This window comes from Bradyrhizobium sp. WBAH42 (genome assembly GCF_024585265.1).
Taxonomy (GTDB): Bacteria; Pseudomonadota; Alphaproteobacteria; order Rhizobiales; family Xanthobacteraceae; genus Bradyrhizobium.
This window is the reverse complement of the sequence record NZ_CP036533.1, coordinates 5,549,236-5,606,183: the sequence shown is the minus strand read 5'-3', so window position 1 is coordinate 5,606,183 and position 56,948 is coordinate 5,549,236. Positions and strand designations below refer to the sequence as shown.

General features: G+C 64.4%; 52 protein-coding genes, 3 tRNA genes and 1 pseudogene (2 of these 56 only partly in view). 40 read left to right on the top strand and 16 right to left on the bottom strand.

Annotated elements, in window-relative coordinates; genetic code table 11:
• Positions 1-349, bottom strand: partial view of an outer membrane protein gene (locus DCG74_RS26215; RefSeq protein WP_172783500.1) — the start only. The gene continues 1,133 nt to the left of window position 1, outside the view; only the first 349 of its 1,482 coding nucleotides appear in the window; the start codon lies at positions 347-349; its stop codon lies off the left edge, out of view.
• 304 nt (positions 350-653) lie between these two features.
• Here DCG74_RS26215 and DCG74_RS39045 point away from each other — a divergent pair.
• Positions 654-1,235, top strand: a pseudogene (locus DCG74_RS39045) (hypothetical protein); the annotation flags it as partial.
• A 274-nt stretch (positions 1,236-1,509) separates the two neighbouring features.
• On the top strand, positions 1,510-1,617 hold the full coding sequence (locus DCG74_RS39040; protein ID WP_373569533.1) for a helix-turn-helix domain-containing protein: 108 nt from the start codon (positions 1,510-1,512) through the stop codon (positions 1,615-1,617).
• Between the two features lie 91 nt (positions 1,618-1,708).
• Here the strand turns inward: DCG74_RS39040 and glnA are convergent, their stop codons facing one another.
• Both glnA and DCG74_RS26200 read right to left on the bottom strand, forming a co-directional pair.
• Positions 1,709-3,118: a type I glutamate--ammonia ligase gene (gene glnA / locus DCG74_RS26205; RefSeq protein ID WP_172783502.1), complete on the bottom strand. Its 1,410-nt coding sequence runs from the start codon at positions 3,116-3,118 to the stop codon at positions 1,709-1,711.
• A gap of 153 nt (positions 3,119-3,271) precedes the next feature.
• A complete protein-coding gene (locus tag DCG74_RS26200) occupies positions 3,272-3,610 on the bottom strand; it encodes a P-II family nitrogen regulator (RefSeq protein WP_007603495.1) in 339 nt (112 codons plus the stop codon).
• Positions 3,611-3,990: 380 nt separating this feature from the next.
• Between DCG74_RS26200 and DCG74_RS26195 the strand changes: the two genes are divergently transcribed.
• Positions 3,991-5,490 (top strand): NAD(P)H-hydrate dehydratase, encoded by a 1,500-nt coding sequence (locus DCG74_RS26195; RefSeq protein WP_172783503.1) that lies wholly within the window; start codon positions 3,991-3,993, stop codon positions 5,488-5,490.
• Positions 5,491-5,597: 107 nt separating this feature from the next.
• Here DCG74_RS26195 and DCG74_RS26190 read toward each other — a convergent pair whose 3' ends face one another.
• Positions 5,598-6,899 carry a multicopper oxidase family protein gene (locus tag DCG74_RS26190; protein WP_172783504.1) on the bottom strand — a complete coding sequence of 434 codons (1,302 nt, stop codon included), beginning with the start codon at positions 6,897-6,899 and terminating at the stop codon, positions 5,598-5,600.
• A 154-nt stretch (positions 6,900-7,053) separates the two neighbouring features.
• Here DCG74_RS26190 and DCG74_RS26185 point away from each other — a divergent pair.
• The 3 genes from DCG74_RS26185 to DCG74_RS26175 all read left to right on the top strand — a co-directional run bounded on the left by DCG74_RS26185 (position 7,054) and on the right by DCG74_RS26175 (position 9,590).
• Positions 7,054-7,138 (top strand) — tRNA-Leu (locus DCG74_RS26185).
• Between the two features lie 174 nt (positions 7,139-7,312).
• Entirely contained in the window at positions 7,313-8,674 is a 1,362-nt protein-coding gene (gene tig / locus DCG74_RS26180) for a trigger factor (RefSeq protein WP_172783505.1), read from the top strand.
• A 280-nt stretch (positions 8,675-8,954) separates the two neighbouring features.
• Positions 8,955-9,590, top strand: a complete 636-nt coding sequence (locus DCG74_RS26175; protein ID WP_027559514.1) for an ATP-dependent Clp protease proteolytic subunit — start codon at positions 8,955-8,957, stop codon at positions 9,588-9,590.
• 62 nt (positions 9,591-9,652) lie between these two features.
• On the opposite strand, the gene DCG74_RS26170 is transcribed toward DCG74_RS26175, so the two are convergent.
• The gene (locus DCG74_RS26170; protein WP_172783506.1) at positions 9,653-9,859 is read right to left on the bottom strand and encodes a hypothetical protein; all 207 of its coding nucleotides are present in this window, start codon (positions 9,857-9,859) and stop codon (positions 9,653-9,655) included.
• 182 nt (positions 9,860-10,041) lie between these two features.
• Between DCG74_RS26170 and clpX the strand changes: the two genes are divergently transcribed.
• From clpX to DCG74_RS26115, 11 genes are all read left to right on the top strand, one after another.
• Entirely contained in the window at positions 10,042-11,313 is a 1,272-nt protein-coding gene (gene clpX, locus DCG74_RS26165; protein WP_008547851.1) for an ATP-dependent Clp protease ATP-binding subunit ClpX, read from the top strand.
• 322 nt (positions 11,314-11,635) lie between these two features.
• Entirely contained in the window at positions 11,636-14,059 is a 2,424-nt protein-coding gene (gene lon, locus DCG74_RS26160; protein WP_172783507.1) for an endopeptidase La, read from the top strand.
• Positions 14,060-14,132: 73 nt separating this feature from the next.
• Positions 14,133-14,537, top strand: a complete 405-nt coding sequence (locus DCG74_RS26155; protein WP_172783508.1) for a GFA family protein — start codon at positions 14,133-14,135, stop codon at positions 14,535-14,537.
• A gap of 82 nt (positions 14,538-14,619) precedes the next feature.
• Positions 14,620-14,696 (top strand) — tRNA-Val (locus DCG74_RS26150).
• Between the two features lie 370 nt (positions 14,697-15,066).
• Positions 15,067-15,927, top strand: a complete 861-nt coding sequence (locus tag DCG74_RS26145) for a class I SAM-dependent methyltransferase (RefSeq protein ID WP_172783509.1) — start codon at positions 15,067-15,069, stop codon at positions 15,925-15,927.
• 165 nt (positions 15,928-16,092) lie between these two features.
• Positions 16,093-17,127 (top strand): acyltransferase, encoded by a 1,035-nt coding sequence (locus DCG74_RS26140; protein ID WP_172783510.1) that lies wholly within the window; start codon positions 16,093-16,095, stop codon positions 17,125-17,127.
• Between the two features lie 80 nt (positions 17,128-17,207).
• Positions 17,208-18,044 (top strand): bifunctional 2-polyprenyl-6-hydroxyphenol methylase/3-demethylubiquinol 3-O-methyltransferase UbiG, encoded by an 837-nt coding sequence (locus tag DCG74_RS26135; RefSeq protein WP_172783511.1) that lies wholly within the window; start codon positions 17,208-17,210, stop codon positions 18,042-18,044.
• Complete coding sequence (locus DCG74_RS26130) at positions 18,041-18,907, top strand: glycosyltransferase family 2 protein (RefSeq protein ID WP_172783512.1); 867 nt, start codon at positions 18,041-18,043, stop codon at positions 18,905-18,907. The genes DCG74_RS26135 and DCG74_RS26130 overlap by 4 nt, the downstream gene beginning before the upstream one ends.
• A gap of 22 nt (positions 18,908-18,929) precedes the next feature.
• Positions 18,930-20,834, top strand: coding sequence for an asparagine synthase (glutamine-hydrolyzing) (asnB, locus tag DCG74_RS26125; RefSeq protein ID WP_172783513.1), 1,905 nt, complete (start codon positions 18,930-18,932; stop codon positions 20,832-20,834).
• Positions 20,835-20,851: 17 nt separating this feature from the next.
• A complete protein-coding gene (locus DCG74_RS26120) occupies positions 20,852-21,700 on the top strand; it encodes a bifunctional 2-polyprenyl-6-hydroxyphenol methylase/3-demethylubiquinol 3-O-methyltransferase UbiG (RefSeq protein ID WP_246708703.1) in 849 nt (282 codons plus the stop codon).
• Between the two features lie 44 nt (positions 21,701-21,744).
• Positions 21,745-23,385 (top strand): hypothetical protein, encoded by a 1,641-nt coding sequence (locus DCG74_RS26115; RefSeq protein WP_172783514.1) that lies wholly within the window; start codon positions 21,745-21,747, stop codon positions 23,383-23,385.
• 13 nt (positions 23,386-23,398) lie between these two features.
• Here the strand turns inward: DCG74_RS26115 and DCG74_RS26110 are convergent, their stop codons facing one another.
• From DCG74_RS26110 to DCG74_RS26085, 6 genes are all read right to left on the bottom strand, one after another.
• Entirely contained in the window at positions 23,399-24,373 is a 975-nt protein-coding gene (locus DCG74_RS26110) for a cation diffusion facilitator family transporter (RefSeq protein ID WP_172783515.1), read from the bottom strand.
• A gap of 2 nt (positions 24,374-24,375) precedes the next feature.
• Positions 24,376-27,594, bottom strand: a complete 3,219-nt coding sequence (locus DCG74_RS26105; protein WP_172783516.1) for an efflux RND transporter permease subunit — start codon at positions 27,592-27,594, stop codon at positions 24,376-24,378.
• The gene (gene ihpB, locus DCG74_RS26100) at positions 27,587-28,564 is read right to left on the bottom strand and encodes a divalent metal ion exporter adaptor subunit IhpB (RefSeq protein ID WP_172783517.1); all 978 of its coding nucleotides are present in this window, start codon (positions 28,562-28,564) and stop codon (positions 27,587-27,589) included. The genes DCG74_RS26105 and ihpB overlap by 8 nt, the downstream gene beginning before the upstream one ends.
• Positions 28,561-29,835, bottom strand: a complete 1,275-nt coding sequence (gene ihpA, locus DCG74_RS26095) for a divalent metal ion exporter subunit IhpA (protein WP_172783518.1) — start codon at positions 29,833-29,835, stop codon at positions 28,561-28,563. Before ihpA ends, ihpB begins: the two co-directional genes overlap by 4 nt.
• Before the next feature lie 56 nt (positions 29,836-29,891).
• The gene (locus tag DCG74_RS26090) at positions 29,892-30,254 is read right to left on the bottom strand and encodes a hypothetical protein (protein ID WP_172783519.1); all 363 of its coding nucleotides are present in this window, start codon (positions 30,252-30,254) and stop codon (positions 29,892-29,894) included.
• Positions 30,255-30,374: 120 nt separating this feature from the next.
• Positions 30,375-30,605 (bottom strand): hypothetical protein, encoded by a 231-nt coding sequence (locus tag DCG74_RS26085; protein ID WP_172782855.1) that lies wholly within the window; start codon positions 30,603-30,605, stop codon positions 30,375-30,377.
• Between the two features lie 359 nt (positions 30,606-30,964).
• Between DCG74_RS26085 and DCG74_RS26080 the strand changes: the two genes are divergently transcribed.
• Positions 30,965-31,855 (top strand): hypothetical protein, encoded by an 891-nt coding sequence (locus DCG74_RS26080; RefSeq protein ID WP_172783520.1) that lies wholly within the window; start codon positions 30,965-30,967, stop codon positions 31,853-31,855.
• Positions 31,856-31,911: 56 nt separating this feature from the next.
• Here the strand turns inward: DCG74_RS26080 and pepT are convergent, their stop codons facing one another.
• The 4 genes from pepT to DCG74_RS26060 form a co-directional block, all read right to left on the bottom strand.
• Positions 31,912-33,162, bottom strand: a complete 1,251-nt coding sequence (pepT, locus tag DCG74_RS26075; RefSeq protein WP_172783521.1) for a peptidase T — start codon at positions 33,160-33,162, stop codon at positions 31,912-31,914.
• Between the two features lie 114 nt (positions 33,163-33,276).
• Entirely contained in the window at positions 33,277-33,606 is a 330-nt protein-coding gene (locus DCG74_RS26070) for an HU family DNA-binding protein (protein ID WP_172783522.1), read from the bottom strand.
• 202 nt (positions 33,607-33,808) lie between these two features.
• A tRNA-Asp gene (locus DCG74_RS26065) sits at positions 33,809-33,885 on the bottom strand.
• A 160-nt stretch (positions 33,886-34,045) separates the two neighbouring features.
• Positions 34,046-34,249, bottom strand: a complete 204-nt coding sequence (locus DCG74_RS26060) for a hypothetical protein (protein ID WP_015685754.1) — start codon at positions 34,247-34,249, stop codon at positions 34,046-34,048.
• 420 nt (positions 34,250-34,669) lie between these two features.
• On the opposite strand from DCG74_RS26060, the gene DCG74_RS26055 reads away from it, so the two are divergent.
• A complete protein-coding gene (locus DCG74_RS26055; RefSeq protein WP_172783523.1) occupies positions 34,670-36,928 on the top strand; it encodes a TonB-dependent siderophore receptor in 2,259 nt (752 codons plus the stop codon).
• Between the two features lie 254 nt (positions 36,929-37,182).
• Here the strand turns inward: DCG74_RS26055 and DCG74_RS26050 are convergent, their stop codons facing one another.
• Entirely contained in the window at positions 37,183-37,449 is a 267-nt protein-coding gene (locus DCG74_RS26050; RefSeq protein WP_172783524.1) for a hypothetical protein, read from the bottom strand.
• A 178-nt stretch (positions 37,450-37,627) separates the two neighbouring features.
• Between DCG74_RS26050 and DCG74_RS26045 the strand changes: the two genes are divergently transcribed.
• From DCG74_RS26045 to DCG74_RS25945, 21 genes are all read left to right on the top strand, one after another.
• Positions 37,628-37,993: an NADH-quinone oxidoreductase subunit A gene (locus DCG74_RS26045; protein ID WP_008136158.1), complete on the top strand. Its 366-nt coding sequence runs from the start codon at positions 37,628-37,630 to the stop codon at positions 37,991-37,993.
• Positions 37,984-38,574 carry an NADH-quinone oxidoreductase subunit B family protein gene (locus DCG74_RS26040; protein WP_036025347.1) on the top strand — a complete coding sequence of 197 codons (591 nt, stop codon included), beginning with the start codon at positions 37,984-37,986 and terminating at the stop codon, positions 38,572-38,574. Before DCG74_RS26045 ends, DCG74_RS26040 begins: the two co-directional genes overlap by 10 nt.
• Positions 38,575-38,585: 11 nt before the next feature.
• Positions 38,586-39,200: an NADH-quinone oxidoreductase subunit C gene (locus tag DCG74_RS26035; RefSeq protein WP_172783525.1), complete on the top strand. Its 615-nt coding sequence runs from the start codon at positions 38,586-38,588 to the stop codon at positions 39,198-39,200.
• A 2-nt stretch (positions 39,201-39,202) separates the two neighbouring features.
• Positions 39,203-40,399: an NADH-quinone oxidoreductase subunit D gene (locus tag DCG74_RS26030; RefSeq protein ID WP_172783526.1), complete on the top strand. Its 1,197-nt coding sequence runs from the start codon at positions 39,203-39,205 to the stop codon at positions 40,397-40,399.
• Entirely contained in the window at positions 40,399-41,376 is a 978-nt protein-coding gene (locus tag DCG74_RS26025) for an FkbM family methyltransferase (protein WP_172783527.1), read from the top strand. Before DCG74_RS26030 ends, DCG74_RS26025 begins: the two co-directional genes overlap by 1 nt.
• 11 nt (positions 41,377-41,387) lie before the next feature.
• A complete protein-coding gene (gene nuoE / locus DCG74_RS26020; RefSeq protein ID WP_172783528.1) occupies positions 41,388-41,999 on the top strand; it encodes an NADH-quinone oxidoreductase subunit NuoE in 612 nt (203 codons plus the stop codon).
• Positions 41,999-42,205, top strand: a complete 207-nt coding sequence (locus tag DCG74_RS26015) for a hypothetical protein (RefSeq protein WP_172783529.1) — start codon at positions 41,999-42,001, stop codon at positions 42,203-42,205. Before nuoE ends, DCG74_RS26015 begins: the two co-directional genes overlap by 1 nt.
• Before the next feature lie 15 nt (positions 42,206-42,220).
• On the top strand, positions 42,221-43,546 hold the full coding sequence (gene nuoF / locus DCG74_RS26010; RefSeq protein ID WP_018320146.1) for an NADH-quinone oxidoreductase subunit NuoF: 1,326 nt from the start codon (positions 42,221-42,223) through the stop codon (positions 43,544-43,546).
• Positions 43,547-43,551: 5 nt separating this feature from the next.
• Positions 43,552-45,627 carry an NADH-quinone oxidoreductase subunit NuoG gene (gene nuoG / locus DCG74_RS26005; protein ID WP_172783530.1) on the top strand — a complete coding sequence of 692 codons (2,076 nt, stop codon included), beginning with the start codon at positions 43,552-43,554 and terminating at the stop codon, positions 45,625-45,627.
• Positions 45,628-45,637: 10 nt separating this feature from the next.
• Positions 45,638-46,705 carry an NADH-quinone oxidoreductase subunit NuoH gene (gene nuoH, locus DCG74_RS26000; protein ID WP_172783531.1) on the top strand — a complete coding sequence of 356 codons (1,068 nt, stop codon included), beginning with the start codon at positions 45,638-45,640 and terminating at the stop codon, positions 46,703-46,705.
• Between the two features lie 8 nt (positions 46,706-46,713).
• Complete coding sequence (gene nuoI, locus DCG74_RS25995; RefSeq protein WP_210268102.1) at positions 46,714-47,208, top strand: NADH-quinone oxidoreductase subunit NuoI; 495 nt, start codon at positions 46,714-46,716, stop codon at positions 47,206-47,208.
• Between the two features lie 9 nt (positions 47,209-47,217).
• Positions 47,218-47,856, top strand: coding sequence for an NADH-quinone oxidoreductase subunit J (locus DCG74_RS25990; RefSeq protein WP_172783532.1), 639 nt, complete (start codon positions 47,218-47,220; stop codon positions 47,854-47,856).
• Entirely contained in the window at positions 47,853-48,161 is a 309-nt protein-coding gene (nuoK, locus tag DCG74_RS25985) for an NADH-quinone oxidoreductase subunit NuoK (RefSeq protein ID WP_008547737.1), read from the top strand. Before DCG74_RS25990 ends, nuoK begins: the two co-directional genes overlap by 4 nt.
• An 8-nt stretch (positions 48,162-48,169) precedes the next feature.
• On the top strand, positions 48,170-50,272 hold the full coding sequence (gene nuoL / locus DCG74_RS25980; RefSeq protein WP_172783533.1) for an NADH-quinone oxidoreductase subunit L: 2,103 nt from the start codon (positions 48,170-48,172) through the stop codon (positions 50,270-50,272).
• Positions 50,273-51,781 carry an NADH-quinone oxidoreductase subunit M gene (locus tag DCG74_RS25975; RefSeq protein WP_172783534.1) on the top strand — a complete coding sequence of 503 codons (1,509 nt, stop codon included), beginning with the start codon at positions 50,273-50,275 and terminating at the stop codon, positions 51,779-51,781.
• Between the two features lie 22 nt (positions 51,782-51,803).
• Positions 51,804-53,240, top strand: a complete 1,437-nt coding sequence (gene nuoN / locus DCG74_RS25970) for an NADH-quinone oxidoreductase subunit NuoN (protein ID WP_172783535.1) — start codon at positions 51,804-51,806, stop codon at positions 53,238-53,240.
• Position 53,241: 1 nt separating this feature from the next.
• Positions 53,242-54,048, top strand: coding sequence for a biotin--[acetyl-CoA-carboxylase] ligase (locus DCG74_RS25965; protein WP_172783536.1), 807 nt, complete (start codon positions 53,242-53,244; stop codon positions 54,046-54,048).
• Positions 54,048-55,718 carry a ribonuclease J gene (locus tag DCG74_RS25960; RefSeq protein WP_172783537.1) on the top strand — a complete coding sequence of 557 codons (1,671 nt, stop codon included), beginning with the start codon at positions 54,048-54,050 and terminating at the stop codon, positions 55,716-55,718. Before DCG74_RS25965 ends, DCG74_RS25960 begins: the two co-directional genes overlap by 1 nt.
• Positions 55,719-55,760: 42 nt before the next feature.
• Positions 55,761-56,165 (top strand): methylmalonyl-CoA epimerase, encoded by a 405-nt coding sequence (gene mce, locus DCG74_RS25955; protein ID WP_097662509.1) that lies wholly within the window; start codon positions 55,761-55,763, stop codon positions 56,163-56,165.
• A 9-nt stretch (positions 56,166-56,174) separates the two neighbouring features.
• Complete coding sequence (locus tag DCG74_RS25950; RefSeq protein WP_172783538.1) at positions 56,175-56,450, top strand: DUF1467 family protein; 276 nt, start codon at positions 56,175-56,177, stop codon at positions 56,448-56,450.
• Positions 56,451-56,654: 204 nt separating this feature from the next.
• Positions 56,655-56,948: the 5' portion of a hypothetical protein gene (locus DCG74_RS25945; protein WP_172783539.1), read on the top strand. Its footprint extends 54 nt past the window's final position; the window shows 294 of its 348 coding nt (coding positions 1-294); its start codon is at positions 56,655-56,657; its stop codon lies off the right edge, out of view.

Below are 56,948 nucleotides of genomic sequence, written 5' to 3'. Positions count from 1 at the left end.
TATCGATGAAGAACGGCTCTTCAACGCGCATGTTCTGAGAGCCGCGGATATTGGCCCATGACCCGTCCAGCTCAAGACCGAAAACCAGACTTGCGATCTGCTTGTTGATGCCGATCTGTCCGCCCGCGAGGAAGCCGCTCGCGGCATAATCATTGTTCGGTCCAAACACGTTACACCAGTCCTTCATGCCGCCACCATAGCCGGCATGCACGCCGACATAGACGCCGCTCCAGTCGACAGCGGCTGGCGCAAGCGCAACTGCCTTGACGGGCAGATCCGCGGCTGAGGCCGCCTGCGTCAGTGCAAGACCGAACGCAGCGGTCGAAAGAAATCTTCCCGTGATTGCCATTGAGCCCCCTGCAACCGGCGCGCGTATTCGAAAGCGACGTCAGGTAGCTATACTGGGAGCGGCGCTGCTTCGGCTTGGGGCACGCGCCACACCTACTTGGACGGATCACCACAAATCTGGCGATTGCCATCACCTGTGATCGCATTGCCACATCAGCCGGCGCGCTGGTCCAGCGCCAACGTCGTATCGAGCCGCAGTTGAAGTGGCGTGTGATCCGAGTTGGACCTTGCAATGAAAGGCCTTTGAACGCCGCCAGTTTCCTGCGACAAAAGAGCGCCGGGCAATCTCACTTTTATGGAGAGGTGTGTTGGATACTGGCGACGAATTGATTGCGCTGGAGCTGTCCAGCTCCGCATTTGCCGATCGCGAGAGGACCGAAGCATTTCACCAGATCTACGGCCGCGAAATTCTCAAGCTGGAAATCGAGCCGTTGCCCGATACGGCGCTTCAGATCGACATGAAGCTGCGTGCGTTGCCTGGAATGTCCGTCGCGGCCGCGACCGCTTCTCCGATTTTCTGTCGGCACACCGAAGCGATGATCGACAACGACGATCCCGTGCTCGTGTTCAACCTCGATGGTACGGCGATCCACAATCAAAATGGTCACGAGACGTGCCTCGGCCCCGGGGAGGCGGTTTTGACAACGAATGGATTGCCGGGGACGGCAACCAATCCCACGACGAGGCGTGTCGTCACCTGGCGGATCAGCCGCGCCCTGATTGCGCCCTTGGTCAGGAATTTCGACGACGCGATCGGCAGACCACTCGACAGAGGCAATCCCGCGCTTTCGCTGTTTCTGGATTATCTCGGCATCGTCAATGAGAGACAGACGCTTGCGAACGCCGCCATGCGGCGGGCGGTTGTGAACCACATGATCGATCTCGGCGCCCTGGTCCTGGGCGCGACTCCGGATGCCGTCGAGCTGGCGAACATGCGCGGCGTTGCAGCCGCCCGAATGCGGAGCATCAAGACCCACATTCGCGCCCAGTTCGGTAATCCTGGCTTGAGCCTGGATTCCGTCGCAGCCAAGCAGGGCATCTCGAAGTCCTACGTCCGCAGGCTCTTCGAAGCCGAAGGCACGAGCTTTACGGAGTTCGTCCTCAACCAGCGTCTGGCCTCTGCCTACAAGATGCTGACGGCCAAGCCTTGCAGGCCGCTCGATCAGCGAAATCGCACACCAGTCAGGGTTCAACGACATCTCGTACTTCAACCGCAGCTTTCGGCGTGCTTACGGTGCGTCCCCGTCCGATATTCGCATGCGCAAGTGAGCCGCAGGCGGGCGGACGATCTTACAGTTGCAAACGAAAAGGCGCCTCCTTCCGGAAGCGCCTTTTGCTTGTCGCGGATGGTTCGGGCCGCTCAGCCCGAATAGTACATGTCGAACTCGATCGGGTGCGGGGTCATCTCGAAGCGCTCGACCTCGGTCATCTTCAGCTCGATATAGGCGTCGATGAAGTCGTCGTCGAACACGCCGCCGGCCTTGAGGAAGGCGCGGTCCTTGTCGAGGTTTTCGAGCGCCTCGCGAAGCGAGCCGCACACCGTCGGGATCTGCTTCAGCTCTTCCTTCGGCAGATCGTAGAGGTCCTTGTCCATCGCCGGACCCGGATCGATCTTGTTCTTGATGCCGTCGAGGCCGGCCATCAGCATCGCGGCGAAGCCGAGATAGGGATTGGCGAGCGGATCGGGGAAGCGGACCTCGACGCGCTTGGCCTTGGGCGAAGCGGTGTAGGGGATGCGGCAGGAGGCCGAGCGGTTGCGCGCGGAATAGGCGAGCAGCACGGGGGCCTCATAGCCCGGGACCAGACGCTTGTACGAATTGGTCGACGGGTTGGTGAAGGCGTTGATCGCCTTGGCGTGCTTGATGATGCCGCCGATATAGTGGAGGCAGGTCTCCGACAGGTCGGCATACTTGTTGCCGGCGAACACCGGCTTGCCGTCCTTCCAGATCGACTGGTGCACGTGCATGCCCGAGCCGTTGTCGCCGTAGACCGGCTTCGGCATGAAGGTGGCGGTCTTGCCGTAGATGTGGGCGACCTGATGGATGCAGTATTTGTAGATCTGCAGGTGGTCGGCCATCAGCGTCAGCGTGTCGAACTTCATGCCGAGCTCGTGCTGGGCGGAAGCGACCTCGTGGTGATGCTTCTCGACCTTGACGCCCATCTTGGCCATGGCCCCTAACATCTCGGAGCGCATGTCCTGCACGGAGTCCTGCGGCGGGACGGGGAAGTAGCCGGCCTTGGTGCGGATGCGGTGGCCGAGGTTGCCGCCTTCATATTCCGTGTCGGTGTTGGTCGGCAGTTCCGAGGAGTCGAGGCGGAAGCCGGTGTTGTAGGGGGAGGAGGAGAAGCGCACGTCGTCGAACACGAAGAACTCCGCTTCGGGGCCGACGAACACGGCGTCGCCCACGCCCATCGACTTCACCATCGCCTCGGCCTTCTTGGCGATGCCGCGGGGGTCGCGATTGTAGGGCTCGCCGGTGGTCGGCTCGAGCACGTCGCAGGTGATGACCATGGTGGTCTCGGCGAAGAACGGATCGATCGTCGCGGTCACCGGATCGGGCATCAGGCACATGTCGGACTCGTTGATCGCCTTCCAGCCGGCGATCGAGGAGCCGTCGAACATCGTCCCTTCGGCGAAGATGTCTTCATCGATCATGCTGACGTCGAACGTGACGTGCTGCCACTTGCCGCGCGGATCGGTGAAGCGCAGGTCGACGTACTTCACGTCGTTGTCCTTGATCGATTTCAGGACGTCTTTGGCGGTCTTCATGCATACCCCTTATGGCTCTGCGGGTCGGTTTCCAGGTGAGCAAGATTGTTCTCGCTTTTGGCGAGTTCGCGCGCGACCGCACAAACGAAATCAGGCCGCCGAAGCAGCCTTATTTCTTGTCAGAGTGTCGCAAAATGCGGGATAGCACCCGGCTCAGATAGCGTCCAGCCCGGATTCGCCGGTTCGGATGCGGATCGCCTCTTCGATGTTGGAGACGAAAATCTTGCCGTCGCCGATGCGGCCGGTCTGCGCGGCGCGGCGGATCGCGTCGATGGCGCGCTCGACCAGATCGTCGCCGATCACGATCTCGATTTTGACCTTCGGCAGGAAGTCGACGATGTATTCTGCGCCGCGGTAAAGCTCGGCGTGACCCTTCTGCCGGCCAAAGCCCTTGGCCTCGGTGACGGTGATGCCCTGCAGACCGACTTCCTGAAGCGCTTCCTTCACCTCGTCGAGCTTGAATGGCTTGATGATGGCTTCGATTTTCTTCACTGCGCGACTCCCGGCCTTTCGATCCAATAGCAACGTCTTCGTCAGGGCGCGCATTTCTCAACGCACGATCTTGTCTTCTCTATGCCGGGATCCCTGACCGGTCCGGCAACAACGGCCAGCCACACCCTTGAAGACGCCAGTGAGCACGACGAACCGAAGCGGCTTCCTCGAAAGCAGGGTCTATGCCAAGTTGCAAATGCCCTGATTATCGGAGCGTTATCAGCCTTTTAACGAGCATCTCTGAGTGGTGTGCCGACCTGCACAAAATACCGAAGACTACGAAATAGGCAAACGGTTCAATATGTGTGCAGATCGACGTTCCCGCCGCCGGATCGGCGCTAAAGATGCCTGTTCAAGAGGCGATTGTACTAGGAAGTGGCATGGAAGTTCTGACCAACGCCGAAATGCAGCGCGCCGACCAGCTCGCCATCGCGGCCGGCACGCCCGGTTTCAAGCTGATGCTCAGCGCCGGCCAGGCGGTCGCCGAGGCCGCCCAGGGATTGGCAGAGGAGGGGCCGATCCTGATCGTGGCCGGCCCCGGCAATAATGGCGGGGACGGTTTCGTCGCCGCCGCCGAGCTCGCCGCACAGGGGCGCGAGGTCTCGGTGATCCTGATGTGCGAGCGCGACCAGCTCCAGGGCGATGCCGCCTCCGCCGCGCGCGGCTGGAAGCATCCGGTGCTGCCGTTCAACCCGCAGGCGATCGGCAGACCTGCGCTGATCATCGATGCGCTGTTCGGTGCGGGCCTCAGCCGCACCGTGGATGGCGAGGCGCGGGAGATGATCGAGGCGATCAACGCCAACGGCGCCCCGGTGCTCGCGGTCGACCTGCCGAGCGGCATCAACGGCACCAGCGCGGCCGTGATGGGCGTGGCGGTGAACGCCACCGAGACCGTCACCTTCTTCCGCAAGAAACCGGCGCACCTGCTGCTGCCGGGACGTGTGCATTGTGGCCGCGTCCGCGTTGCCGACATCGGCATCGATGCGCAGGTGCTGGACGAGATCGCGCCGCAGATTTTCGAAAACGATCCCGATGTCTGGGGCGCAGCGTTTCCGGTGCCGCGCATCGATGGCCACAAATATGCGCGAGGGCACGTGCTCGCGGTCTCGGGCGATGCGGCCGCGACCGGCGCGGCACGGCTCGCGGCGCGCGGCGCGCTGCGCGCGGGCGCGGGCCTCGTGACGCTGGCGAGCCCGCGCGATGCGCTCGCGATCAATGCGAGCGCGCTCACCGCGGTCATGGTGCGCCCCGTCGACAGCGCGATCGAGTTCGGCGAGCTGCTCGGCGACAAGCGCTATAACACCTGCATCATCGGCCCCGGTGCCGGCATCGGCGAACGCACTTGCGATTTCGTCCATACCGCGCTTGCCGCGCAGCGGCATCTGGTGCTCGATGCGGACGCGCTGACCAGCTTTGCCGCAACCCCCGAGCGCCTGTTCGAGTCGATCAAGTCCTCGCAGGACAATGCGGTGGTGCTGACCCCGCATGAAGGCGAGTTTCCGCGCCTGTTCTCCGACCTCAGCAACAAGCATCCCGGCCGCTCCAAGCTCGAGCGCGTCCGCGCCGCCGCCGAGCGCTCCGGCGCCGTCGTGCTGCTGAAGGGGCCGGACACCACGATCGCCGCGCCCGATGGCCGCGCCACCATTGCCGCCAATGCGCCGCCCTGGCTCGCCACGGCCGGCGCCGGCGACGTGCTGTCCGGGATCATCGCGGGGCTCTTGGCGCAAGGCGTGCCGGCGTTCGAGGCCGCCAGCATCGGCGTCTGGATGCATGGCGAGGCGGCAAGCGAAGCCGGGCCGGGCCTGATCGCAGAGGATCTGACCGAGACGCTGCCGGCCGTGCACCGGCGGATCTACGATGCGCTCGGCGTGGAGTTTTGAGCTGTTCGCTACGGGGGTAGGATGGGTAGAGCGCATCGAAACCCATCATCTCAAGCCTGGGCGCGATGGCGATGGGTTTCGCTGCGCTCTACCCGGCCTACAAAATCTCACTCCACCCCATACCAGCGCACCAGGCGCGGCGCGGCCCAGTCGGTCACGACGGATTCGATCAGCCAGCGTCCGGGCGAGGTGGCGGCGAAGGCGATGCGCTGGGTCTGGCCGGGCTCGATCGCGAGCGTGTCGAGCCAATAGGGCTTCCAGCCGTCGTCGAGCTTGTCGAGCAGGCGGAACGGGTGGCCGTGCAGGTGAAACACCGTGGCGATCGGGGCGGGGTTCTGCAGGGCCAGCACCACGGTGCGGCCGGTCTTGGCGCGGAAGGCGGGGGCAGATTCGGTGGAGAATGTCGCCGGCCGTGCCCAGCCGGAATCGGCGGCGCCGAGCGCGACATCGAACCGCAGGGCGCCTCTCAGATCGAGCTTCTCGGGGAGATCGTTCGACGGGAGCGGCTGGGGAGGCGACAGCGGGGCGCGCTCCAGCTTCCCGGAGATGGTCAGATTTCCGACCTGGCGCGCCTCCTTGCCGTCATGGAGCAGGAATGGGGCCGAGGCGGCCGCATCCACGAAGGCGTCGGCCCGTGCGCCGGGCGCCAGCACCAATGCGCCGTTGCGGGCGGGGAACGGCTCGGCCGGTTGGCCGTCCAGGGCCATCACACGGACCTCGTGGCTCTCCAATTTGATTGCCAGAACAGTACGTTGGGAGCCGTTGATGAAGCGCAGCCGCAGCCGCTCACGAGCCGCGGCTGAGAGTTCGAATGAAGTCTTGCCGTTGACGGTGTAGAGCGGCGTCGTGTCCTTCGGGTCCTGGCCCGCAGGGACCGCGGTGCCATCCGGCCGCAGGCGCCATTCCTCGATCAACAGGATCTCGTCACGGTCGACGGCAACGTGGCTGGTCTCGGCCGCAATAATCGGAAGCGGGCGCGCGGGATGCTTCAGGCTGCCCTCGAAGAGGCGGAAGTCCGCCAGCAGGGTTCCCGCGCTTGGCATTGAAATATTTGATATTTCTGTCGTAGCTGGCGCTGCCGGCGCGCGCCCTCGGAGCGGGTCGGAAGTGGCCGGGCCATGGAGGCCGTACCAGACGGGTGCAAGCGGCACAGGCAGGTCGTTGCGGAAGACCACCTCGCAGCGGTCAAAACGCTTGAGACGGACGTCCCCGAGGTGGCTTACGGCGGCCAACTCCCAGATCGGTGTAGCCGGCTGACCCGATCTCAGAGCCAGCGTTGCCAGCCGCGCCTGCAGCGCGAGCTGGGCCGTCACGGACGGGCCCGCACCCCCTACGATCAGCCCGGCTGCCGAGGCTCCGAGACCTGCCAAAACCTCGCGCCGGGTAGGGTCAGAAATCCGCATTGTCATGGCACGATCCGGACCACGCCGTGCTGGATAAGTCCAGCCGTCGTGCCTATTTGAAGCCTGCCTCCATCAGGCCATTTTTTTGCTGCGAACAGTCAGGCGCATGCTATAAGCCCGGCCGCCCGCGGCATCGCGGCCGGTCTTGATGCAAATTCACGCGGGCGTGGCGGAACTGGTAGACGCGCTGGATTTAGGTTCCAGTGACGAAAGTTGTGGGGGTTCGAGTCCCTCCGCCCGCACCAAGCGCTTATCGCGTTTGCACGGATTACGAGGCCTGCTTCCAAGCGGATGATCATCCGCCTGGAACGGGTCCGATGAACCACCGGCGTGGAGGCGTTTGCCTCGCGCCGGATCGATTAACGACAGCGTCCCGACGCGCGACGTGCCGGGGCCGAACGAAAAGAAGATTGGACGCCATGCAGGTCACAGAAACCCTCTCGGAAGGTTTGAAGCACGAGTTCAAGATCAGCGTTCCCGCGTCTGATCTTGACGCCAAGGCCGGTGCCAAGCTCGTCGACCTCAAGGACAAGGTCCGCATCAACGGCTTCCGTCCGGGCAAGGTGCCGGTCTCGCACCTGAAGAAGGTCTATGGCCGCTCGGTCATGGCCGAAACCATCGACCAGACCATCCGAGACACCAACACGCAGCTGTTCTCCGAGCGCGGCTTCCGTCTGGCGACCGAGCCGAAGATCACCATGCCGACGGAGCAGAAGGACGTCGAGGAGCTGCTGAGCGGCAAGACGGATCTGACCTACACGGTCGCGATCGAGGTGGTGCCGGCGATCGCGCTCGCCGACTTCAAGACCTTCCAGGTCGAGAAGCCCGTTGCCGAGGTCACCGACGCCGACGTCGACGAGGCGATCAAGCGCATCGCCGATTCCAACCGCACCTATGCCCCCAAGGGCGAGGGCACCAAGGCGGAGTCGGGCGACCGCGTCACCATCAACTTCAAGGGCACCATCAACGGCGAAGTCTTCGAGGGCGGCACCGGCGAGGGCATCCAGGTCGTCATCGGCTCCAACACCTTCATCCCGGGCTTCGAGGAGCAGCTGATCGGCATCGGCGCGGGTGAGACGCGCACGCTGAAAGTGTCATTCCCGAAGAACTACATGAACGACAAGCTCGCCGGCCAGCCGGCGGAGTTCGAGACCGCTGCGACGCTGATCGAGGCGCCGCAGGACCTCGCGATCGACGACGAGTTCGCCAAGTCGCTCGGCCTGGAATCGCTGGACAAGCTGAAGGAGGCCGCGCGCGAGCGGCTGACCGCCGAGTTCGCCACCGCCACGCGCCAGCGCGTCAAGCGCGCGCTGCTCGACCGCCTCGACGAGGCGCATCGCTTCGAGGCGCCGCCCTCGCTGGTGGACGAGGAGTTCAGCCTGATGTGGAACTCGGTCAAGGCCGAGATGGACTCCGCCGGCAAGACCTTTGCCGACGAGGACACCACCGAGGACAAGGCGAAGGAGGAGTATCGCAAGATCGCCGATCGCCGCGTGCGGCTCGGCCTCGTGCTCTCCGAGATCGGCGAGAAGAACAAGATCACCGTGACCGACGACGAGGTCGGCCGTGCCGTGATCGAACGCGCGCGCTCGATGCCCGGCCGCGAGAAGGAGGTCTGGGACTTTTACCGCAACAATGCCCAGGCGTTGGCCCAGCTTCGTGCGCCGATCTATGAGGACAAGGTGGTCGACTTCATCCTCGAGCTCGCCAACGTGACCGAGAAGAAGGTCTCGCGCGAGGACCTCTACAAGGACGACGAGGCGGAAAAGACCGCAGCCTGAAGGGTTTGAGGCAGCCTTCCATTAATGATGATCAGCGAAGAGGCCCAGCTAGCCAGGTGGCCGGCTGGGCCTCTTTGCGCGAATCAGCTTCAACTGCCCCTCGGGTTAAGCCTTAATGCGCTCCGCACTTGTCAGAAGCGAATTGGGCTATATCTGTCGCTACGCCTTCTACTTCTTACCCAAGTTCCTGCATCACAGGACGTCCATTCGCCTTCCGGCAAATTCAGCCAAAGTGGCAAGCCTGCCCGGCGATGTCCGTCTCCGAAACACTAGGTGACTCATGCGCGATCCGGTTGAAACTTACATGAACCTCGTGCCCATGGTGGTCGAGCAGACCAACCGTGGCGAGCGCGCCTACGACATTTTCTCGCGCCTCTTGAAGGAGCGCATCATCTTCGTGACCGGCCCGGTCGAGGACGGCATGTCGACGCTGATCGTCGCGCAGCTGTTGTTCCTCGAGGCGGAAAATCCGAAGAAGGAAATCTCGATGTACATCAACTCGCCGGGCGGCGTGGTGACGTCGGGCCTTGCGATCTACGACACCATGCAGTTCATCCGCCCACCGGTCTCGACGCTGTGCACCGGTCAGGCGGCTTCGATGGGCTCGCTGCTGCTCGCCGCCGGCGAGAAGGACATGCGCTTCTCGCTGCCGAACGCACGCATCATGGTGCACCAGCCCTCCGGCGGCTTCCAGGGCCAGGCCACCGACATCATGCTGCACGCCCAGGAAATCCTGAACCTGAAGAAGCGGCTCAACGAGATCTACGTCAAGCACACCGGCCAGACCTACAAGTCGATCGAGGATGCGTTGGAACGCGACAAGTTCCTGACCGCGAACGACGCCAAGGAGTTCGGCCTGGTCGACAAGGTGATCGACAAGCGCGCCGAGGAGCCGGCGCCGGCGAAGGCCCCGTAGCACTACTGGGGCGTCAAGACGAACCCTCAGTTTGCCGTGGACCCGTCAGGGCGGCGTTCACGTTAGGTGCGCGTGCGCGCGGCGCAAAACGCGGTTTTGCGCCCTGCGGCAAGCAGAAAGTTCCGCTTTCGTGCTTGTTTTTCGTGGCAATCCAGCAACGCCGGGGTGTTTTCGATCACTTCGCTCGTGCCAAGACCGGAAATCACGGTATTGTCACGGGTAGCCGGCGACCCCCGATTAGCGAATTCTTGATAGTCGGGTGACAGCATGGTTGGCTACGATTGATCGGCTATGATCGCGGGGGAATCGAGTGACCGTGATTCGCACGGGATGTAGTAAAGCGTAGGGTCTTTTTTGGTACGGAATTTGCTCTACTTAAGCTTCATACCGACCACCGTGTCGGAATGGAGCGATCGAGCGGAACGGGATCGAACCGCGGACGGAGACATGAATGAGTAAGGTCGGCACGAGCGACTCCAAGAACACGCTATATTGCTCGTTCTGCGGCAAGAGCCAGCACGAAGTCCGCAAACTGATCGCGGGTCCCACGGTCTTCATCTGCGACGAGTGCGTCGAGCTCTGCATGGACATCATCCGCGAGGAGAACAAGTCCTCGCTGGTCAAGTCGCGCGACGGTATTCCGACGCCGAAGGAAATCTGCAAGGTGCTGGACGATTACGTCATCGGCCAGAGCCATGCGAAGAAGGTCCTGTCGGTCGCGGTGCACAATCACTACAAGCGCCTCAACCATCAGACCAAGCACAACGACGTCGAGCTCGCGAAGTCGAACATCCTGCTGATCGGTCCGACCGGCTCGGGCAAGACGCTGCTCGCGCAGACGCTCGCCCGCATTCTGGACGTGCCGTTCACGATGGCCGATGCAACGACGCTGACCGAAGCCGGCTATGTCGGTGAGGACGTCGAGAACATCATCCTGAAGCTGCTCCAGGCCGCCGATTACAACGTCGAGCGCGCCCAGCGCGGCATCGTCTACATCGACGAAATCGACAAGATCAGCCGCAAGTCCGACAACCCCTCGATCACGCGTGATGTGTCGGGTGAGGGCGTGCAGCAGGCGCTGCTCAAGATCATGGAAGGCACGGTGGCTTCGGTCCCGCCGCAGGGCGGCCGCAAGCATCCGCAGCAGGAGTTCCTGCAGGTGGATACCACCAACATCCTGTTCATCTGCGGCGGCGCGTTCGCCGGCCTCGAGAAGATCATCTCGGCACGCGGTCGGTCGACCTCGATCGGCTTCGGCGCCCAGGTGCTCGCGCCGGAGGATCGCCGGACCGGCGAGATCTTCCGTCACGTCGAGCCTGAGGACCTCCTGAAGTACGGCCTCATCCCCGAGTTCGTCGGCCGTCTGCCGGTCGTGGCGACGCTCGAGGACCTCGACGAGACCTCGCTGAAGAAGATCCTGACCGAGCCGAAGAACGCGCTGGTGAAACAGTACCAGCGGCTGTTCGAGATGGAGAACATCGAGCTGACCTTCGCCGACGAGGCGCTTGGCGCGGTCGCCCGCAAGGCGATCGAGCGCAAGACCGGCGCGCGGGGCCTGCGTTCGATCCTCGAGGCGATCCTGCTCGAGACCATGTTCGACCTGCCGGGTCTGGAAGGTGTGGAAGAGGTCGTGATTTCCCGCGAGGTCGTGGAAGGAACGGCGCGTCCGCTCTACATCTACGCTGATCGGTCTGATCGCGCCGTCGAGAACGCCAGCGCCTGAACTGACGGCGCTGGAACGCTCCAATCGTCTTCTCAAAGTGGGCTGCGGAACTGATATTTCCGCAGCCGGTGTTGCGTCGCTTATTGCGTGCGTAAGCGCCTGATGGCGCGCGTCTTTCAATGACTTGACACCCCCCGGGTCGATAGCCACCTAATGTCGGCGGCGAGCGAAAATTCTCTTCAAGATTCGCCTCTGTTCCGTTCCGGCGAGCCGGTCCACCTTGTAGAGGACCGACCGGTTCTGCGGATCACCTCGGCACCTTGTGGCGGTTGCGCATGATCAGCGGGCTGCGTGCAAGGGGGCAAAGCAAAAGGAAAAGGCCATGACCAATCCCAAACCCCGGCCAACCATCGTCCATGGCGAAGCGCACGCTTATCCCGTGCTGCCGCTGCGCGACATCGTCGTCTTCCCGCACATGATCGTTCCGCTCTTCGTCGGTCGCGAGAAGTCGATCCGCGCGCTCGAAGAGGTGATGAAGAACGACGCGCTGATCATGCTCGCGACGCAGAAGAACGCGTCCGACGATGATCCAGCGCCCGATGCCATTTACGAGACCGGGACGCTCGCCAGCGTGCTCCAGCTCTTGAAGCTCCCCGACGGCACCGTGAAGGTGCTGGTCGAAGGGCTCGAGCGTGCGCGCGTGGCGAAGTACACCGATCGCGCCGACTATTACGAGGCGACCGCCGTCGCGCTCGCCGACACCGATGCGAAATCGGTCGAGGCGGAAGCCCTGGCGCGCTCGGTCGTGTCCGACTTCGAGAGCTATGTGAAGCTCAACAAGAAGATCTCGGCCGAGGTCGTCGGCGTCGTGCAGGCGATCACCGATTTCGCCAAGCTCGCCGACACCGTTGCCTCGCATCTCGCCGTCAAGATCGCCGATCGCCAGGGCATCCTGGAGACGCTGTCCGTCACCACGCGCCTGGAGAAGGTGCTGGGCCTGATGGAGAGCGAGATCTCGGTGCTGCAGGTCGAAAAGCGCATCCGCTCGCGCGTCAAGCGCCAGATGGAGAAGACCCAGCGCGAGTATTACCTCAACGAGCAGATGAAGGCGATCCAGAAGGAACTCGGCGACGACGATGGTCGCGACGAGCTCGCCGACCTCGAAGAGAAGATCTCCAAGACCAAGCTCTCCAAGGAAGCGCGCGAGAAGGCGCAGCATGAATTGAAGAAGCTGCGCCAGATGTCGCCGATGTCCGCGGAAGCGACCGTCGTGCGCAACTATCTGGATTGGCTGCTGTCGATCCCGTGGAACAAGAAGTCCAAGGTGAAGAAGGACCTGGAGCAGGCGCAAGCCATCCTGGACTCCGATCACTATGGGCTCGAGAAGGTCAAGGAACGCATCGTCGAGTACCTCGCGGTGCAGTCGCGCGCCAACAAGCTGACCGGGCCGATCCTGTGCCTCGTCGGGCCTCCCGGCGTCGGCAAGACCTCGCTCGGCAAGTCGATCGCGAAGGCGACGGGGCGCGAATTCGTGCGCGTCTCGCTCGGCGGCGTGCGCGACGAGGCCGAGATCCGCGGTCACCGCCGCACCTATATCGGCTCGATGCCCGGCAAGATCATCCAGTCGATGCGCAAGGCCAAGTCGTCCAATCCGCTGTTCCTCCTGGACGAGATCGACAAGATGGGCGCCGATTTCCGCGGCGATCCGTCCTCGGCCTTGCTCGAGGTGCTCGACCCCGAGCAGAACGGGACCTTCAACGACCACTATCTCGAGGTCGACTACGATCTGTCCAACGTGATGTTCATCACCACCGCGAATACGCTCAATATTCCGGGGCCGTTGATGGACCGCATGGAGATCATCCGGATCGCAGGCTACACCGAGAACGAGAAGGTCGAGATTTCGCGCAAGCACCTGATCCCGAACGCGGTGTCCAAGCACGGCCTGGACTCCAAGGAGTTCTCGATCGACGACGAGGCGCTGCTGCTTCTGATCCGCCGCTACACCCGCGAAGCGGGCGTGCGCAATTTGGAGCGTGAGCTCTCTACACTTGCCCGCAAGGCAGTGAAGGAGCTGATGATCTCCAAGAAGAAGTCGGTCAAGGTCACCGAGAAGACTCTGGAAGAGCTGCTCGGCGTGCCGAAGTACCGCTTCGGCGAGATCGAGAGCGAGCCGCAGGTCGGCATCGTCACCGGCCTTGCCTGGACCGATGTCGGCGGCGAGCTGCTGACGATCGAAGGCGTCATGATGCCCGGCAAGGGCAAGATGACGGTCACGGGCAATCTGCGCGACGTCATGAAGGAGTCGATCTCCGCGGCGGCGTCCTACGTCCGCTCGCGCGCGATCAACTACGGCGTCGAGCCGCCGCTGTTCGACAAGCGCGACATCCACGTGCACGTGCCGGAGGGTGCGACGCCGAAGGATGGTCCGTCTGCGGGCGTTGCCATGGCCACCGCGATCATCTCGGTCATGACCGGCATCCCGGTCCGCCATGATGTCGCGATGACCGGCGAGATCACGCTGCGCGGCCGCGTGCTGCCGATCGGCGGCCTGAAGGAGAAGCTGCTGGCTGCGGCCCGCGGCGGCATCAAGACGGTGCTGATCCCCGAGGACAACGCCAAGGATCTCACGGAGATTTCCGATGCGATCAAGGGCGGCATGGAGATCATCCCTGTCTCCCGCCTCGACGACGTCGTCGCCAAGGCGCTGGTGAAGAAGCCGGTCCCGATCGTCTGGGAAGAGGACACCAAGGTGACGGTGAAGCCGGACGGCGATGAAGCCGCCGGCGGCCTGACCGCTCACTGAGTGTGCGGCTCGGAATGATGATAAAACGGCGCCTTCGGGCGCCGTTTTTGTTTGGGGGGATAGGGAGGAGGCAATGCACATCGATGGGCAATGCCATTGCGGGGCGATCACCTTCGCGGCCGAGGTCGATCCTGAGGCAATCTCGGTCTGTCACTGCACCGATTGCCAGTCGCTGACAGGCTCGCCGTTCCGTGTGACAGCCATCTGCACCAAGGCTGATGTCCGCCTGACCCTCGGTACGCCCAAAATCTACGGCAAGCGCGGCGACAACGGCCGGATGCGTTTCCAGCACTTTTGCGGGGACTGCGGTTCCCCGCTGTTCACCAGCGGCGAGGGCGACCAGGCCGACGATTGGGGCATCCGCTGGGGTTCGATCCGCCAGCGCGATGCGCTGAGGCCCACGCGACAGATCTGGTGCCAGTCGGCGGCGGTGTGGATCGACGCCGTGCCGCTGCTGCCGGGGCGGCCGCAGGATTGAGGCCCAGGTCGGTCCAAGTCGGTCGAAGTCGTTAGGCTGGGGTCTTGCCCGTCCGGGGCCCGTAGGGCTAAAGAGGCGGCGAGGGCGGTTAGCTCAGCTGGTTAGAGCATCTCGTTTACACCGAGAGGGTCCGCGGTTCGAATCCGTGACCGCCCACCATTCCCAGAGACATATCGGCTTGGCAATATTCGTGCCCGCTGGATTGCCGCAGAGCTGAATGCTGGTGGCATCGGGGACGGCCATGTTTGTTATCGAGGACGAATTACACGCCGAGCCCAGGGGCCGATTTCAGACACGCCAGCAGGCTCTCGCGGAGTTGCAGCGGCCAGCTGCGATTCCATGGGACGAAGAGCCCAATTGTGCGCCGTGCACCAATTGGCGCAATTGCGGTCGTCGCTACGAGTTGATCGCGTATGACGACAGCGTCAGACCTTGGGTGGAGCTGTCCCGCACGCTTCTGCTTGAGATTTCTGCTTCCGGCGTGCAGTGGGTTACTGAGACCCAGAACAGCAGCAATCAAGAGGCCCCAATGGAACAGCCCACCGGGCACGAGCAAAACGCCGACCAGATCGCCTATTGGAACGGCCCCAGCGGGCAGCGCTGGGCCGATCGCCACGCGGTGCAGGAAAAGCTGCTCGGACCCATTGCCGACGTGCTGATCGACCGCGCCAAACCGAGGCCGGGCGAGCGCGTGATCGATGTTGGCTGCGGCTCCGGTGCAACGACTTTTGCCTTCGCGAAGGCTGTCGCGCCTGATGGCTTTGCGCTCGGCCTCGACGTCTCCGAGCCGATGCTGTCGCAGGCGCGGGCGCTTGCGCCAAAGGGCCTGCCGCTCGATTTCGTGCAGGCGGATGCGACCGTGCGTCCGTTCGAGCCGGCGAGCTTCGATCTGCTCGCGTCGCGCTTCGGCGTGATGTTCTTTGCCGACCCCATTGCGTCCTTCGTCAATCTGCAGCGTGCGTTGAAGCCGACCGGACGGCTCGCCTTCGCCTGCTGGCGCGAGCCGAAGGAGAACCCGTGGATGATGGCGCCGCTGATGGCGGTCTACAAGCACGTGCCGAAGATGCCGCCGGTCGGGCCGGAGGAGCCGGGCCCCTTCGCCTTCGCCTCGGAAGAGCGCGTGATGCGCATCCTCAAAGGCGCGGGCTTCGTCGACGTGGCAATGGAGCCGCATGATCTTGCGATGGACATCGCGATCGGCGGCGGCCTCGATGCCGCCGTCGACGGCGCGCTGCAGATCGGCCCGGCCAGCCGCGCGCTCCAGGGCCATCCGGCGGAGACGTACGAGGCCGCCAAGGCCTCGATCCGCGAGATGCTCGCGCCGTTCCTGAAGGGGCAGAGCGTGGTTCTGCAGGGCGCGATCTGGATCGTGACGGCAAGAGTAACGTAGAGGCGAGATACGTTGCCCCATCGGCAGACGACAAAGCTTGGTGCTCCCATGCCGCATGGTCGCAGCCGCAGCGCAAGTTTATCTGGCTGGAACCGGGCTTCCGATGCAAACAGTCGAAGTTGCGCGATATGCCCTTGCCATCTACAGTCCCGGCCCGAGCACGGAATGACACAAAATCAACTTCATGGCCGATTGCCTGGCGTTCAGGTCGGGCGTGCTGTCGCCGCTCTCGCGGTGTTCTACTTTCACACGCACCTTGCGCTCGGCTATTTCGATCCAGCACGGCTTCACACCTGGCAGTTTCTGGCGGACCGCGGTGCTGCCGGAGTGGATCTCTTCTTCGCAATTTCCGGTTTCATCGTTTGCTACGTCTCGTCGGCACCGGGCTATACGCCCTTCAACTTCCTCGCCAAGCGCTTCTTTCGCATCTATCCCCTCAATGCGGTCGTGACCATCGTCATGGTCCTGCTCTTCAGCCGCAGCATTGGCGGGCCGCCGCATGAGATCGAGCTGGAGCGCGTACTGCGCTCGCTCCTGATCTTGCCGCAAAAGGCTCCGATGAATGCGGTCGGCTGGACGCTCGAATACGAGGTGATTTTCTACCTCGTCTCCGCCATCCTGATTCCCCTCGGTGGTGTCCGATTGCTGCTGCTCTGGTGCGTTGCCGCCGCCGCGATCGGGGCGGAGATCGACCCACAGCCTCCGATGATTGCTCGTTTCGTCCACGGTCACTATGCGAACTTTGCCGCTGGCGTATTCGCCTACATGATGGTCTCGCGGCTTTCGCCACGCTGGAGCTTCAGTCTGGTGCTGCTGGCTGCCGCGATTGGAGCCTACGCGTATGGGCTGCGACTGACACCCTGGATGACGCCCGTGGCGTGCTGCCTGGCCGTAGCCGGTATGGCGCTCCTGCCATCTGCGCCGCGCCCGGTCGAATGGCTTGGCGACATCTCTTACGGCCTTTACGTGTGGCACTGGCCCCTCTTCATGCTCTCGCCATGGCTGGCGCGTTGGATGCGGCTCGACACCGGAAGCGGCGAGATCTGGCGCTGGTGTCTGCTCTTGATTCTCGTCCTCGTCGCGTCCGCGTCGTGGATCTGGTTCGAGCGCCCGATCAATCGCTGGGCGTCGGGTTGGTTGGCGCGACGCTCGAAGACGGCTGTCGTTGCCGGCGCCGCAAGCTCCGATGTGAGAGGCTAGAGCTGCGATCTGCGATCAGATGCGTACCGCACCGGCTCGGTGGGATGCATGGCATGCGAGGAAATATCCTCGCAGCCTGATTGCAACTGACGGGTGAACGGACGCCGAACAGCTTGAGAAACCCCGCTCTTGCTGCTAATCCCGAGCCGAACAGAGGTTCAGGATTCATGGCTCAGGTCTCTCGTTTACCGCAGCCGGTGCAGGCCGACCGTCTCAAGACGGGAGCGGCGACGTATTCGAGCGGCATCGCCGATGCGCAGAACTACATGAACTGGGTCATCGAGCAATTCCGCCCGTATCTGAAGGGACGAATCGTCGAAGTCGGGTTTGGTCATGGGCTCTACAGCAGGGTGCTCGGGGAACTCGGTGACTATTGCGGGGTGGACCACGACCGCGACAGCGTCGAGCAGGCCAGTCGGGCCATGCCGGACCGCAGCTTCGCCGTCTGCGACATTTTGGTTGCCGAACAGCTCCACGCGCTGTTTCCCGACGGGGTCGATGCGGTGTTCACCGTCAACGTGCTCGAGCACATCGAAGACGATGCCAAGGCGGTCGCCAATCTCGTCGATGTGCTCAAGCCGGGTGGACATCTTCTCATCAGCGTTCCGGCTCTCATGCTGCTCTACAACGATCTCGACCGGCTTGCGGGGCACTTCCGTCGCTACAGCACCGCGCGGTTGCGCGATATCCTGGCGGGCCAGCCTGTCGAGCTCGTCCGGTTGAGCTATTTCAACCCGATCGGCGGACTGGGGTGGCTGGCCAACCGGTTGAAGCGGCACGACTCGTTGAACGACGACGCCGTGAATGGACAGATCGCGCTGTTCGACAGGTACATGGTTCCGCTGTCGCGGGCACTCGATCCGCTGTCGCGAAGCTTTTTCGGGCAATCCGTCACCTGCATCGCACGGCGCGTATGATTTCGGTCGTCATTCCAGCGCTGAACGAGCGTAATGGCATCGTCGACACGATCACGCGCGCGAAGGCGGTTCTCGACGGAGCCCAGCTCACTCCTTATGAAATCATCGTCGTCGACGACGGATCGACCGACGGGACCGGTGCCCTGGCCGAGCAGGCCGGCGCCAAGGTCCTGAGGCACGCCCACAACATCGGCTACGGGCGCTCGCTCAAGGACGGCATTCGCATGGCGTCCTTTGAAGTGATCGTCATCAGCGATGCCGACGGCTCCTATCCGATCGAGGCCATACCGGCACTGATCGCACGCCTCAATGAGGGCTTCGACATGGTGGTCGGCGCCCGGACCGGTCCGAACTACCGGGAGTCGATGCTGAAGTCGCCGCTGCGCGCGGTGCTCAAGGTCATCGTCGAGTTCACCGCCAATCGCGAGATCCCGGACATCAATTCCGGTCTCCGCGCCTTCCGCCGCCAGGTGGCCATTTCCTATTTCGACCACGTCAGTGACCTCTTCAGCTTCACCACCTCCCTGACCCTCGCGTATATGATGAACGCGAAGTTCGTCGATTACATTCCGATCGATTACGCCGAGCGGATCGGACGGTCCAAGGTCAATCTGTTCCGCGATTCCCTTCGCACGCTTCAATACGTCCTCGAAGCCTGCACCTACTACAATCCGCTGAAGATCTTCGTGCTGCTGGCGATGTTGTGCATGCTGCTCGCGGTGGTTTCGCTGGTCGGCGGCATCATTCTGCAGCTCGTCAGCGGTTTCGTCCTCGGGGTCGGAGCCATCCTTCTCAGCATTCTCGTCGTGGCGATGGGGCTGCTGGCGGTGCTTCTGAAGCAGATCATGAACCAGCGACCATGACCATCGATCACGCCATAGCGCGATGTGCGGCATAGCCGGAATCTTCCATCGCGACGGCCGCCCGGCTGATCGCGGCACGGTCGCGGCGATGTCTGCGGCGTTGATCCATCGCGGGCCGGACGGAGACGGTTTCTGGCTGGACCAGTCCGTCGGCTTCGCTCACCGTCGGCTCGCCATCCGGGATCTGTCGGACGCCGGCCACCAGCCGATGCTCGATCCTTCCGGACGCATCGTCGTGACCTACAATGGCGAGATCTACAACGATGGCGAGCTGCGCCGCGAGCTCGAACGCTCCTTCGGCTTCCAGTTCCGCGGACACTGCGATACGGAAATTCTGCCCTATGCCTATCTCGCATGGGGAGAGGCGATGTTCGAACGGCTGGAGGGTTTCTTCGCCGTCGGTCTCTGGGACCGGCAGGAGCGTCGTCTGATCCTTGCGCGTGACGGCATCGGCATCAAGCCGCTCTATTACTTCGATGACCGCAGCAATGTCGTGTTCGCGAGCGAGGTGAAGGGAGTCCTGGCGAGCGGGCGCGTGCCGGCGCATATCGATCCCGCTGCTCTGCACACGTTCCTGGCCGCCGGGCACACCGGGACCCGACAGAGTCTTTTCCGCGAGATCAGGCAGGTGCCTCCAGGCACGGTGATCAGCTTTGCCGCCAGCGAACGGACCGAGCGCCGCTTCTGGCGTCCGGTTCGCGCGCCGAGGGTCGACCGGTTGGATGAAGCGGTCGACCGCCTGCGGTCGACGATTCAAACGGTCGTCGAGAGCCAGATGGTGAGTGACGTGCCGCTGGGCGTGCTGCAAAGCGGAGGCGTTGACAGCTCGCTCATCACGCTCACGCTGAAGCAGCTCGGATTGAAGCCGCCGTTGTTCACTGCAGGCTTCACCGAGAAGAGCCATGATGAATCCGCCGCGGCAAAAGAGATCGCCGCGGCTGCGGGCCTGTCGGTCAGCGTGGTCGATGGGGAAGGGGGCGAGGATGTCGAGACGGCCCTTCGCGCGGTCGTCCATCATTTCGACGGGCAGTGCGCCGATACGGGTGCGCTTGGCTTTTACCGTCTGGCCGGCGCAGTCCGGCAGCATTGCAGCGTCGTTCTGTCCGGCGATGGCGGCGACGAGTTCTTCGCTGGATATGAGACCTACGCCGCAACTGCCATGGCGGAGCCCTTGCGCCGCGTCGTGCCGCGCGGCGTTGCGGGCATGACCGGCCGGTTTGCCTATGCCGCCGTTCGCGGCAACGAGAGACGTCTTCCCGCGGCGGCACAACTGGCCCGTTTTGCGCTGGGGCTCAGCGAGGAGGGCGACAGCCCGCATCTGCAATGGCGGCGGCTGGTCCCCCGATTCCTTGCCGCGAAGATCTACGCGCCGGAGATGGTCGATGTCGCAGCGGCAGACCCGTTCGCGGAATATGCGGAATATTATGCGGAGCCGCACGAAAACGTGCTGGATCGGGCGCTGATCGCCGACCAGCGTTTTCATCTCCAAAGCGTGCTCACGAAGGTCGATGCGATGAGCATGGCGCATTCGCTCGAGGTACGCGTTCCGATCCTTGATCGGCGGGTGATGGACCTCGCGGGGACGATCGATGTCGCGCTCCTCAATCCCTGGCCAAAGGGCGCCCCGAAATACGTGCTCCGCAAGCTCGCCGAGCGCCTGGGTATGCCCAGGGAAGCCGCGTGGTCGCGCAAGCGCGGGTTCAACGTGCCCATTGCGCAACTGATGAGGCGCGGCGGCCTGCAAGCGATTTGCGATCGCGTCTTCAACAAGGAGCCGGACGTTTTCGCGCCTTATCTCAAGCCGGATGCGATCCGGATGCTGTGGAACGAACATCTGGAGCGGCGCAGCGACAACGCCTTCGCACTATGGCCCATTCTGACGTTGGGGATATGGCTGATGGGGCTCGCGGCCCCCCGGCCGCGTTGAGCGAGCTGGACGCGCGCATGCCGGATCTGAAGGGACAGACGATCAGCGATTTCGGAGAGCAATGGACTGCTTTCCGGGACAACCCCGGCTATTACGGGTCGGCTGATCTGCTCGGCGACCTGTTCGGCCCGCTGTTGACGCTCGACGATATCAAGGGCGCGAGGGTCGCCGATATAGGCAGCGGCACCGGGCGTATCGTCAACATGCTGCTCGATGCGGGAGCCGATCGCGTCGTTGCGGTCGAACCATCGGCTGCATTCGAGGTCCTGAAGGCCAACACCACCGCCGAAGCGGACCGCATCGAGTATCTCCAGGTGCCAGGCGATCAACTGCCGCCCGGTCTTGGGCTCGACTACGTCGTCTCGATGGGCGTATTACACCATATCCCCGAGCCGGAGCCGGTCGTCCACGCCGCGTTCGCAGCGCTGCGGCCGGGCGGACGCTGCATCGTGTGGCTCTACGGCGTTGAAGGCAACGAGACCTATTTGTCGATCGCAATCCCGCTGCGCAAGCTCACGGTGCGGATGCCGCACCGGATGCTCGTGGCGCTGTCGCATCTGCTGGAGTTCGCCCTGACTGGCTATATCTGGCTCTGCCGGATTATTCCGCTTCCGATGCGCAGCTACATGCGTTCCGTCCTGGCGAAGTTTCCGCGCTCGGTTCGCCGCCTGACCATCTACGATCAGCTCAATCCCGCCTATGCGAAATATTATACCCGCGCCGAGGCTGAGGCGTTGCTGTCCGATGCGGGATTTGCGGATGTTCAGCTCTATCACCGGCATGGTTATAGCTGGACGGTGTCCGGCACCCGCCCGGCGGGGGCGCACGCTCAATCCGCGACCGAACATACCAAGGGCTTGCATTGAAGATGAACGAGGCACGCGCCGGTCGCCCTGGATTGTTGTCTGCATTGCTGGGATGGACAAATTCCATCGCGTGGTTCTGGATCTGGGTCGGTGCGATCGGCTTTGTCTTGACCGTTCACCTCGCCTTCCTGGTGGCCTGGCCCGATCACTTCATCCATGAGGACGGCGGCGCCTACATCATTCAGGCGGAATCGATCCTGAAAGGGCAATATATCGAGGATGCGATCAAGCGGCCGTACGGTGTGGCGGTCTTCCTTGTGCTGCTTTCGAAGCTGTTTGGCCCACACATCCTGGTCTTCGTCATCGCCCAGCACCTGATGAGCGTCGGCACCGCTCTTCTCGTTGCCGCGACCGTACGCATGGCCGGTGCGCCCCGCTTCTTCGCGCTCCTGGCCTTTTTTTTCGCGGCGCTGCATGGCCGCATCATCCACTACGACAATACGGTGGGCGCCGAGACGATTTCCAACTTCCTGGTGAGCCTTGCGGCCTTCATTGCCGCCGGCGCAGCGTTCAGGAACTGGCCGCCATTTCTCGCTTCGGCGTGCGTGGGCTTGACGCTCGGGGCGCTCATGGTGTGCCGGTCGGCGGCGATAGGCCAGGCCGTCGTCATTCTGCTGTGGTTGCTTTTGGTGCTCGATGCCCGCTTGCTGCGTCGCCTCGGCGCGCTTGGACTGGCAGCCGTCCTGGCTTCGGCGGTCTACCTCACCCCGACGGCAATCAACGCCGTGATAGGGAAGCGATCCAGCGGCAACGAGATCCTTGCCGTGATCTCCTTCGTGATCGGCTATTCCGGAGATTTCGATCACGGCATCCATCTCGAGCACAAGGCACAGGCACGCGAGTACGTTGCGAAGATGCGGGCCGCCGACACCAGCCATGGATGGCCCGACGTCGGTGAATATCAATGGCCGTTCGGCGCAGTGCACCGATTGAAGATGGCCGGGGAGAACGATGCGGATCTCGAGAGGATCGCGCGTGACATCTTCATCGAGACGCTGACGACGCCTTCGACGCTGTATCGGCATCTGACCAGGCACTTCCTCCGGGAAATGGATTTCCTGCTGTTCGACGCGAATTCGGTTGCGCGGCGGGCGCCGAGTCCGCAGGGCTACGAGGCCTTCGTCCAGCGCGAGCCCTATCCATATTTTGGCAGTCCTACCGGTTTCCAACGCGGCCAGCTGATTCAGGACTATTACAAGCCCGGCTGGCCGCTAGCACGGTTCTTGCCGACCGCAGATCAGCTGCAGGGCTACCTGAGCGAAGTCATGCGGCATGGCTACGCGCCGAGTTCGGACCTGGTGCCGTTTTGCTGCGGCGTGAAAGTCTCCACCGAATACGATGACCGTGCGGGACCGATCGTGTGGCTGTCCTCGGCGACACTAGGGCTGGCACTCGTTCTGCTGATCGGCGTCCCCGCGAGCTATGCAGGCTTCGTTCGCCGCGTTCCGCGCGGCCTTGTTGCGGTCGGCGCCCTGATGATCCTGCTCGCGCTGGTCAGCGCCGCATTTCCAGCCTTCCTCGTCTATGGCTTCAATCGCTACGGCTACTACGCCATTCCCTTCCTCGGCGGCTCGAGTGCCGTGCTGCTTTGGCTGCTGTTCGAAAGCATCAGGGGCCACGGCGGCAAGTCTGATCGCGGCAAGGGGAAGGGCGGGCGCGTGACCGACGCCGCGGCTCGGTCATGACGCCAGGAGGTTTTCACACCACATCATCCGGCGCGAGCGCGCAGCCATTGTCGGGATGCGTCTCGACCTGAAGCGTGGTGTGGCCGATGCGGAAGGATGTCTTGAGCAGCTGCGTCGTCTGCATCAGGAATGCGTCGTCGCTGCCGGCCGGCATCACGAGATGGCAGGTCAGCGCCGTCTCGGTGGTCGAGATCGGCCAGACGTGGAGATCGTGAATCCCTGAGACGCCCGGCCGCGCCAGCAGGAATGCCCTGATTGCGGCGAGGTCGGTGCCCTTGGGCGCGGCCGCCATCGACATGTCGATGGAGCCGCGCAAGAGGCTGGTCGTGCTCCAGAGGATGGTGGCGCAGATGACGAGGCTGGTGATGGGGTCGAGCCAGAGCCAGCCGGTCCAGATGATCAGCGCCGCCGAGACCACGACGCCGAGCGAGACCGCGGCGTCGGCCGCCATGTGCAGATAGGCGCCTTCGATGTTGATGTCGTCCTTGCGGCCGCTCGCGAACAGCAGGGCGGTGAAACCGTTGACGAGGATGCCGATGCCCGCAACCACCATCACGGTGAGACCTGCGACCGGCTCCGGCTCGCGCAGGCGCAGGATCGCCTCCCAGCCGATGGCGCCGGTTGCGACCAGCAGGAACACCGCATTGGCCAGCGCCGCCAGGATGGTGGAGGCGCGAAAACCGTAGGTGAAGCGGCCGCTGGGCGCGCGGCGGGCTGCGATCGAGGCGCCCCAGGCAATGACGAGGCCGAGCACGTCGGACAGGTTATGGCCGGCATCGGCGAGCAGGGCGGTGGAGTTGCCGACATAGCCGTAAATCGCCTCGGCCACGACGAGCGCGGTGTTGAGCGTAATGCCGAGCGCGAACGCCTTGCCGAAATTGGCGGGCGCATGGACATGGCCGTGCCCGTGACCATGATCGTGGCCATGCGCATGCGAGTGGCCCGCATGATCATGGTGGTGATGACCGTGGTGGTCGTGGCTGCCCAATTCTAGCGCTCCGCGGACGCCGCCAAATCAGACGCCATTGTAGGCCTTTCATTTGCCACGTCACGGCGGAACAGCACGTAGAGCGCCGGCAGCACCAGCAGCGTCAGGATGGTCGAGGAGATGATGCCCCCGATCACCACGGTCGCGAGCGGCCGCTGCACCTCGGCGCCGGCGCCGGTGGCGAGCGCCATCGGCACGAAGCCGAGCGAGGCGACGAGCGCGGTCATCAGCACCGGGCGCAGCCGCGTCAGCGCACCTTCGCGCACGGCCTCCGCGACCGAGCGCCCCTCGCTGCGCAGACGCTCGATGAAGGCGATGATGACGAGGCCATTGAGAACCGCGACGCCCGACAGTGCGATGAAGCCGACGCCGGCGCTGATCGACAAGGGAATGTCGCGCAGCAGCAGCGCGGCGACGCCACCGGTCAGCGCCAGCGGCACGCCGGAGAACACCAGCGCCGCGTCGGCCGCCGATCCCATGCCCATGAACAGCAGCAGGAACACCAGCAGCAGCGCTACCGGCACCACGATCGTCAGCCGCTTGGTGGCCGAGACAAGCTGCTCGAACTGGCCGCCCCAGCCGATGAAGTAACCCGCCGGCAGCTTGACCTTCTCCGCCACTGCCGCCTCGGCCTCGGCCACGAAGGAGCCGAGGTCGCGCGCGCGGACATTGGCGGTGACGACGATCCGCCGCTTGCCGTTCTCGCGGCTGATCTGGTTCGGCCCCGGCGTCGCATCGACGGTGGCAACAGATGACAGCGGCACGTAGCGCATCTGGGCGAGGGAAGAGCTGGCCAGCGCGGTACGAACGGCCGTGCCGGAGCCGGCGTCCTCGGCGGGCGGCAGCGGAATCGGGATCGCGCGGATCGCCTCGAGATTGCCGCGCAAATGCTCGGGCAGGCGCACCACGATGTCGAAGCGCCGATCGCCTTCGAACAGCTTGCCCGCCGACTTGCCGCCGACTGCGATCTCGACGATGCCCTGCACTTCGGCGACGCTGAGGCCATAGCGGGCGAGCGCCTGGCGATCGAGGCGGACGGTGAGGATCGGCAGGCCCGCGACCTGCTCGATCTTGACGTCGCTGGCGCCGCGGATGCCGCGGATCGCGGCCTCCACCTGCCTGGCGGCGCCCTGCAAGATGTCGAGATCGTCGCCGAAGATTTTGACGCCGACGTCCGTGCGCACGCCGGAGATCAGCTCGTTGACGCGGAACTGGATCGGCTGGGAGATTTCATAGGCGCTGCCGGGAATCTCGTCTGCAGCATGCTCGATGGCCTCGACCACCTCCGATTTCGACTTGCCCGGGTCGGGCCATTCGGCACGCGGCTTCAGCATGACGTAGCCATCGGTCTGCGCCGGCGACATCGGATCGGTGGCGATCTCCGCGGTGCCGATGCGGGTGAAGAACTCCTTCACCTCCGGAACCTGCTTGATGCGTTTTTCCAGCGCCTTCTGAAGGTCCAGCGACTGGGTGAGGCTGGTGCCGGGAATCCGGATCGAAGCCAGCGCGACGTCGCCTTCGTCGAGGCTCGGAATGAACTCGCCACCCATCCGCGAAGCGGCGATGCCGCTCGCGACCACGATGACCACGGCCATGATCGCGACCGCGGCCCGATTGTCGATGGCAAAACGGAGCAGGGGGAGATAGCCGCGCTTTGCCGCCCGCATGAACAGGTTCTCATGTTCGGACACCTTGCCGGTGACGAAGATGGCAACGGCTGCCGGCACGAAGGTGATAGAGAACAGCACGGCCGCGCCGAGCGCCATCAGCACCGTCAGCGCCATCGGCGTGAACATCTTGCCCTCGACGCCGGTCAGCGTCAGCACGGGCAGATAGACCACGGCGATGATCAGCGTTCCGAACAGGCTCGGCTTGATGACTTCGCTCGACCCGCGCAGGATCGCGCGCAGCCGCTCGGCGGTCGTGAGCAGGCCGCCTTTCTCGCGCTGGGCCGCGGCCAGCACGCGCAGGCAATTCTCGACGATGATGACGGCACCGTCGACGATGATGCCGAAGTCGATTGCGCCGAGAGACATCAGGTTCGCGCTGACCTTGGTTTCGACCATGCCGGTGATGGTCATGGCCATCGACAGCGGAATGACGCAGGCGGTGACCAGCGCGGCACGGATGTTGCCGAGGATCAGGAACAGCACGGCCACCACCAGTGCCGCGCCCTCAAGCAGGTTGTTCTTGACGGTGCGGATGGTGGCTTCGACCAGGTCGGTGCGGTCGTAGACGGTCCGCGTCACGACGCCCTCGGGCAGCGATTTTGCGATCTCCTCGAGACGGGCCGCGACACGGCGGGCGACGCTGCGGCTGTTCTCGCCGATCAGCAGCATGGCGGTGCCGAGCACGGTCTCCTCGCCGTTGCGTGTCGCGGCACCCGTGCGCAGATCGCGCCCCTCGGTAACGGTCGCGACGTCCCTGACCCTGACGGGATTGCCGCCGCGCGAGCCGATCACGATGTCCTGGATCTCGCCGATATTGCCGACCTGGCCCGGCGAGCGAACCAGATATTGCTCGCCGTTGCGTTCGATATAGCCGGCCCCGACATTGGCGTTGTTGGCGGCGAGCGCCGTCATCACGTCGCGAAAGCCGAGCCGGTAGGCCATCAGCTTGCCGGGGTCGGGCAGCACGTGGAATTGCCGCTCGAAGCCGCCGATCGTGTTGACCTCGATCACGCCAGGCACGTTGCGAAGCTGCGGCCGGATGATCCAGTCCTGCACGGTGCGCAAATCGGTCAGGGAATAGTCGCGGCCGCCCTGCGTCTTTGCGCCCGCCCTGGTCTCCACGGTGTACATGAAGATCTCGCCGAGGCCGGTCGAGACCGGACCCATCGCGACCTCGACGCCCGCCGGCAGCTGGTCCTTCACCTGCTGAATGCGCTCGCCGACGAGCTGCCGGGCGAAGTAGATGTCGGTGCCGTCCTTGAACACGATCGTCACCTGGCTGAGGCCGTAGCGCGACAGCGAGCGGGTGTAGTCGAGCTTGGGCAGGCCGCCCATCGCGGTCTCGACCGGGAAGGTGATGCGCTGCTCGGTCTCGAGCGGCGAATAGCCGGGGGCGCGGCTGTTGATCTGGACCTGGACGTTGGTGATGTCAGGCACCGCGTCGATCGGCAGGCGCTGGAAATTCCAAACCCCGAAGGCGACGGCGCCGAGTGCGAGCAGGAGGACCAGCCAGCGTTGCTGCAGCGAGACGGCGATGAGGCGCTCAATCATGATCGGCCTCGCCCTTGCCCATCTCTGCCTTCACGACGAAGCTGTTCTCGGCCACGTAATGCTCGCCGGGCGAAAGGCCCGCCTTGATCTCGACGTGGCGCGGATCGGAATCGCCAAGCTCGACCGGGCGGGCTTCGATCTTGTCGCCGTCCTCGCGCACGAACACGATGGTCCTGTTCTCCAGCGTCTGGATCGCGCTCCGGCGCACCGCGACCGCGACATTGCGCGCCGCGAGGATCAGCCGTGCCGTGACGAACAGGCCGGGCCGCAGGCGACCGTCCGGATTGGGCAGCACCACGCGCGCCAGCGCGGTCTGGGTCTCGCTACTGCCGATCGGCGCCATGTAGGAAATCGTGCCCTTGATCTCGCCGCGGCCGTCGTCGGGATCGATCAGCACCTCGTCATTGATGCGGACGCGCCTTAAGTCCTGGCGGTAGATCGACAGGTCGACCCAGATGGTGGAGAGATCGGCGACGACGAAGGCCGGCTTCTGCTCGGAGGCGTATTCGCCGAGCGAGATCTGCCGCTCGATGATGGTGCCGGCAATCGGCGCCTTCAGTTCATAGACGGTGAGGCTCTGGTTGCTTTCGATCGCGGCGAGCAGATCGTCCTTGCCCACCTTGTCGCCGATCCGCTTATGGATGGATTTGGCGAGGCCCGGAAAGCGCGGCGTCACCTGCACCACGGCTTCCTGGTTGGCGCGCAGGATGCCGTTGAAGGCGAGCGTGTCGGTCAGTGTGGCGCTCGCGGCTTCCGCCAGGGTGACGCCCGCGGCGGCCAGCTTCACGTCGGAGATGCGGATGCGGTCGGCGCCGTGCTCGTCCTGCTCGACATGGTCGTTCGGCTTCTTCGGCTCGGAATGCTCAGCGTGCTCGGCGGGCGCGACCTTGCCGGGGGCGAGCAGGGAATAGCCGTAAGCGCCGAGCGCGGCGGCAACGATGGCTATCAGGATGGTCGAGGACGTTTTCATCGTGCGCTCTCCCGCGCCAGCGTGAAGGGATTGCCGACGAGGCCTTCGATGGTCGCGACGCCCGCGTGGAAATTCTGCAGCGCCTCCTGCTCGCGCAGCCGCGCCTGGGTCACGCTGGCCTGGGCGTCCAGCACTTCGAGCAGGGTGAAGCGGCCCTGGCCGTAGCCTTGCGAGATCGCCTCGGACGCTTCGACGGCCTTGGGGATCGCGGTCTCGCGCAGCACCGCGAGCTCGCGCAGCGAGCCCTGGAGCGAATCATAGGCGCGTCCGGCGATCACGATCAGCGCGTTGCGGTTGGCCTCGCGCTCGGCTTTGGTCTTGGCGAGGCTTTCCTGGGCCGAAAGGATGTTGCCCTGGTTCTGGTCGAACACGGGGATCGGCACCGAGACGGACAGACGCAACGCGTCGTCATTGGTCTCGCTATAGTGACGCCATCCGGCCGCGATCCGCACGTCCGGATAGGGCTTGAGCCGCGCCAGCAAGAGCTCGGCATTGCGCTGGGCATAGATCGCGGTCCAGCGCACCAGCTGCGGATTGGCGTCGATGGCGGCGACAACCGCCTGGAACGTCGGCGGGCGTCCGGTGGTCTCGAGCCGGCCGGAGACCTCGCCGAATTGTGCGGACGCATCGCCCATCAGCACTGCAAGCTCGCGCCGGGCGCTCGCCAAGGTCGCCTTGAACCGCTCGCGGTCGGCCTTCACCAGGGCGGAGGCGACCTCGGCGCGGCCGGTCTCGGCCGGCGACGAGGCGCCGGCTTCGACACGGCGGCGCAGGAGCGGTGTCAGCCGGTCGATCGCGGCAATCTGCTCATCGAGGATCTGGATGCGCCGCTGCGCGCCGAGCACGCTGAGAAAGGCGATCGCGGTCTCCGACAGCACCTCCAGCCTGACGGCTTTGCGCTGGATCGCGGCGACCTCGACGCCGGCTGCGCCTGCGGCAATCCGCGCCTCGCGCTTGCCGAACAGCTCGAAGGCCTGGCTGATCTGCAGCGTGGTCTCGGCCGAGCGCATTCCGCGATATCTGCCGGAGCCGAATGAATCGTCCTGTTCATAGGACAGCTCCGGATTGAGCAGGGCGCCCGCCTGGATGCGCTGGCCCGTGGCGATGCCGACGTCGCGCTCCGCCGCCGTCAGCCGCGGGCTCGCCGCCAGCGCGCGCGCCAGGGCGCTCCGCATCGTCAAAGTCTGGGCGTGCGATGGTGCAAGCGCCGATGCTGCAATCAGACACGCCGCCGCGCACGCCAGGCGCGCGGCCATTCCCCTGCGAAACATGAAACCGACCTGTGAAGGATGAAGTCTAATGGGCGCGGGGCGCCCGACCAATCCGTTCAGGCAATAGGTCTGGGAGGGGGAGAGTCGGTATCGGGAATAATTCCGGCGAGCCGGGAGGCCCGTTGCGGGCTCGGCGCCGACGCAAGCGCGGTCGCTGCCGTCGATGGCATCGGCTGTGCCACGGTCAGCGAGAAGCAGCCGTGGCAATGATGTCCGCCGATGGCCTTGTGGTCGCTATGGCCGCCGGCGCCATCGAGGACCGCGGCGATCTCCGAGCCGCCGCGGGGCGTGGTGACGTCGATATCGTGTGCGCCGTGCAGCACGCCCGCGAGCAGATAGACAGCCGCGATCAGCACGGACAGCAGCCCGCGCCGGGCGCGCGAGCGGCAGGATCGTGAGGGCTGGCGGTTTGCGAGCACGACGTCACTCTGGTTGCGGTCTGTGCTCGGCCTAGCATGGGCACGGGAACAGTGTCGACCCGCAACATTGTTACGTCCCTGGAACAATTGCCGCAGCAGCGCATGCGGTGCCAGCGCCTCTCACTGGCGAACGATGGCGCGCCGAAGGTGCACCATGGCTTCGATCGTGGGGGCCGGAGCTCCGCTGCCGTCGTCACCTTCCATGGTGACGGCGGCCCGACAGCTCGCTTCCATCGCCCGTTCCAGCCACTTGATGGCCTCGTCGATCCATTGGTCGTGGTGCTCGGGATCGGCGAGGGCTTTCTCCCGGAATGCATTCGCCTGATGCAGGCACGCCGTTCTGCGGTCCACGCGCCTCTCCTGATCTGCAGGTTCCGCCCAGATCGCATCATTGATGATCCCGGCCCCGGCGTCGTTAACATACGACAGGAGGAGACGCGCCGGCTGCAACGCGGAAAGGCCCCAGCCGGACGAGCCGGCTGAGGCCTCATGTGCTCACAATTTCTATCCTTGGGACTTGGACAGATAACCCGCATCTTCCAAGTTCGTTCCATCCGATCTGTCCAATTAGGAACGTTCCTCATACCTCGCGATTAGCGATCAGAAGATCTGAGGAGGACGGACAATGGACGGATTGATTTATCTGATCGGCTTGATCGTCGTCATCATGGCGATCCTGTCGTTCTTCGGCCTGCGCTGAGAGCGCGGCAATGACCGTGGAAACTCTCATGCGGGAAGAGGTCATGGAAAGCGGCCTGGCAGTCGAGGCGCCTCGAACGATCCAGTGGAGCTCGGTGTTCGCGGGCGCGCTTGCTGCGAGCGCAATGTCGTTCATCCTGATCGGTTTTGGTGTCGCGGTCGGCCTCGGTGTCAGTTCGGCCTCGCCGACCTGGCGCGATGCCTCGGCAGCGCTGGCGCTACTCTCCGGGCTCTATCTGATCATCCAGGCGATCGTCAGCTTCGGCTTCGGCGGCTACATCGCCGGCCGGACGACCCGGTCCGAGCCCGCGCTTGCAACGATCGAGGATGACGGCGAGCGGCGGGATGGACTCCATGGCCTGACCGCCTGGGCGCTGGCGGTCCTGGCCGGCGCAGCTCTGCTCGCGCTCCTCGGCGCTGCCGCGATCGACCGTTCGCCGATGCGCAGCTCGGCGAGCAACACCTCGGCGGCCGAGCCCTTGTTGAGCTATGAGCTCGACAAGCTGTTCCGCGCGCCGCGCCGCGCGCCGAACACCGACCTCAGGGAAGCGCGCGCCGAAGCCGGACGTATCCTGATGACCTCGTCCAGCCATAGCGGCGTCAGCACCGATGACCGGACCTACCTCGTGCAACTGGTCGCCGCGGGGACGGGACTGGCGGCCCCCGAATCCGAGCGGCGGGTCGATGCGCTGATCGCAGACTCGAAGACGGCCATCACCCGCGCGCGGCGCAACTCGATCATCGTGGCGTTCTCGGTCGCAGCCGCGACCCTGATCGGCGCCGCAGTGGCCTGGGCTGCAGCCGTTGCCGGCGGCCGGCATCGTGACGGTGCACCGTTGCCGAGCTGGATGGCGAGCGCCAACCGCTTCCATCGCAATCCGCGCGCAATGCCGGTGCCGTAGGCTCTCAATCAATGGCCGGGCGCAAGCCCGGCCATCGTCGACGTCTGCAGGAAGGCTCAGGCCTTCTCTTCCCAGATCATCGCCAGATGCACGATGGTCTCCACCGCCTTTTCCATATCCTGCCGGCTGACCCATTCGAGCCGCGAATGAAACGCGTGCTCGCCGGCGAAGATGTTGGGGCAGGGCAGGCCCATGAAGGACAGGCGCGAGCCGTCGGTGCCGCCGCGGATCGCGGTGCGCATCGGCCGCAGGCCGGCGCGACGGATCGCCTCGATGGCGTATTCGAGCACGTGCGGGTGACGATCGATCACCTGCTTCATGTTGCGATACTGCTCCTTGACCTCGAACGCGTAGGTCGAGCGCGGATAGTCCTTCATCACGTCCTTGACGATGTCCTCGAGCAGCGCCTCCTTCTCCTTCAGCCCTTCCTCGGTGAAGTCGCGGACGATGAAGGAGAGCGTCGCCTGCTCCAGCGCGCCCTCGATGCCGATCGGATGCAGAAAGCCTTGCTTGCCCGAGGTGGTCTCGGGCGAGCAGCCCTCCTTCGGCAGACGCTCGACGATGGCGGCGGCGATCTTGATCGCGTGCTCCATCTTGCCCTTCGCGTAGCCGGGATGGGCGCTGACGCCGTTGATGGTGATGGTGGCACCATCGGCCGAGAAGGTCTCGTCCTCGACACAGCCGGCGCTCTCGCCGTCCATGGTGTAGCCGAAATCGGCCCCCAGCTTCTTCAGGTCGACATTGTCGACGCCGCGGCCGATCTCCTCGTCCGGCGTGAACAGGATCTTGATGGTACCGTGCTTCACGTCGGGGTTGTTGAGGAAGAAATGCGCGGCATCCATGATCTCGGCAACGCCGGCCTTGTTGTCGGCCCCCAACAGCGTCGTGCCGTCGGTGGTGATGATGTCGTTGCCGATCTGGTTCTTCAGCGCGGGGTGCTCATTGAAGCGGATCACCTGGCTGGTGTCGCCGGGCAGGATGATGTCGCCGCCGCGATAGTTCTTCACGACTTGCGGCTTGACGCCCTTGCCGGTGACGTCGGGCGAGGTGTCCATGTGCGAGCAGAAGCAGATCACCGGCACCTTCTTGTCGGTGTTGGCCGGGATCGTTCCGTAGACGTAGCCGTATTCGTCGAGATGCGCGTCCGCAACGCCCATGGCCTTCAGCTCGGCAGCGAGCACGCGGCCGAGATCTTTCTGCTTCTCGGTCGAGGGCGAGTGAGGCGATGCCGGATCGGACTGGGTGTCGATGGTGACGTAGCGCAGGAAGCGCTCGGTCACGGTATGCGAAAAGGAGAGGGAGGACATTTCTGGTCAAACCGCCGAGTTCGGGAAGCAGGCGGTATATCAGAAAAGCGGGCCGTGAAGCGGCCGGAACGGGCTCGGGCCAGGCCTAACGACCAGGCTTAACGAAAAGTGGCCTCAGATCGCCTCCTTCAGTTCCTTTACCGGACGGAACGCGACCTTCCTGCTGGCCTTGATGTGGATCGCTTCGCCGGTGGTAGGATTGCGGCCGGTGCGGGCGGCGCGCTTGCGGACCTGGAGGATGCCAAGGCCGACGATGCGGACCCGGTCGCCCTTCTTGAGGTGCTTGGCGATCAGATCGACCATGTCGGTCAGGACCGCCTCGGCGTGCTTTTTGGAGACATCCTGGCGGTCGGCAATGTCGGCAGCGAGGTGCTTGAGCGTGATCGTGGCGGGCGCGGCTGTCTTCTTCGCCGAATCCCTCTTAGCCGGATCCTTCTTAGCCATGTCTGGCCTCCTCATCGTCCAATGACAGGGAGTCCCGAAAAAAGCCGAGAATATGTGGGGTCCCTCCAAGCCCTTCTAGGCGTAGACGATTCGGACGCGGGCTGACTATGCCGAGAGTTCCCGGCAGCCGCCTGAAATTGCGCGCAGAGCCGCGAAAAGCGTCGAGAAGTTCGGGCTAAGCTTATGAGGGGATTGCCAAAAATGGCGCGAGAGACGGGGCTCGAACCCGCGACCTCCGGCGTGACAGGCCGGCGCTCTAACCAACTGAGCTACTCCCGCGTGGTTCGCTGAACGCGCGCGGAACGAGGGGGGACTTAAAGGGGGGACATGGTGAAGTCAAGGACGTTGCGCTTCCCCCGGGCGTCCCCGCTAAGCATTGCTCTGGAAAACGAAAAAGGCCGCCCGGCGGCGGCCTATGGTCAGCCCAAAAGGGCAGGTATCAGCGAATCTCGGACGTGCCCGCGCTGGTCACCACCACCGGTTTGCCGGCCTTGATCACATGGGTGGACTGGGCGGTCTGGCTGTAATCGGCATTGGTGCGGGCCGCGATCCCGAAGCCGGCCACGGCAATGCCGGCTACCAGCGCCACCACCACGATCTTCAGGTGGGTCGCACGATCAGCAGAATGAATTGAGTGGTTCATCTGAGCCTCCGGGCGGGCTTTGCCGCCGTCTATGGGCTCATCTTCTAGGGGCCATCTGTTTCCGGATGGTTTCGCGGGTTCCGCAAAATGGTTTCATCTCCCCTTTGGAGGGAGTGGAGGCGGCCGGCCTTTCCAAGACGAGGATGTCGATCCGGATTGGCGCGGAGCCCGGTGAGCCGGCAGGGGCCATTGCGACGACCAGTGTCGCAAGCTCGGGAAATCCGAATGCGACCGGAGGAAGCTAAGCTCATTCGCACCTGCCGATTTGTGGATCGCTTCTAAGACCCGTTCTAAGAAGCTTTCAATTAGGGAAATCGCGCGCCCTCACATAAGCGTCACCCCAAGCGCATGCCGTTCCGGGACAGGCGGCATGACGCATCGAACATGCAGCTTTGGGGTGGCGCGTTGAACAGTCTTGGAATGCTGCGGTCGGCCGTGTTGGCGACCGCATCCGCTTGGGTCTTGATGCCGCAGGCATCGCTTGCACAATCTTCCGCGCAGAGTGGCGCGCAAAATCTGCCCTCGGTGACCGTCACCGCGCCGGAAACACGGAAGCGTGCTGCCGCGGCCCCACAGCGCCGCGCGACGCGATCGTCGGTGCAGACCGCCGAGCGAAACAAGCCGCAGCCACGGCGCGAAGTCGGCTTCGTGGAGACGCCGCGCGGGCCGGTGAACGGCTATGTCGCCGGTCGCAGCTCATCGGGCACCAAGACCAACACGCCGATCATGGAGACGCCGCAGGCGGTGTCCGTCATCGGCGCCGAGCAGATCCGCGACCAGAAGCCGAACAAGCTCGACGAGGTCCTGCGCTACACCGCCGGCGTGCGGGCAGGGACTTTCGGCACGGACACCCGCAACGATTGGTGGCTGATCCGCGGCTTCAAGTCCGAGGATATCGGTCTGTTCCTCGACGGCATGCAGCTGTTCTACACGTCCTATGCCAGTTGGAAGCTGCAGACTCCCAACATGGAGCGGGTCGAGGTGTTGCGCGGTCCGTCAGCCGTGCTTTACGGCGGATCGAGCCCGAGCGGCATCGTCAACGTCATCAGCAAGATGCCTCCGGCAGAGCCGATCCGCTACATCGAGGCCGGCGTCAACAATTTCGGCAACGCCTATGTCAGCTTCGACATGGGCGGCCCGGTCGCGACCAGTCCTGAGAACGGCAAGCTGTTCGCGCGCGTTGTCGGCCAGGTTCAGAACGGCGGCACGCAGGTCAACTTCACACCTGACAACAACTACTTCATTGCGCCGTCATTCACGTGGAAGCCGGATGCCGACACCACCTTCACGGTGTTGGCCTCGGCCTCGAAGCAGGATACCCGCGGCATCAACTTCCTGCCCTATCAGGGCACGGTGACCAGCGCGCCGTTCGGTAAGATCCCGACCAGCTTCTTCGCCGGCGATCCCAGCGTCGACAAGTTCACGCGCGAGCAGGAGATGCTCGGCTATCAGTTCGAGCGCCATCTCACCGACGATGTGACGTTCCGTCAGAACGCTCGCTTCGCGCATGTCGACATCAGCTACCGCGGCTATGTCGGCAACGATTGGGCCAACATCAATACGGCCACGCTCAATCGCTACAATTGGTACGCGAAGAACACGGCCAATCAGGCCAATCTCGATAATCAGCTCGAGTATCGCTTCAACACCGGTCCAGTCAGGCACACGATGCTGTTCGGTGTCGATCTGCGGGGCTATCAGATCGACGATTATCAGGCCTTCGGGTTCGGGGTGCCCTCGATCAACGTCTTCAATCCGGCCTATGGGGGAGCTGAGGTTCCGTTGCCGGGCTCGCCGTTCCGGAACTTCCTGATCACGCAGAAGCAGGCCGGCACCTATCTTCAGGACCAGATGAAGCTCGGCAATTTCACGCTGGTGCTAAGCGGCCGCAATGATTGGGTCGAGACGACGCAGGAAGCCCGTGACACCGGGGCGATCGTCGCCAGCCGCGACGACAGCAGGTTCAGCGGTCGCGCCGGGCTGATCTACAATTTCGACAACGGCATCGCGCCCTACGTCTCCTACTCGACGAGCTACAACCCGATCATCGGCCTCAATGCGGCGAACCAGCTGTTCCTGCCGGAGACCGGCAAGCAGGCCGAAATCGGCGTGAAGGTCGCGCCTGTCGGATTTGACGGCTATTTCACCGTCTCGGTCTTCGATCTCGTTCGCCAGAACGTGACGACAACCACCGGCGCGGGCATCGTCCCGGTGCTGCAGAACCAGACCGGAGAGGTGACGTCGCGCGGCATCGAGCTGGAAGCGGTGGCCAATGCCACGAAGGAGCTGAAATTCATCGGCGCCTTCACGGCCTATCATCTCTTCAACAGCAAGGACCTGGATCCGGCGCTGGTCGGCAAGACACCGACCAACACGCCCGAACTCCTGGTGTCGGGGTGGGCGGACTACACCTTCAAGGACGGACCGCTCGCAGGGTTCGGCTTCGGCGGCGGTGTGCGTTATATCGGCTCGTCCTGGGCCGACCAGGCCAACACGCTCGAGGTTCCCGCGGTCGTGCTCGGCGATCTCGCGCTCCATTACGAGTGGCAGAACTGGCGCACGGCGCTGAACGTGATCAACCTGACCGACAAGATCTATGTCGCAAGCTGCGCGTCGGCCACGTCCTGCTTCTACGGAGACCGTCGCCGCGTCACCGCCAGCGTCTCCTACAAATGGTGAGGACGGGCGAGGGCAGGGCCGGAAGGCTCCGGGGCTTGGAGCAATTGATCGTGATGTTCGTTCGCCTCCGCCCGGACGACCGCTGATCCGCCGTCACGATGAGCCCGCGGGCCAAGCCCCCCGGCCCGAAGCTCATCCGAGCGCGGCGTGCGCGACCAGGAGGTCGCTGCCGCCGCGCTCGCGGCCGGCTTGAAGCCGACCGCCGGCGCATTTCGTCAGACCAGCGGTCCCGTCGTGCGGCATGGCTGTTTTGATCACTCACGGCTGTGGAAACGTGTCTTTCCTGCACCTGATGCGGCGGCATCATCATTGGCGTCCTGGCCGCGCTGGCCACCGGCAAAATAGGTCGCCGGAACGACGGGGGTGCCCCCGCGGCGGCGATTGCCGGGGCTGGAGTGCGCTGCCGCACCAAAAACCTGAGCATTTTGGTCGGTCATCGCACAGCAAATAACTGGCTCGGCCCGAGCGCCGCAATCTCCGAACGGCTGACCTGCGAGGCCTTGGCAGCCCTTGCTGGCCATGGCGATCTGCTCCATACCAGCCGCGGGGTGATTCCGGGATTTTCACGGTTCTGGGGGCGGCTAAGGGCCTGAAAAGAGCGTGTCTTGCGCCCATTGGTGCACTGCGCTAAGGCTCAGAATAATTCCAAATCGGACGAATCCGTGGCTGTCCCGAGGCTGCGGGAAAAAGGGCTCGCCAATGAGCGGCATTCTGCAGAACTATCTTCCACTTGTCGTCTTCATAGGGGTAGCGGGCCTCATCGGCCTCGTGCTGCTGATCGCGCCCTTCATCGTGGCCTTCCAGCAGCCGGACCCGGAAAAGCTGTCGGCCTACGAGTGCGGTTTCAACGCGTTCGACGACGCCCGCATGAAGTTCGACGTTCGCTTCTATCTGGTCGCCATCCTCTTCATCATCTTCGACCTCGAGGTGGCGTTTCTGTTTCCCTGGGCGGTGGCGTTCGGCAAGCTTGGCGCGACCGGCTTCTGGTCCATGGTGGTGTTCCTCGCCGTGCTGACGGTCGGGTTCGCCTATGAATGGAAGAAAGGAGCCCTCGAATGGGATTGAACCCAGCTACGCAGTCCGCAGGTCCGGTGATCGCGCCGGCCCCCAAGGGCATTCTGGACCCGTCCACCGGCAAGCCGGTCGGGGCCAATGATCCGTTCTTCCTCGAGGTCAATTCCGAGCTGTCCGACAAGGGCTTCTTCGTGGCCGCGACCGACGACCTCATCACTTGGGCGCGCACCGGCTCCTTGATGTGGATGACCTTCGGTCTTGCCTGCTGCGCGGTCGAGATGATGCAGGTCTCGATGCCGCGCTACGACGTCGAGCGCTTCGGCTTTGCCCCGCGTGCCTCGCCGCGCCAGTCCGACGTGATGATCGTTGCGGGAACGCTGACCAACAAGATGGCGCCGGCGCTGCGCAAGGTCTACGACCAGATGCCCGAGCCGCGCTACGTCATCTCGATGGGCTCCTGCGCCAATGGCGGCGGCTACTATCACTATTCCTATTCGGTCGTGCGCGGCTGCGACCGCATCGTGCCGATCGACATCTACGTGCCGGGCTGCCCGCCCACGGCGGAAGCGCTGCTCTACGGCGTGCTGCTGCTGCAGAAGAAGATCCGGCGCACCGGCACCATCGAACGCTAAGGTTTTACGTCATGGACGACGCCAAGCTCGACGCCCTGGGGCAGACGATCGTTAGCGCGCTTCCGGGCGCCGCGACCGGTCACTCGGTGGCCTTCAACCAGCTCACCGTGGACGTCGAGGCCGCCAGGATCGTCGAGGTGGTCAAGTACCTCCGCGACGACCCGAGCTGCCGTTTCGTCAACATCACCGACATCACCGCCGTGGACTACCCGGATCGCGAGAAGCGCTTCGACGTGATCTATCATTTCCTGTCGCCGACCCTTAACGCGCGCATCCGGCTCAAGGCGCAAGCCGACGAGACCACGCAGGTGCCGTCGCTGATCGACATCTTCCCCGGCGCTGACTGGTTCGAGCGCGAAGCCTACGACCTCTACGGCGTGTTCTTCGTCGGCCATCCCGACATGCGCCGCATCCTCACCGACTACGGCTTCGAGGGCCATCCGCTGCGCAAGGATTTCCCGCTCACCGGCTTCGTCGAGGTCCGCTACGACGACCAGGAGAAGCGGGTGGTGTACGAGCCGGTCCGGCTCAACCAGGAATTCCGCAAGTTCGACTTTTTGTCTCCTTGGGAAGGTGCCGACTATCCGGTGCTTCCGGGCGATGAAAAAGCGGGGCCGAAGGTCTGATCATGAACGAGCAATCTGAACAGCTTCGCAACTTTACGATCAATTTCGGACCGCAGCATCCGGCGGCGCACGGCGTGTTGCGCCTCGTGCTGGAGCTCGACGGCGAGGTGGTCGAGCGCGTCGACCCGCATATCGGCCTGCTTCACCGTGGCACCGAGAAGCTGATCGAGCAGAAAACCTATCTGCAGGCGATCCCTTATTTCGACCGGCTCGACTACGTCGCGCCGATGAACCAGGAGCACGCCTTCTGCATGGCCGCCGAAAAGCTGCTCGGCATCGAGGTGCCGCGCCGCGGCCAGCTGATCCGCGTGCTCTATTGCGAGATCGGCCGCATCCTGTCGCATCTGCTCAACGTCACCACGCAGGCGATGGACGTCGGCGCGCTGACCCCGCCGCTGTGGGGCTTCGAAGAGCGCGAGAAGCTGATGGTGTTCTACGAGCGCGCCTCGGGCAGCCGCATGCATGCAGCTTACTTCCGGATCGGCGGCGTGCACCAGGATCTGCCGCAGAAGCTGGTCGACGACATCGAGGCCTGGTGCGATCCGTTCCTCAAGGTGGTGGACGATCTCGATCGGCTGCTCACCGCCAACCGCATCTTCAAGCAGCGCAACGTCGACATCGGCGTGGTGCCGCTGAAGGAAGCCTGGGAGTGGGGTTTCTCGGGCGTGATGGTGCGCGGCTCGGGCGCGGCCTGGGACCTGCGCAAGTCACAGCCTTATGAGTGCTACGCCGAGATGGATTTCGACATCCCGATCGGCAAGAACGGCGACTGCTACGACCGCTATCTGATCCGCATGGAAGAGATGCGCCAGTCCGTGCGCATCATGAAGCAGTGCATCCAGAAGCTGAACGCGCCGGACGGCAAGGGCCCCGTCGTCGTCGCCGACAACAAGGTCGCGCCGCCGCGCCGCGGCGAGATGAAGCGCTCGATGGAAGCGCTGATCCACCACTTCAAGCTCTACACCGAAGGCGTCCACGTGCCCGCCGGCGAGATCTATGCCGCGGTCGAGGCGCCCAAGGGCGAGTTCGGCGTCTATCTCGTCGCCGACGGCACCAACAAGCCGTACAAGTGCAAGATCCGCGCGCCGGGCTTTGCGCATCTGCAGGCCATGGATCACATCTGCCGCGGCCATCTGCTCGCCGACGTCTCGGCGATCCTGGGCTCGCTCGACATCGTGTTCGGAGAGGTCGATCGGTGATGGCGCAGGCGCCAATCCAGTTTGACCGCGCCTCGGGGGCCCTTGAAGGGGCCAACCTGTGGGAGCGGACGGCTGCCTTGGCGCTGGTGACGGGATCGAAGATCTCCTCGCACTTCTCGCACATGGGCTACATCGCCTGCGCGAATTTGCTGCGCAAGACGCTGCCCGAGCGCAACATCGCGATCAGGCTCAATTCCGACGCGGTGTTCGAATTCCCCTACGGCGACGGCTATTGGAGCAAGCTGCTCAATCGCTCGTACAACTATGAAGACGAGCTCGAGCTGCTGTTCGCCGATTCAATCGACGTCGACTACACGCTGCTCGATTGCGGCGCCAATTACGGCTATTGGTCGGTGCTGGTGTCGAGCAAGCCGTTCGGCGCGCACAAGGCGATCGCGATCGAGCCGTCGGGCCAGAACTACCCGAAGCTCGCCAACAATGCGCGCGTCAACGCGGGCCGCTTCGAGACGATGAAGTGCGCGATCGGCGCGGCGCGCGGCACCGCGCGTCTATCGGGCACCAAGCACGAGGCCTTCAGCATCGCCGGCGATCAGTCGGCGGGCGGGGAGGAGGTGCCGGTGATCGCGCTCGACAACCTGATCGACGACGGCAAGATCGCCGCGAGCGGCAAGTACCTGATCAAGCTCGACGTCGAGGGCGTCGAGATCGAGGCGATCAAGGGCGGCGTCCGCCTGCTTGAGGCCGACAGCGTCATCATGTGCGAGGAGCACGGCAGCGACCGCTCGCACGCCGTGTCGCGCTTCATCCTCGAACAGACCCCGCTGAAGCTGATCGTGTTCGATCCGCGCAGCAACCGCATGGAGACCGTGACCGAGCTGTCGATCCTCGACCGCATCAAGGTCTCGACCCACGTCGGCTACAACGTTTTCGGCACCGCAAGCGCATTCTGGCAGGACAGGATCGAAGCCCTCAACGCCAAGAACCTGAATGCGAAATCCGCGCGCCGCATGCAGTGAGAGATTGAGCTATGTCCGTTCGCCGATTAGCACCGAAGGAAGTCCAGCCCGCGAGCTTTGCGTTCACGGAGGAGAACCTCGCATTCGCGCGGCAACAGATCGCGAAATATCCCGCCGGACGTCAGGCCTCCGCGGTCATCGCCATCCTCTGGCGCGCGCAGGAGCAGAACGAGGGCTGGGTGTCGGAAGCCGCGATCCGCGTCATCGCCGACATGCTCGACATGCCCTATATCCGCGTGCTGGAGGTCGCGACCTTCTACACCATGTTCCAGCTCGCCCCCGTCGGCAAGAAGGCTCACGTCCAGGTCTGCGGCACCACGCCGTGCCGGCTGCGCGGCGCCGAGGATCTGATCCACGTCTGCGAGCACCGCATCCATCACGAGCCCTTCCATCTCTCCAAGGACGGCAATTTCAGCTGGGAAGAGGTGGAGTGCCTGGGCGCCTGCGTGAACGCGCCGATGGTGCTGATCGGCAAGGACACCTATGAGGACCTGACCAAGGAAACCTTCGGCAAGGTGCTCGACGGCTTCGCTTCGGGCAATCCGCCGAAGCCCGGTCCGCAGAACGGCCGCCAGTTCTCGGCGCCGATCACCGGACCGACCACGCTGAAGGAGATCACCTGATGCGTGATCTCGCTTCGTCGATAGCGCAGGGGAGCGTTGGCATGAAGAAGTGGGGCTTCATCGCGATGCACGCCGTGGTGGCGGCCGCCTTCATCTTCCTGCTGCAGCGCTTCGGCCTGAACGCATCGCTGGAATCGGCTTCGCTCTGGGCGCTGACGTTTGGCATCTGCGCCGCCGGACTTGCCTACAAGCAGTCCAATCGTTGATCGGAAAGCACTGATATGCTCGAGGACAAGGACCGCATCTTCAAGAACCTTTACGGCCTCCACGATTGGGGGCTCGAGGGTGCGCGGCGCCGCGGCGCCTGGGATGGCACCAAGAACATCATCGACAAGGGCCGCGACTGGATCATCAACGAGATGAAGGCGTCGGGCCTGCGCGGCCGCGGCGGCGCCGGCTTCCCGACCGGTCTGAAATGGTCCTTCATGCCGAAGGAATCGACCGACGGCCGGCCGAGCTATCTCGTCGTCAACGCCGATGAGTCCGAGCCCGGCACCTGCAAGGACCGCGAGATCATGCGGCACGATCCGCATCTCTTGATCGAAGGCTGCCTGATCGCGAGCTGCGCGATGAACGCGCATGCCTGCTACATCTATGTCCGCGGCGAGTTCATCCGCGAGCGCGAGCATCTGCAGGCCGCGATCGACCAGGCCTATGAGGCCAAGCTGGTCGGCAAGGACAACGTCAACGGCTGGCCGTTCGACATCTACGTCGCCCACGGCGCCGGCGCCTATATCTGCGGCGAGGAGACCGCGCTACTCGAGAGCCTCGAGGGCAAGAAGGGCCAGCCGCGGCTGAAGCCGCCGTTCCCGGCCAACGTCGGCCTGTTCGGTTGCCCGACCACCGTCAACAACGTCGAGTCCATCGCGGTTGCGCCCGACATCCTGCGCCGCGGCGCGGCGTGGTTCGCCGGCATCGGCCGCCCGAACAATGTCGGCACCAAGCTCTTCTGCATCTCCGGCCATGTCGAGCGGCCTTGCAACGTCGAAGAGGCCATGGGCATCCCGTTCCGTGAGCTGATCGACAAGCATTGCGGCGGCATTCGCGGCGGCTGGGACAACCTCAAGGCCGTGATCCCCGGCGGCTCGTCGGTGCGCATGGTGCCCGCCGAGCAGATCATCGACACGCCGATGGATTTCGACTCCTTAAGCAAGCTGCGCTCGGGCCTCGGCACCGCCGCCGTGATCGTGATGGACAAGTCGACCGACCTGATCCGTGCGATTGCCCGCATCTCCTATTTCTACAAGCATGAGAGCTGCGGCCAGTGCACGCCGTGCCGCGAGGGCACGGGCTGGATGTGGCGCGTCCTCACCCGCATGGCCGAAGGCCGCGCCCACAAGCGCGAGATCGACATGCTGCTCGAGGTGACGAAGCAGGTCGAAGGCCACACCATCTGCGCGCTCGGCGACGCGGCGGCCTGGCCGATCCAGGGCCTGATCGCGCATTTCCGTCACGAGATCGAAGCGCGCATCGACCAGTATTCGCACAAGGCCGATGTCGACGATATCGGCGTCCGCGATCCCGTGAACATGGTCGCGGCGGAGTAAGAGACATGACCAAGCTCATCATCGACGGCAAAGAGATCGATGTCCCCGCCGAGTACACGCTGCTTCAGGCGTGCGAGGCGGCCGGCGCCGAGATTCCGCGCTTCTGCTATCACGAGCGGCTGTCGATCGCCGGCAATTGCCGGATGTGCCTCGTCGAGGTGAAGGGCGGCCCGAAGCCGGTCGCGAGCTGCGCCTGGGGCGTGCGCGACTGCCGTCCAGGCCCCAAGGGCGAGCCGCCGGAGATTTCCACGCGTTCGCCGATGGTGAAGAAGGCGCGCGAAGGCGTGATGGAATTTCTTCTGATCAACCATCCCTTGGATTGTCCGATCTGCGACCAGGGCGGCGAGTGCGACCTGCAGGACCAGGCAATGGGCTATGGTGTCGACACTAGCCGTTTCGCCGAGAACAAGCGCGCGGTCGAGGACAAATATCTCGGCGCGCTGGTCAAGACCTCGATGAACCGCTGCATCCAGTGCACGCGCTGCGTCCGCTTCTCGGCGGAAGTCGCCGGCGCGCCCGAGATGGGCGCGACGGGGCGCGGCGAGGACATGGAGATCACGACCTATCTCGAGCACGCCCTGACGTCGGAACTGCAGGGCAACCTCGTCGACATCTGCCCGGTCGGCGCGCTGACCTCGAAGCCCTATGCCTTCGCGGCGCGCCCGTGGGAGCTCGGCAAGACCCAGTCGATCGACGTCATGGACGGTCTTGGTTCTGCGATCCGCGTCGACACCCGCGGCCGTGAGGTGATGCGGATCCTGCCGCGCATCAACGAGGCCGTGAACGAGGAGTGGATCTCGGACAAGACCCGCCACGTCGTCGACGGCCTGCGCACCCAACGTCTCGACCGGCCCTATATCCGCGAGGCGGGCAAGCTGCGCGCGGCAAGCTGGACCGAGGCCTTCGCCGCGATCGCCGCCAAGGCGGCGCGCACCGACGGCAAGCGCATCGGTGCGATCGCAGGCGATCTCGCCGGCGTCGAGGAGATGTTCGCGCTGAAGGACCTGCTGGCCAAGTACGGCTCGAGCAATCTGGCGGTGCAGGGCGGCGATGCCTTCGACCCCGCGCTCGGCCGCGGCTCCTACATCTTCAATCCGACGCTCGCCGGCGTCGAGCAGGCCGACGCGCTGCTCATCATCGGCGCGAACCCGCGGAAAGAGGCGGCCGTGTTCAACGCCCGCATCCGCAAACGCTGGCGCGCCGGTGGCTTCAAGGTCGGCGTGATCGGTGCCAAGCCCGACCTGACCTATGATTACGACCACCTCGGTGCCGGCACCGAGACGCTGGGTGAGCTCGCGGCCGGCAAGCACTCCTTCATGGACGTGCTGAAGAACGCCAAGCACCCGATCATCCTGGTCGGCGCGGGCGCGGCCGCCCGTCACGACGGTGCCGCCATCCTCGCCGCCGCCGCCAAGCTCGCGCTCGACGTCGGCGCGGTCAAGGACGGCTGGAACGGTTTTGGCGTGCTGCACGAGACCGCCTCGCGCGTCGGCGCGCTCGACATCGGCTTTGCCGCAACCTCAGGCGGCCTGAATGCCGCGCAGATGACGACCTTCGGCACGCTGGACTTGCTGTTCCTGCTCGGGGCCGACGAGATCAAGGCGCCGGATGGCACCTTCGTCGTCTATATCGGCACCCATGGCGACCGCGGCGCCCATCGCGCCGACGTCATCCTGCCGGCGGCCGCCTACACCGAGAAGTCCGCGATCTACGTCAACACCGAAGGCCGCGTGCAGATGACCGGTCGCGCCGCGTTCCCGCCGGGCGAAGCCCGCGAGGACTGGGCGATCATCCGCGCGCTGTCGGAAGCGCTCGGCAAGAAGCTCGGCTATGACTCGCTCAGCGCTCTGCGCCAGGCGGTGTTCAAGGCCGTGCCGCATCTGATCCGTCTCGACCAGATCGAGGCCGGCTCCGCCGAGCAGATCAAGAAGCTTGCGGGGAAGGGCGGCTCGCCCGAGAAGGCGCCGTTCAAGCCCCTGGTCGAGGACTTCTATTTGACCAACCCAATCGCGCGTGCGTCCGCCGTGATGGCGGAATGCTCGCGCCTCGCCTCCGGGCACATGCTGACCGCAGCAGAGTGAGCGTGATCTGATGGAATTCTTCGAAAGCGCATTCTGGACCGGGTTCCTCTGGCCGCTGATCATCATGGTCGCCCAGAGCGTCCTTGTGCTCGTCGTCCTCTTGGTGGCGATCGCCTACATCCTGCTCGCCGACCGCAAGATCTGGGCGGCGGTGCAGATCCGCCGTGGCCCGAACGTGGTCGGCCCGTGGGGCCTGCTGCAATCCTTCGCCGACCTGCTCAAGTTCGTGCTGAAGGAGCCGATCATTCCGGCCGGCGCCAACAAGGGCGTGTTCCTGCTGGCGCCGCTGGTGTCGTGCGTGCTCGCGCTCGCGGCCTGGGCGGTGATCCCGACCAATCTCGGCTGGGTGATCTCCGACATCAATGTCGGCGTCCTCTTCATCTTCGCGATCTCGTCGCTGTCGATCTACGGCATCATCATGGCCGGCTGGTCGTCGAACTCGAAGTACCCGTTCCTGGCCGCGCTGCGCTCGGCGGCGCAGATGGTCTCCTACGAAGTCTCGATCGGCTTCGTCATCATCACCGTGCTGCTCTGCGCCGGCACGCTGAACCTCTCGGCCGTGGTCGAGGCCCAGCATGCCCGCGGCCTTGCCAGCCTGATCGGGCTGCCGCAGCTGACCATCCTGAACTGGTATGTCTGGCCGCTGTTCCCGATGTTCGTGGTGTTCTACGTCTCGGCGCTGGCGGAAACCAACCGTCCGCCCTTCGACCTCGTCGAAGCGGAGTCCGAGCTCGTCGCCGGCTTCATGGTCGAGTACGGCTCGACGCCATACCTCTTGTTCATGCTCGGCGAGTATGTCGCGATCGTCACGATGTGCGCGTTGGCCACGATCCTGTTCCTCGGAGGCTGGCTGCCGCCGGTGGACCTGCCGCCCTTCAACTGGGTGCCGGGGATCATCTGGTTCTCGCTGAAACTGTTCTTCATGTTCTTCCTGTTCGCGATGGCGAAGGCGATCGTGCCGCGCTACCGCTACGATCAATTGATGCGTCTCGGCTGGAAGGTGTTCCTGCCGCTGTCGCTGGCGATGGTGATCGTGGTGGCCGGCGTGCTGCATTTCGCCGGCATCGCGCCGAAGTGAGGGCCGTCATGGGTATCAACGTCAACGCCACTGCACGCTCGCTTCTGCTGTCGGAATTCGTCTCGGCGTTCTTTCTCGCCATGCGCTATTTCTTCCAGCCGAAGCCGACCCTGAACTATCCGTTCGAGAAGGGCCCGATCTCGCCCCGCTTCCGCGGCGAGCACGCATTGCGCCGCTATCCGAACGGCGAAGAACGCTGCATCGCCTGCAAGCTGTGCGAAGCGATCTGCCCGGCGCAGGCCATCACCATCGAGGCCGGCCCGCGCCGCAACGACGGCACCCGCCGCACCGTGCGCTACGACATCGACATGGTGAAGTGCATCTATTGTGGCCTGTGCCAGGAGGCCTGTCCGGTCGATGCCATCGTCGAAGGCCCGAACTTCGAGTTCGCGACCGAGACCCGCGAGGAACTTTATTATGACAAGGCCAAGCTGCTCGCCAACGGCGACCGCTGGGAACGCGAGATCGCGAAGGCGATCGAGCTCGACGCGCCGTACCGGTGAGGTGAGGGCATGATCCTTCCCGCGCTGTTCTTCTATCTGTTCGCCGGCATCTGCGTCGCCTCGGCGGTGATGGTGATTGTCTCGCGCAATCCCGTGCACTCCGTGCTGTACCTGATCCTGGCCTTCGTCAACGCTTCCGGCCTGTTCGTGCTGATGGGCGCCGAGTTCCTCGGCATGATGCTGATCGTCGTCTATGTCGGCGCGGTCGCGGTGCTGTTCCTGTTCGTGATCATGATGCTCGACGTCGACTTCCTCGAGCTGCGCGAGGGCTTCATCGAGTACCTGCCGGTCGGCCTCGTGATCGGCGGCATCTTCCTGTTCGAGCTGCTGCTCACCGTCGGCTTCTGGGTCATCAACCCCGGCGTCTCCAAGACGATCACGGCGGCGATCCCGCCCAACGTCTCCAACACCGAGGCGCTCGGGCTCGTGCTCTACACGAAGTACATCCACTACTTCCAGCTCGCCGGCATGGTGCTGCTGGTTGCGATGATCGGCGCGATCGTGCTGACGCTGCGCCATAAGGCGAAGGTCAAGCGGCAGGACATCAACGTTCAGAACGCACGCACGCCCGACATGGCAATGGCGATGCGCAAGGTGGCGCCGGGGCAGGGGCTCTCGGACGCGGATGCTGCGGAGTGGGTGAAATGACGATCGGGCTCGGACATTATCTGGCGGTCGGCGCGATCCTGTTCACGCTCGGCATCCTCGGCATCTTCCTGAACCGCAAGAACATCATCGTCATCCTGATGTCGATCGAGCTGATCCTGCTCTCGGTCAACATCAACCTCGTGGCGTTCTCGACCTTCCTCGGCGACATCGTCGGGCAGGTCTTCGCGCTGCTGGTGCTGACGGTCGCGGCTGCGGAAGCTGCGATCGGTCTCGCCATCCTGGTGGTCTATTTCCGCAACCGTGGCTCGATCGCGGTTGAGGACGTCAATTTGATGAAGGGCTGAGCTCTCAAATGGTTCAGGCGATCGTTTTCCTGCCTCTGCTGGGCGCCATTCTGGCCGGCCTGATCGCGCTTGTGGGCGCGCATGCCCGCAACCCCTCGGGCGACGAGGTCGAGCATCACGGCGACCATGGTCACGCGCACGCTCATGCGTCCGCCACGATCAACGAGGACGCCTCCGTCATCCACGAGACCCATCACGAGCCCGGCGACGGGCACGACGATCACGGCCACGGACCGACCGAGCCGCCTGCGGCGGGCTCGCGCGCTGCCGAGCTGATCACCACCGGGCTGCTGTTCGTCTCGGCCGCGCTGTCCTGGATGACCCTGGTCGATGTCGGCTTCATGCATCACGACTACCGGATCCAGCTGCTGCCTTTCATCTTCTCCGGCGACCTCCAGGTCTGGTGGACGCTGCGCGTCGACACGCTCACGGCCGTGATGCTGGTGGTGGTCACGACCGTGTCCTCGCTCGTGCACCTCTATTCCATCGGCTACATGGACGAGGACCCGTACCGGCCGCGCTTCTTCGGCTATCTCTCGCTGTTCACCTTCGCCATGCTGATGCTGGTGACCGCGGACAATTTGGTGCAGCTGTTCTTCGGCTGGGAGGGCGTGGGTCTGGCCAGCTACCTGCTGATCGGCTTCTGGTACCAGAAGCCCTCGGCGAACGCCGCCGCCATCAAGGCCTTCGTGGTCAACCGCGTCGGCGACTTCGGCTTTGCCCTCGGCATCTTCGCGATCTTCATGCTGGTCGGCTCGACCGATTTCGAGACCATCTTCCACGCCGCGCCCGGCCTCACCGGCAAGACCATCAACTTCCTCGGCTGGCACGCCGACGCCCTGACCCTGACCTGCCTGTTGCTGTTCATGGGCGCGATGGGCAAGTCGGCGCAGTTCCTGCTGCACACCTGGTTGCCGGACGCGATGGAAGGTCCGACCCCGGTGTCGGCGCTGATCCACGCCGCGACCATGGTCACCGCCGGCGTCTTCATGGTGGCGCGCCTGTCGCCGCTGTTCGAGCTCGCGCCGACCGCCCAGGCCGTCGTGATGTTCTTCGGCGCGACCACGGCGTTCTTCGCCGCCACGATCGGTCTCGTCCAGAACGACATCAAGCGCATCGTCGCCTACTCGACCTGTTCGCAGCTCGGCTACATGTTCGTGGCGATGGGGGCGGGGGCCTATTCGGTCGGCATGTTCCACCTGTTCACCCACGCCTTCTTCAAGGCGCTGCTGTTCCTGGGCTCCGGTTCGGTGATCTACGCGATGCACCACGAGCAGGACATCCGCAACATGGGCGGCCTCTGGAGGAAGATCCCCTACACCTATGCGGTGATGGTGGTTGGCACGCTGGCGCTGACCGGCTTCCCGCTCACCGCCGGCTATTTCTCCAAGGACGCGATCATCGAGTCCGCCTACGCCTCGCACAATCCGTTCGGGGTGTACGGCTTCCTGATGACGGTGATCGCCGCCGGCTTGACCTCGTTCTACTCTTGGCGCCTGATCTTCAAGACCTTCCACGGCGAGCCGCATGACGAGCATCATTACGAGGCCGCGCATGAGGCTCCGCTCTGGATCCTGATCCCGATCGGCGTGCTCGCGGTCGGCTCGTTCGTCGCGGGCCTGCCGTTCAAGGAGCTGTTCGCCGGCCACGGCGTCGAGGAATTCTTCCGCGAGTCCGTGAAGATGAACCCGCACATCATCGAGGAGATGCACCACATCCCGCAGACCATCGCCTTCCTGCCGACGGTGATGATGGTGCTGGGCTTCCTCGTCTCGTACCTGTTCTACATCCGGCGGCCCTACATCCCGGTTCGGCTCGCTCAAGAGCAGCCGATGCTGTACCAGTTCCTGCTCAACAAATGGTACTTCGACGAGCTCTATGACCTCATCTTCGTCCGTCCGGCGAAGTGGATCGGCTACCAGCTCTGGAAGAAGGGCGACGGCTTCATCATCGACGGCTTCGGCCCCGACGGCGTCTCCGCCCGCGTGCTGGACGTCACCCGCAACGTCGTGAAAATCCAGACCGGCTATCTCTATCACTACGCATTCGCCATGCTGATCGGCGCCGCCGGCCTGATCACCTGGTTCATGTTCGGCTTTGGAGGCCAGTAAATGACAACCTGGCCCATTCTTTCGGTCACGACGTTCCTGCCGCTGGTCGGCGCGCTGATCGTCTATTTCAGCCGCGGTGATGACGAGGCGGCGCGGCGCAATTCGCGCTGGATCGCGCTCTGGACCACGCTGATCACCTTCGCGGTGTCGGTGATCCTGGTCATGCGCTTCGACCCCGCCAATCCCGACTTCCAGTTCGTCGAGAAGGCGAACTGGCTCGCCACCGGCATCACCTACCACATGGGCGTCGACGGCATCTCGCTGCCGCTGGTGATCCTGACCACCGCCGTGATGCCGTTCTGCATCATCGCGAGCTGGAAGGCGATCACGAGTCGCGTCCGCGAATACATGATGGCGTTCCTGATCCTGGAAACGCTGATGATCGGCACCTTCTCGGCGCTCGATCTGGTGCTGTTCTACCTCTTCTTCGAGGGCGGCCTGATCCCGATGTTCCTGATCATCGGCGTCTGGGGCGGTCCGCGCCGGGTCTATGCCTCGTTCAAGTTCTTCCTCTACACGCTGCTCGGCTCGGTCCTGATGCTGCTCGCCATCATGGCGCTGTACTGGAACGGCGGCACCACCGACATCCCGACCCTGATGCACACCGCCGTGCCGCGGTCGTTGCAGACCTGGGCGTGGCTGGCCTTCTTCGCCTCGTTCGCAGTGAAGATGCCGATGTGGCCGGTGCACACCTGGCTTCCCGACGCCCACGTCGAGGCGCCGACCGCGGGCTCGGTGGTCCTCGCCGCGATCCTGCTGAAGATGGGCGGCTACGGCTTCCTCCGCTTCTCGCTGCCGATGTTCCCGCTGGCCTCGCACGACTTCGCGCCGCTGATCTTCACGCTCTCGGCCATCGCCATCATCTACACCTCGCTGGTGGCCCTGATGCAGGAGGACATGAAGAAGCTGATCGCGTACTCCTCGGTCGCGCATATGGGCTTCGTCACCATGGGCATCTTCGCCGGCACCATGCAGGGCGTCGCCGGTGGCGTGTTCCAGATGATCTCGCACGGCATCGTCTCCGGCGCGCTGTTCCTCTGCGTCGGCGTCGTCTACGACCGCCTGCACACCCGCGAGATCGCGGCCTATGGCGGCCTCGTCAACCGGATGCCGCTCTATGCGATGACCTTCATGGTGTTCACCATGGCCAATGTCGGTCTGCCTGGCACCAGCGGCTTCGTCGGCGAGTTCATGACGCTGCTCGGCACGTTCAAGGTCTCGATCCCGACCGCGTTCTTCGCCACCTTCGGCGTGATCCTCTCGGCAGGCTACGCGCTGTGGCTCTACCGCAAGGTCGTGTTCGGGGCGCTGACCAAGCCGTCGCTGGCGAGCATGAAGGACCTCACCTTGCGGGAGTGCGTCATTCTATTCCCGATGATCGCGCTGACGATCCTGTTCGGCGTCTATCCGAAGCCGGTGCTCGACATGTCGGCCGCCTCGGTCCAGCAACTCGTCAACAATTACAATACCGCCGTGACGGCCGTGAAGGCCGCCGCACTGCTCCAGTGATCGGGCAGGTCAGGATATCGCCATGAGCTTTTCGACTGCAGGTTATCAACTGGCGCCGGTGCTGCCCGAGCTCGTGCTCGCGGTCGGCGCCATGGCGCTTCTGATGCTCGGGGCCTATCGCGGGCAGGAGACGACCAGGACCGTCACGTCGCTGGCGGTGGTGCTCCTGATCGTGGTGGGTGCGCTCGTCTACATGCAGCCCGCGGGCAAGCAGGTGACGTTCGGCGGCAGCTTCATCGTCGACGACTTCGCCCGCTTCATGAAGATCCTGGCCCTGATCGGCTCGGCCGTGACGCTGATCCTGTCGACCGAGTTCCTGTCCGACCCGTCGCGCCGCATCTTCGAATACGCCATCCTCGTGCTGCTCTCGACGCTCGGCATGATGGTGCTGATCTCGGCCGGCGACTTGATCTCGCTCTATCTCGGTCTCGAACTGATGTCGCTGGCGCTCTATGTCGTTGCGGCCTCGAACCGCGACAACGCCAAGTCGACCGAGGCCGGCCTGAAGTACTTCGTGCTCGGCGCGCTGTCCTCGGGCATGCTGCTGTACGGGGCATCGCTGGTCTATGGCTTTACCGGCACCGTGAGCTTCACCGGCATCGCCGCGGCCGCGACGGTCTCGAATGTCGGCCTGGTGTTCGGCCTCGTCTTCCTGCTCGTCGGCCTCTGCTTCAAGGTTTCGGCCGTGCCGTTCCATATGTGGACGCCTGACGTCTACGAGGGCGCGCCGACCCCGGTCACCGCCTTCTTCGCCTCGGCGCCGAAGGTCGCCGCGCTTGCCGTCTTCACCCGCGTCACGCTGACCGCATTCCCCGGCATCGTCTCGCAGTGGCAGCAGATCCTGGTGTTCGTGTCGATCGCCTCGATGGCGCTCGGCTCCTTCGCCGCGATCGGCCAGAGCAACATCAAGCGCCTGATGGCCTATTCCTCGATCGGCCACATGGGCTTCGCCCTGGTCGGCCTCGCCTCCGGCACGGTTGAGGGCGCGCAGGGCGTCTTGATGTACATCGTGATCTATGTCGCGATGACGCTCGGCTCGTTCTCCATCATCCTCGCCATGAAGCGCAACGGCCAGGCCGTCGAGCAGATCAGCGATTTCGCCGGCCTGTCGCGCACCAATCCGCTGCTCGCCTTCATGTTCGCGATGCTGCTGTTCTCGCTCGCCGGCATCCCCCCGCTCGCCGGCTTCTTCGCCAAATGGTACGTCTTCGTCGCCGCGATCAAGGCGAACCTGTTCACGCTTGCCGTGATCGGCGTGCTGACCAGCGTCGTCGGCGCCTACTATTATCTCGCCATCGTCAAGACGATGTATTTCGACGAGCCGGCCGGCCAGGTCGATCCGGTGCGCATCGAGGTGCGGACGGTGCTGGCGGTCGCGGGTCTGTTCAACCTGCTGTTTGCCCTGTTCGCGGGGCCCGTGGTGAGCGTCGCCTCCGCCGCGGCAAAGTCGCTGTTCTAGGATGGCCTTCGCGCTCGGTCCTCGCGCATCGGCCGCGGGCTACAAGCTCGCGGCGTTCGAGCGGACCGGCTCGACCAACACCGAGGCGATCGAGCACGCCCGCGCCGGCGAACGCGGCCCGATGTGGTTCGTGACCTCCGAGCAGACCGCCGGCCGCGGCCGCCGCCAGCGCGCCTGGATCGCGCCGCGCGGCAATCTCGCCGCCAGCATCCTCGAAGTCATGGACGTCGCCCCGGCCGTCGCCGCCACGCTCGGCTTTGCCGCAGGGCTGGCCGAGGAGGCCGCCCTGCAGAAGGTGAGCCTCGAGGCGGCGCTCCGTCTCGGCGAAGGCCGGCCCCGCTACGCGCTGAAATGGCCGAATGACGTGCTCGCCGGCGGCAAGAAGCTGGTCGGCATTGGCCTCGAGGCCGAGGCCGTCGGTAGCGGCCTCGCCGTCGTCGTCGGCATCGGCACCAATGTGGTCGCCGCGCCCGAGGGCACCCCGACGCCCGCCGTGTCGCTGGCGGGCCTCGGCGTCCAGATCAGCGCCGAGGAGCTGTTCGCGGCCCTCTCCGACGCCTGGGTCGAGTTTCGCGGCATCTGGGACAATGGCCGCGGCTTTGCCGAGATCCGCAAGCTCTGGCTGGAGCGCGCCGCCGGCCTCGGCGAGAAGGTTGCGATCCACACGGGAACCACGACGCTGGAAGGTGTTTTTGACACCATCGACGACACCGGCTGCCTGATCGTCCGCACCGCGGAGGGCCGCCTTGTGCCGGTGGCGGCGGGCGAGGTGTTCTTCGGCCCCGTCGCCTCGGTGGGAGCTGCGTGATGGCAAGGCCCGACGAATTGGTGTTTGCGCCGCTCGGCGGCGTCGGCGAGATCGGCATGAACCTGTCGATCTACGGCCTCGGCAACCGTCACCAGCGCGCCTGGCTCGCGGTCGATCTCGGCGTCTCCTTCGGCGACGAGGAGCATCTGCCGGGCATCGACCTGATCATGCCCGACATCTCCTTCCTCGAGAAGGAGCGCAAGAACCTGATGGGCCTGGTTCTGACGCACGCCCATGAGGACCATTTCGGCGCCATCATCGACCTCTGGCCGAAGCTGAAATGCCCGATCTACGCCACCAGGTTCAGCGCCGCGCTGTTCGAGGCCAAATGCGCCGCCGAGCGCAATGCGCCCGAGATTCCGGTCACTGTGGTGCCGTCGGGCGGCCGCGTCGATATCGGGCCGTTCAACGTCGAGTTCATTCCCGTCGCGCATTCGATTCCGGAAGCGCATGCGCTCGCGATCCACACCGACGCCGGCATCGTGCTGCACACCGGCGACTGGAAGATCGACCCGACCCCGACGCTGGGAGCCCCGACCGACGAGAAGCGGCTGCGCGAATTGGGCGAGCAGGGCGTGCTCGCTTTGATCGGCGATTCCACCAATGCGGTGCGCGACGGCCGTTCGCCCTCGGAGGCCGAGGTCGCCAGCACCATCATCGACCTCGTGAAATCCGCCAAGGGCCGCGTCGCGGTGACGACGTTCGCCTCCAACGTCGCCCGCGTCAAAGCGGTGGCTGACGCGGCGAAAGCCGCGGACCGCGAGGTGGTCGTGGTCGGCCGGGCCATGGAGCGCGTGGTGCAGGTCGCGCGCGAGACCGGCTATCTCGACGGCGTGCAGAACTTCCGCTCGCCCGAGGTCTACGGCCATCTGCCGCAGGACAAGGTGCTGGCGCTGTGCACGGGAAGCCAGGGCGAGCCGCGCGCCGCGCTGGCGCGCATCGCCAATGACGACCATCCCGAAATCACGCTGAACCGCGGCGACAGCGTCATTTTCTCCTCGCGGACCATTCCCGGCAACGAGAAGGCGGTCGGCTCGATCATCAACAATCTGGTGCTGCAGGGTGTCGAGGTCATCACCGACCGCGATGCGCTGGTCCACGTCTCCGGCCATCCCCGCCGCGACGAGCTGCGCGATTTGATCTCCTGGGTGAAGCCGCAGCTCCTGATCCCCGTCCACGGCGAGGCCCTGCATCTGCACGAGCACGCCAAGCTCGCCCGCGCCGCCGGCGTGCCGCGCGTGCTGGTCTGCCGCAACGGCGACCTCGTCAAGCTCGGACCCGGCGATCCCGGCATCGTCGGCGAAGTGCCATCGGGCCGTCTCTACAAGGACGGCACGATCCTGGAGGATTCCAAGTCGCGCGCCGTGATCGAGCGCCGGCGCATGGCGTTCTCCGGCTGCGCCTTCGTCGCCATCGCCATGACCGCCCAGGGGGAGCTGGTCGACGAACCCGAGGTCGATCTGGTCGGCATCCCCGAGAAGAACAGGGCCGGCGAGACCTTCGACGACATCGTCTTCGATGCCGTGATGTTGACCATCGAAGGCCTGCCGCGGGCGCGCCGCCGCGATCCGGACGCTCTAGCCGAGTCGGTGCGACGCGCTGTCCGGGCCGTGATCAACGAACATTGGGGCAAAAAGCCCCCCTGTCTGGTACATGTCCTGACGGTGTAGATTAGGCGTGGTCTCCGGATCACGCTCTGAGGGAGAAGAAACATGCTGGGCCGGCTCAACCATGTCGCGATCGCGACCAAGGACGCCGTCAAGGCCGCGAAGATCTACGGCACCGCGTTCGGCGCCCAGATCTCGGAGGCCGTGCCGCTGCCCGAGCACGGCGTCATCACCGTGTTCGCGACCCTGCCCAACACCAAGATCGAGTTCATCGAGCCGCTGGGCGAGGCCTCGCCGATCGCAAAATTCGTCGAACGTAACCCCGACGGCGGCATCCATCACGTCTGCTACGAGGTCGTCGACATCATCGCCTCGCGTGACACGCTGGTGAAGGAGGGCGCAAGGGTGCTCGGCGACGGCGTGCCCAAGATCGGTGCCCACGGCAAGCCGGTGCTGTTCCTGCACCCCAAGGATTTTTCCGGCGCCCTGGTCGAGATCGAGCAGGCATAAGGCCGTCCCATGGCCATCCAGATCTCGACCGCGATCGCGATCTACTTCGTCATCTGGTGGGTCGCGCTGTTCCTGACGCTGCCGTTCGGCGTGCGCAGCCAGCACGAGGACGGCGTCGGCGCCCCCGGCACCGACCCCGGCGCGCCGATCCTGACGCGGATGGGCCGCAAGCTGATCTGGACCACGATCATCTCGGCGGTGATCTACGGCGCCGGCATCGCGGCCTATCACGCCGGCTATCTCTCGATCGAGCGGCTGTCCAAAATGATGGGAATGCCGTTCTAGGTTCTTAGTGCGGCACATCCTTCGAGACGCCCGCTTTGGCGGGCTCCCCAGGATGAGGGCAGAGTGCGCGGCAGCAGTTTCAACGGGCATCAATGTCCGTTAGCCTCATCCTGAGGAGACCGCGAAGCGGTCGTCTCGAAGGACGAGGCGTGCGCGCGCTCTCGCTTGAAATTTTGCGCTTGTTCGACTGTTCGGGGGAAATGAATGACTTTTCAGCGTATCGTCATTGCGCTTCTGGTGCTGATCGTCGCCGGTCTCGGTGCCATCGGCTATTTCGAATGGAAGATCGCCGTTCAGGCCCGCACGATGAAGGCCTTCGTCGAGGGCTACGTCTTCAACGAAGCCGTCATGGCCTGCGAGCAGGCCAAGAGCTCGACGCCGTTCAAATGGAACGGCGGCAAGAGCACCTCGGTGATCGGCCTGAACTCGGTCAAGCTGGACAAATACACCGTCAGCGCCAGCTACACGCTGGTGGCGGACAGCGTCTATTGTGATTAC

What these genes read in the sequence shown, in the direction of transcription:
- DCG74_RS26030 (WP_172783526.1), top strand. Translation starts at nt 39,203, where the DNA reads ATGAACGAGCAATCTGAACAGCTTCGCAACTTTACGATCAATTTCGGA.
- nuoF (WP_018320146.1), top strand. Translation starts at nt 42,221, where the DNA reads ATGCTCGAGGACAAGGACCGCATCTTCAAGAACCTTTACGGCCTCCAC.
- nuoI (WP_210268102.1), top strand. Translation starts at nt 46,714, where the DNA reads ATGGGTATCAACGTCAACGCCACTGCACGCTCGCTTCTGCTGTCGGAA.
- nuoE (WP_172783528.1), top strand. Translation starts at nt 41,388, where the DNA reads ATGTCCGTTCGCCGATTAGCACCGAAGGAAGTCCAGCCCGCGAGCTTT.
- DCG74_RS25990 (WP_172783532.1), top strand. Translation starts at nt 47,218, where the DNA reads ATGATCCTTCCCGCGCTGTTCTTCTATCTGTTCGCCGGCATCTGCGTC.
- pepT (WP_172783521.1), bottom strand. Translation starts at nt 33,162, where the DNA reads ATGTCCTCCCTCTCCTTTTCGCATACCGTGACCGAGCGCTTCCTGCGC.
- nuoL (WP_172783533.1), top strand. Translation starts at nt 48,170, where the DNA reads ATGGTTCAGGCGATCGTTTTCCTGCCTCTGCTGGGCGCCATTCTGGCC.
- DCG74_RS26040 (WP_036025347.1), top strand. Translation starts at nt 37,984, where the DNA reads ATGGGATTGAACCCAGCTACGCAGTCCGCAGGTCCGGTGATCGCGCCG.
- DCG74_RS26170 (WP_172783506.1), bottom strand. Translation starts at nt 9,859, where the DNA reads ATGCTGTCACCCGACTATCAAGAATTCGCTAATCGGGGGTCGCCGGCT.
- DCG74_RS26130 (WP_172783512.1), top strand. Translation starts at nt 18,041, where the DNA reads ATGATTTCGGTCGTCATTCCAGCGCTGAACGAGCGTAATGGCATCGTC.
- DCG74_RS26175 (WP_027559514.1), top strand. Translation starts at nt 8,955, where the DNA reads ATGCGCGATCCGGTTGAAACTTACATGAACCTCGTGCCCATGGTGGTC.
- tig (WP_172783505.1), top strand. Translation starts at nt 7,313, where the DNA reads ATGCAGGTCACAGAAACCCTCTCGGAAGGTTTGAAGCACGAGTTCAAG.
- DCG74_RS26105 (WP_172783516.1), bottom strand. Translation starts at nt 27,594, where the DNA reads ATGATTGAGCGCCTCATCGCCGTCTCGCTGCAGCAACGCTGGCTGGTC.
- nuoG (WP_172783530.1), top strand. Translation starts at nt 43,552, where the DNA reads ATGACCAAGCTCATCATCGACGGCAAAGAGATCGATGTCCCCGCCGAG.
- DCG74_RS26140 (WP_172783510.1), top strand. Translation starts at nt 16,093, where the DNA reads ATGACACAAAATCAACTTCATGGCCGATTGCCTGGCGTTCAGGTCGGG.
- asnB (WP_172783513.1), top strand. Translation starts at nt 18,930, where the DNA reads ATGTGCGGCATAGCCGGAATCTTCCATCGCGACGGCCGCCCGGCTGAT.
- DCG74_RS25965 (WP_172783536.1), top strand. Translation starts at nt 53,242, where the DNA reads ATGGCCTTCGCGCTCGGTCCTCGCGCATCGGCCGCGGGCTACAAGCTC.
- DCG74_RS26055 (WP_172783523.1), top strand. Translation starts at nt 34,670, where the DNA reads ATGCTGCGGTCGGCCGTGTTGGCGACCGCATCCGCTTGGGTCTTGATG.
- glnA (WP_172783502.1), bottom strand. Translation starts at nt 3,118, where the DNA reads ATGAAGACCGCCAAAGACGTCCTGAAATCGATCAAGGACAACGACGTG.
- ihpA (WP_172783518.1), bottom strand. Translation starts at nt 29,835, where the DNA reads ATGTTTCGCAGGGGAATGGCCGCGCGCCTGGCGTGCGCGGCGGCGTGT.
- DCG74_RS26190 (WP_172783504.1), bottom strand. Translation starts at nt 6,899, where the DNA reads ATGACAATGCGGATTTCTGACCCTACCCGGCGCGAGGTTTTGGCAGGT.
- DCG74_RS26060 (WP_015685754.1), bottom strand. Translation starts at nt 34,249, where the DNA reads ATGAACCACTCAATTCATTCTGCTGATCGTGCGACCCACCTGAAGATC.
- DCG74_RS26070 (WP_172783522.1), bottom strand. Translation starts at nt 33,606, where the DNA reads ATGGCTAAGAAGGATCCGGCTAAGAGGGATTCGGCGAAGAAGACAGCC.
- DCG74_RS25960 (WP_172783537.1), top strand. Translation starts at nt 54,048, where the DNA reads ATGGCAAGGCCCGACGAATTGGTGTTTGCGCCGCTCGGCGGCGTCGGC.
- DCG74_RS26045 (WP_008136158.1), top strand. Translation starts at nt 37,628, where the DNA reads ATGAGCGGCATTCTGCAGAACTATCTTCCACTTGTCGTCTTCATAGGG.
- clpX (WP_008547851.1), top strand. Translation starts at nt 10,042, where the DNA reads ATGAGTAAGGTCGGCACGAGCGACTCCAAGAACACGCTATATTGCTCG.
- mce (WP_097662509.1), top strand. Translation starts at nt 55,761, where the DNA reads ATGCTGGGCCGGCTCAACCATGTCGCGATCGCGACCAAGGACGCCGTC.
- nuoN (WP_172783535.1), top strand. Translation starts at nt 51,804, where the DNA reads ATGAGCTTTTCGACTGCAGGTTATCAACTGGCGCCGGTGCTGCCCGAG.
- DCG74_RS26050 (WP_172783524.1), bottom strand. Translation starts at nt 37,449, where the DNA reads ATGGCCAGCAAGGGCTGCCAAGGCCTCGCAGGTCAGCCGTTCGGAGAT.
- DCG74_RS26120 (WP_246708703.1), top strand. Translation starts at nt 20,852, where the DNA reads ATGCCGGATCTGAAGGGACAGACGATCAGCGATTTCGGAGAGCAATGG.
- DCG74_RS26155 (WP_172783508.1), top strand. Translation starts at nt 14,133, where the DNA reads ATGCACATCGATGGGCAATGCCATTGCGGGGCGATCACCTTCGCGGCC.
- DCG74_RS26080 (WP_172783520.1), top strand. Translation starts at nt 30,965, where the DNA reads ATGACCGTGGAAACTCTCATGCGGGAAGAGGTCATGGAAAGCGGCCTG.
- ihpB (WP_172783517.1), bottom strand. Translation starts at nt 28,564, where the DNA reads ATGAAAACGTCCTCGACCATCCTGATAGCCATCGTTGCCGCCGCGCTC.
- DCG74_RS26145 (WP_172783509.1), top strand. Translation starts at nt 15,067, where the DNA reads ATGGAACAGCCCACCGGGCACGAGCAAAACGCCGACCAGATCGCCTAT.
- nuoK (WP_008547737.1), top strand. Translation starts at nt 47,853, where the DNA reads ATGACGATCGGGCTCGGACATTATCTGGCGGTCGGCGCGATCCTGTTC.
- DCG74_RS25950 (WP_172783538.1), top strand. Translation starts at nt 56,175, where the DNA reads ATGGCCATCCAGATCTCGACCGCGATCGCGATCTACTTCGTCATCTGG.
- lon (WP_172783507.1), top strand. Translation starts at nt 11,636, where the DNA reads ATGACCAATCCCAAACCCCGGCCAACCATCGTCCATGGCGAAGCGCAC.
- DCG74_RS26035 (WP_172783525.1), top strand. Translation starts at nt 38,586, where the DNA reads ATGGACGACGCCAAGCTCGACGCCCTGGGGCAGACGATCGTTAGCGCG.
- DCG74_RS26025 (WP_172783527.1), top strand. Translation starts at nt 40,399, where the DNA reads ATGGCGCAGGCGCCAATCCAGTTTGACCGCGCCTCGGGGGCCCTTGAA.
- DCG74_RS26195 (WP_172783503.1), top strand. Translation starts at nt 3,991, where the DNA reads ATGGAAGTTCTGACCAACGCCGAAATGCAGCGCGCCGACCAGCTCGCC.
- DCG74_RS26015 (WP_172783529.1), top strand. Translation starts at nt 41,999, where the DNA reads ATGCGTGATCTCGCTTCGTCGATAGCGCAGGGGAGCGTTGGCATGAAG.
- nuoH (WP_172783531.1), top strand. Translation starts at nt 45,638, where the DNA reads ATGGAATTCTTCGAAAGCGCATTCTGGACCGGGTTCCTCTGGCCGCTG.
- DCG74_RS25975 (WP_172783534.1), top strand. Translation starts at nt 50,273, where the DNA reads ATGACAACCTGGCCCATTCTTTCGGTCACGACGTTCCTGCCGCTGGTC.